This is a genomic window from Mesorhizobium prunaredense (genome assembly GCF_900156895.1).
Lineage (GTDB): Bacteria > Pseudomonadota > Alphaproteobacteria > Rhizobiales > Rhizobiaceae > Mesorhizobium > Mesorhizobium prunaredense.
This window is the reverse complement of record NZ_FTPD01000005.1, coordinates 79,648-135,864: the sequence shown is the minus strand read 5'-3', so window position 1 is coordinate 135,864 and position 56,217 is coordinate 79,648. Positions and strand designations below refer to the sequence as shown.

Here is a 56,217-nt window from a genome sequence, read left to right as displayed (position 1 = left end):
CGGCCGGCGCGTTCGTCGCGTCAAAGCGCGTTGATCTTGTCGACCATCCCGGCAGGCCATTCCTTGGCCAGGTCGGAGGCAAGATATTGCTCCTGCACATGCTTGCGGAATGCTGCGACATCGGGCTCGTAGATCTTCAGCCCCTTGCCCTTGAACGTTTCAACGAGTTCCTTCTCGCGCGTCAGGTGTTTCTCTGTCGAGAAGTCGATCGCCTTGTCCGCCGCGGCCTGGACCTTTGCCTGCTTCTCGGCCCCCATCTCGTCCCACACCTTTTTCGAGATGCTGAGAAGGTCGAAACCGACGAGGTGCGAGGTAAGTACGATCTGCGACATGACCTCGTAGAACTTCATGTTCTCGACGTTGGGCAACGGGTTGTCCTGCCCGTCGATTGCGCCTGTCTGCAGGCCGGTATAGACCTCGGCGTAGGCCATCGGCGTAGGGTTCGCACCGAGCGCCTGGCCGAGGAATTGCCAGGCGTCGCCACCCGGCATACGCAGCTTGATGCCGGCCATGTCGGCGGGAGTCTTGATTTCCTTGTCCGGCTTCAGACCGACCTGGCGCAGCCCGAAATAGGTAGGGCCAAGCACTCTCACGCCGAGCTGGTCCTCGGTCATCCTCTTCAGCTCCGCACCGGCATCGCTGGCAAAGAACGCCTTCACGTGCGCGGCGTCACGGAACAGGTAGCCGGCGGTGACGATAGACCACGCCGGAATCTGCTTGGAGATGTCCTGCGGGGCCACATTGCCCATCTCGAGGTTGCCGCGCTGGATGGCGACAAGTTCGGTGCCCTGCTTGAACAGGTTGCCGCCATAATAACCCTCGAAGGCAAAGTCGTCCTTGATGGCTTCGGCGAACATCTTCATCATCTCGGCCCGGATGTCCTGTTCCGAGAACACGGCCGAGAAACGCAGCTTCGGCTTGTCCTGCGCGAAGGCGGGAACGGCGGCCCCGGCGGCGAGTGCGCCGGCGGCGACCATAAACAGGCGTCGGTTCATTTCAGCTTTCATGTCGATTTCCTCCCTATGGTCTTCATATGGTTATAGGCGTCATTGCCTTCATGCGGCGGCCGCGAAATGATCTGCCATGGCGCGGCGGTCGGCCTTGCGCCCGGTGAAGAGTTCGAACGCGCGGACGGCCTGATAGATCGCCATGCCGATGCCCGGCAGCGTTCTGCAGCCGATCGTTCGGGCTGCGACCAGCAACTCTGTTTCGGTCGGAAAGTAGATTATGTCGGCGACCCATTTTTCGGCTGTCAGAAGAGCCGTGTCGAACGGTGTTCCGGGGTATTTCGCCATGCCCACCGGCGTCGTGTTGACGATGCCGTTTGCCATGAACACGGCTGCGGCCGGGTCCGGCCACGTCTCGACGCGACCGCCGAACAAGGCGCCCATGCGCGAGGCAAGTTCCGAGGCGCGACCGGGTTGGCTGTCGAGGACGAACAGCCGGCCAACGCCCATTTCCATCAGCGCGTTTGCGACTGCGGCGCCCGCTCCGCCGGCGCCGAACATCGCGACACAACCCATCGATGCGCCTGTCATCGCTTCGCGAAAACTCTCCGCGAAACCCCAGCTGTCGGTGTTGTGGCCTTCCTTGCGTCCGCCAGCAAAGACGACCGTATTCACCGCGCCTATCGCGCGCGCTTCCGTCGACAGCGCATCCAGGACGGGAATGACAGCCTGTTTAAACGGATGAGTGACGTTGAGGCCGTGAAAGCCGGCAATTTCCGCCGCCGCAATCACGTCGCCGATCGCCGCGTCCGGAAATCCGAGCCGGTCGAAATCGAGCAAAAGGTACGAATAGCCGATGCCGAGGCGTCGGGCTTCACGCTCGTGCATGCCGGGAGTGCGCGAGGACTGAATACCGCGTCCGACAAGGCCAATCACGACCTTTTCGCTGTCGCCGCTGGCGGCGCCCTTATGCTCGTCCGCAAGACGGCAAAGGAGGTCGACAAGGCTGTCGCCCATCTCCCGAAATTCCTCCCTGTACGGGCCGCCTCCCAGCCCAAATGCGGCAACTTCTGGATCGCCCTTGTGTTCACGCCAAACGCGCCGGTAAATGAGTCCGTCGTGATTTGCGAATGATGTACTAACTGGTTAGTTTAGTCAAATGCCGGCTGCGCCGGGGCGGGAACTCAAACTGCATGGCCGTTATCAAGAAGGAACGAAAGCCGAAGCCGGACGCGAGCGCGACGCGTATCCAGGACCCTGAGGGCACGCGCCGCAACATCCTGGAGATCGCCTCCAAGGAGTTTGCCCTGAACGGTTTGTCGGGCGCGCGCATAGACGAGATTGCGGCGCGCACACGCTTCAGCAAGCGCATGATCTACTACTACTTCGGCGACAAGGAAGGCCTTTACCTGCGCGCGCTCGAGAACGCGTATCGCCAGGTGCGCGAGGGCGAGGCTCAACTTGATATCGAAGGTCTGCCCCCCGTGGCGGCACTGACACGCCTGGTGGAGTTTACGTTCGACCACCATCACCGACACGAGGAATTCATCCGCATGGTGATGATCGAGAACATCCATCACGGCCAATACCTCGAACAATCGGATGCGATCCGCGAACTGAACGTGACTGCGATCGACCATATCTCTCGCATTTATTCACGCGGTGTCGAAGAGGGGGTCTTCCGGCCGGGACTCGACGCGGTCGAGCTCCATTGGCAAATAAGCGCGCTGTGCTTCTTCAACGTTTCCAATCGCACCACCTTTTCGATGATCTTCGGACGCGACTTCGGCGCGCCGGCACAACTCGAGCGGCTCAAACGCAACAGCGTGGAGATGCTGTTGCGTTTTGTCGCCAAGGACGAAGCTCCCGCAGAACGCTGAGCGCGCCGAAACTTGCGGTGCTGGCAGCGTTGCCTTAGTTATGTACGAACTGGTTCGTTCACTACAAATCAGGGAGGAGGCGCGTTTGAAGACGTCGATCGCGACGGTGTCGATCGCCGGTGACCTGGCGGAGAAATTCGCGGCAATTTCCGCCGCGGGCTTCGACGGTGTTGAAATCTTCGAGAACGATTTCCTCGCCTTTGACGGCTCACCGCGCGACGTCGGCCGAATGGCTGGTGACACAGGTCTGACCATAACGCTCTTCCAGCCGTTCAGGGATTTTGAGGGGTTGCCGGAGCCGCAGCGCAACCGCGCCTTTGATCGTGCCGAGCGCAAGTTCGACGTCATGCAGGAACTCGGCACCGACCTGATGCTGGTATGCTCGTCGGTGTCGCCCGTCTCACTTGGCGGGATCGACCGGGCGGCCATGGACTTTCACAAGCTTGGCGAGCGCGCCGCCAAGCGCGGTCTGCGCGTCGGCTACGAGGCATTGGCCTGGGGGCGTCACGTCAACGATCATCGCGATGCGTGGGAAATCGTGCGCAGGACTGACCATCCGAACGTCGGGCTGGTTCTCGATTCCTTCCACACGCTGGCCCGCAGGATTGAGCTCGGCTCCATCCGTTCGATACCCGCGGACAAGATCTTCATTGTACAGCTCGCCGACGCGCCGCTGATCGAAATGGACTTGCTCTATTGGAGCCGGCACTTCCGCAACATGCCAGGCGAAGGTGATCTGCCGGTGCGACAGTTCATGCAGGCGGTCGCGGCAACCGGTTATGACGGTTATCTGTCGCTCGAGATTTTCAACGACCAGTTCCGTGGCGGGTCGGCAAAGGCGATCTCCGTCGACGGACGGCGTTCGCTCGTGTGGTTGATGGATCAGGTGCGGCGTGAAGAACCGGCACTTGACATGGCCGTCCCGCCAATGCCCGACCGCATCGGGGTTGCGGGGGTCGAATTCATCGAGTTCGCGGCCGATCGCCAGGACGCCGGACAGCTTGGATCACTGTTGCGCATGCTCGGCTTTGTCGAGGCCGGTCGGCACGTCTCTAAGGAAGTCACGCTCTACCGCCAGGGCGAGATCAATATTGTCATCAATACCGAGCGGCAGGGCTTTGCCCATTCTTCCTTTGTTGTCCATGGCACGTCGGCATACGCGATGGGCTTGAAGGTCGAGGACGCCGCCGCCACGGTGGCGCGCGCCGAGGCGCTGGGCGCGGAGATCTTTCACCAGCGGGTCGGGCCCGGCGAGTTGTCGATCCCGGCGATCCGCGGCGTCGGCGGCGGACTGATCTACTTCCTCGATGCCAAGACCGACCTGGCGAAGGTCTGGGACATAGAGTTCACGCCGGTCACGTCGGCAAGTTCCGGCAATGGCGTCGGCCTCACCCGTATCGACCATGTCGGGCAGACCATGGCACAGGAGGAGATGCCGAGTTGGCTGCTGTTCTATGTCTCGATCTTCAGGACGACCAAGACCCCCATGGTCGACATCGTCGATCCGGCCGGCCTCGTGCGCAGCCAGGTCATCGAAGGTCTGGACAAGCGCTTCCGCCTCACGCTGAACGGCGCCGAGAGTCACCGCACCCTGGCTGGCCATTTCATTGCCGAAACCTTTGGTTCCGGCGTCCAGCATCTGGCACTTGCAACGGATGACATCTTTGCGACGGCGGCGAAGCTGCAGGCCAACGGCTTCGAACCGCTTCAGATATCGATGAACTACTACGACGACGTAGAAGCGCGCTTCGGTCTGGATCCGGAGGTCGCCGATCGGTTACGCTCAGCCAACATCCTTTATGACCGCGACGACAACGGCGAATTCTTCCAGCTCTATGCGCCGACATTCGGAGAGGGGTTCATCATCGAGTTCGTCGAACGGCGCGGCGCGTATGCAGGATATGGTGCGCCGAACGCACCATTCCGCATCGCCGCGCAAAAACGGCTGATGCGGCCCAAAGGAATGCCAAAGCTATGACGGATATGAACTTTGCTCGCATTAATGGCGCGACGATCCACTATCGGCATCGTCCCAAAACTGGCAGGCCGACGGTCGTCTTCTCGAACTCGCTCGGCACGGATATGCGCATCTGGAACGAGGTCGAGCGAAGGCTGGCCGACGACTGTACATCAGTTGCGTTCGACAAGCGCGGACACGGCCTGAGCGAACTGGGCGGTGCGCCGCAAACAATCGAGACCCATGCGACGGACCTTGCAGGGCTGCTCGACCATCTTGGCGTAAAGCGCGCGGTGATCTGCGGGCTTTCGATCGGCGGCGTCATTGCGCAATGCCTCTACAAGACGCGGCCGGATTTGATCGAGGGGTTGATCCTTTGCGATACGGCAGCGAAGATCGGTACGGCCGAGATGTGGAACGGGCGCATCAACGCGGCCCTGTCGGAGGGCATCGCGAGCTTTGCCGACGACGTGATGCGAAAATGGTTCACGCCGGATTTCCATAAGAATCGCGGCGAGGAACTGGCAGGTTATAAAACGATGCTGACGCGCCAGGATCCGGCCGGCTACGCCGCTGCCTGCGCTTCTATCCGCGACGCCGATTTCACCGCGACGACCGCCGCGATCAAAGTGCCGACACTCTGCATTGTCGGCGATCAGGACGGATCGACGCCGCCTGAACTGGTGGAATCGCTGGCCCGCTCAATCCCCGCCGCACGGTTCGAGGTCATTGCCGGTGCGGGCCACATCCCCTGCGTCGAGCAGCCGGAAAGGCTGGCCGGGCTGATCCGTGGCTTCCTGAACGACATGCGAAGGGAGCGCAAATGAGCAAGCCACAACACGGCGACCGATACGTCGAAGGAATGGCGACGCGCCGTTCGGTGCTGGGTGACGCCCATGTCGACCGCGCAGAGGCGGCCAAGACCGAATTCGACATTCCTTTCCAGGAACTGATCACCGAGGCTGCATGGAGCCACGTCTGGTCGCGGCCTCACATCACCAGGCGCGAGCGTTCCATGATCACCATCGCGCTGCTCGCCGCGCTGAAGCAGGACGAAGAGGTTGCGATGCATATCCGCGCCAGCGTCAATACCGGGGCGACGCGCGACGACATACGCGAGGCGCTGCTGCATGTGGCAATCTATGCCGGGGTACCGGCGGCAAATCATGCGATGAAGATCGCCAGGAAGACGTTCGACGAAATCGACGCTCAAGCCGGCTAATCATGACCAAGTCGCGCCTTCCCGCCAACCGCACGCCGGAAATCGGCGCCTTCTTTCCGCGCGACCGCAACTGGCATCCGCCGGCCTTGACGCCAGCCTATAAGACTTCCGTGCTGCGCTCACCGCAACGGCCGCTTCTTTCCCTCGACAACACGCTGTCGGAGCTTACGGGGCCGGTCTTCGGCCACAATATTCTCGGTGAACTGGACAATGACCTCATACACAATTTTGCCGGGCCGGGCAAAAGCGCGATCGGGCCGCGCATCCTCGTCTATGGCTGCCTGCTCGACGAGCGCGGCATCGGCGTCGCCGGTGCGTTGCTGGAGGTATGGCAGGCCAACGCCGGCGGACGCTATCGGCACAAGAAGGAGACTTATCTCGCGCCACTCGATCCGAACTTCGGCGGCTGCGGCCGCACCATCACCGGCGAGGATGGCTCCTATTGTTTCCGCACGATCCAGCCGGGGCCATATCCCTGGCCCAACGGACCCAACGACTGGCGTCCAGCTCACATCCATTTCTCGATCTTCGGGCACGGATTCGCGCAGCGCTTGATCACCCAGATGTATTTCGAAGGCGACCCGATGATCTGGAGGTGCCCGATCGTGCGGACCATCAACGACCGCCGCGCTATTGAAGGCCTCATCGCCGCGCTCGACATGGAGGCAACGATACCGATGGATGCGCGGGCATACAAATTCGACATTGTACTGCGCGGCCGCCGCTCGACGCTGTTCGAAAACCGCATCGAGGGCAACTGATGGTCCAGGCTCTCGGCCGGCTGAAGGAAAGCGCCTCGCAGACCGCGGGACCCTACGTCCATATCGGGCTGACGCCCAACTTTGCCGGTATCTCGGGCGTCTATAAACGCGACCTTGGCACCGCGATGGTCAACGACAAGACCAGGGGCGAACGCATCAGGGTCAACATCCGGGTGATCGACGGCGCCGGCTCGCCGCTGAACGATGCGCTTGTCGAGATCTGGCAGGCGGACGCCGCCGGCATCTACAATTCGCCCTCGGATCTGCGCGGCTCCGCCGACCCGAATTTTACCGGCTGGGGCCGGCTGCCCACCGACATGACGACGGGCGAATGCCTGTTCGAAACCATCAAACCCGGTCGCGTGCCCTTTTTTGACGGCCGCAAGATGGCGCCGCATTTGACGGTCTGGATCGTCGCGCGTGGAATCAACATTGGCCTTCACACCCGCATGTATTTCGGCGACGAGGAAACGGCCAACGCCGAGGATCCCGTCCTGATGCGCATTGAGCAAAGAGAGCGCGTGTCAACGCTGGTCGCGCCGCGCGATGGCGACGTCTATAAGTTCGACATTCATCTCCAGGGCATCAACGAGACGGTCTTCTTCGACATATGATCGCAGCATTCGACAATCCCCTCCTGTCCGGGCTTCTCGGCGATGAGAAGATGGCGACGCTGCTCGGCGTCGAGGCCGAACTTGCGACGATGCTGCAATTCGAGAAAGCGCTCGCCGACGCAGAAGGTGCACTCGGCATCGTCCCGGCGGCTGCAGCAAGCGCAATCGGACGCGTCCTCGACAATTTCAGGCCGGAAATCCAGGCCCTGAGGGACGCAACGGAGCGCGACGGCGTCATGGTGCCGGAGCTCGTGCGGCAGATCAGGCATGCTGTGGGAGAGCCGCATTCGGAGCATGTGCATTTCGGTGCGACTAGCCAGGACGTGATCGACACGGCCATGATCCTGAGAATTCGCACCTGTATCGACCTATTGGAAGAACGGCTTTCGGCTCTGGTGGTCGCCTTCGCCGATCTCGGCCATCGGTTTGGCGATCGCCCGCTTATGGCCCGAACCCGAATGCAGGCAGCGATTCCGATTTCCGTAGCCGACCGCGTCACCAGCTGGCGCGAACCGCTCGCGCGCCACCACGAGCGGCTTCAATCGATGCGAGGATCGGTTCTCGTCGTCCAGTTCGGCGGCGCCGTCGGGACACTCGAGAAGTTCGCAAACAAGGGCGCCGCCATCCGTGCCGCGCTGGCCCGGCGGCTAAGCCTCGGCGACGCGCCGCAATGGCACAGCCAGCGCGACCGCATCGCTGAGCTGGCCAACTGGCTGTCGCTTGTGACGGGCGGCCTCGGCAAGTTCGGGCAGGACATTGCACTGATGGCGCAGGCAGGCGACGAGCTGCAACGGGCGGGCGGCGGTTCATCGTCCGCCATGGCGCACAAGCGCAATCCCATCGACGCCGAGATGCTGGTGACGCTTGCCCGCTACAACGCAGTCCAATTGTCGGGAATGCACCATGCGCTGATCCATGAGCAAGAGCGCTCCGGAGCAGCGTGGACACTGGAATGGTTGATCCTGCCGCAGATGCTCATGGCGGCTGGAGCATCGACCTGTGTCGCGGACAGGCTGGTCCGAACCATAGCGGCAATCGGAGGCAAGGTTGACTGATCCCACTAGAGCGGGATGCGTTCAAATTGAACTAGCCATGGGGCTAGGCACCCTGCTCTACTATTTGTTTTTGCCGCATTTCCGCGACGCCAAAGTGTAGTTATTGAATTGATATTGAAAGTTTTTGGCAGACCCGGAGGACGTGTTCAAATTATTGATTTCATTGTCCTTTCGTTGGCACATATCTAGGAACCTTCCCGTATCATTCCGTATGTTCCGCAGCAGGCAAGCGCCACATGTTGCCCGTGTTATGCTGCTTCTCAGCAGTTCGCCTTCACGTGTTCTTCCTGAAGTTTGAATCGATGCAGTATATGATTTCGGAAGCAGCTCTGCATTTCCTCAAACGACCCAAACCCGAGACGCGATGCAAGTCGGGACACGGTCGCGGGTGATACATGGCATCGGCGCGCGATTGCGGCGGCATTTTCGAAAGCCACGTAATCCGGCTCCGCAAATATCACCCGGGCGACAGCCTCCGACTTCGCCGGAAGTGTCAGTTCCCTTTTGGCAATCAGCGCTTTGAGCTCGTCAAGCGATGGCGCTCGTCGGTTGTCAACTGATACGCGCTGTCGACCGCATGTCCGTGAGGGATAAGATGAACCCACAGACATAGTTCTCAACCTTTAACTATCTTCATGAAGATATCGAACTCGGCATCCACAATCGGAACCGTGTGCTCGTAACCGGGATATCTGCCTGAATCGACGTCTGCCTTGTAATCCTTAAAGGCAGCGACGCGCTCGTCCTGAATCTTCTCCAGCTCAGGGCCAAGGTTTCGATAAACTTTTCCGTGTCGCGGCTTGTGGTTCTTGCCGTAACCGCAAACATCTTCTGTGAAGAGGTACTGCGCATCGGCATATTTGCCAGCGCCCATGCCCAGCATGACAAGCGAGGAGTTTTCGGTGAGGAATTTCGCGACGCGATCTGGGACGACTTCCAGCTCCGCGCCGAAGACTCCAATTTGCTCCAGCTTTTGGGTGTGTCGCCAAATGCGCACTGCTTCGTCGGCGGTCTTGCCGACTGCGCGCCAACCCGTCCAGGTGATATAAGACGGCACCAGGCCGATATGGCCAACGACAGGAATGTAGTTGTCGCACAACGTCTTCTGGATGTCGTATGACGCCGCACAATAAAGGGCGTCGCCGCCTATGCCGGCAAAGTGGAACGCTGCACGCAGATAGTCCTCCGCTGTTGCGAGCGGGCGGCCCGCGAAACTCCCATAGCTGCCATATGGCAAACCGACTTGTACGAAACAATCGCCGGCTGCCTGGCGCATTTCCGGATCGAAATATCGACCTTCGATGGAGAGCATATGGATGCCGGCGGCGGCTGCGGCAGCCGCCTCATCCGGGGTGCTGACGAAGAGCATGGAGATTTTCCGCCCGCTCTTCTTCATCTTGCGGATGTCCTCGACATGAGGACGGTTGTGATACATGCCCATAATCAGCCTCCGCAGGGGATCAGGCAGCCTTGTATGTCAAACAGCGCTTTGGCGATGAATGGCCAATTCATTTCGGCGCGCCAGGTAATCGGGCGGTCGCGCCAGAGCATCTCGGCGCAGGCTGCAAGCTGGAACGGCTGGTCCATATGGCTCAGATCTCGATCATGATGCGGCTATTTTCGACCCTCGTCTTGTACGTCTTGAGATTCTCGCAAGCGGGCGGAGTCTCTACGTCCCCAGTCGTGAAGTCGAAGACGGATGCGTGTTTAGGACACTCCACTGTATTCCCCATTACCAGACCGTCAGCGAGGTGAATACTCTCGTGCGTGCAAAGCCCGTCGGTGCAGAAATATTCGTCTGCATCATTTCGAAAGATCGCAAAGGTGCGACCGCCATGATCGAAGCGCTTGGCTTCCTCGGCTTCGATGTCGTCGGCGGCACAGGCGTCGATCCAAGGCATGGAACCTTCCTTCAGATGGCTTGCGGTTTGTAGTCGGCTGGGGCGGACGGCATGACCCCCTGCAGTAGCGCCACGGACTTTTCGAGTCCCTCCAGGGAGTTCAGGAGCACGTCCTCATGCTCGATGGAAAGCCAGCCGTCATAGCCGGCCATCTTGAGGCGATAGCAGAATTGCCGCCACCACTCCTCGCCATGGCCGAAGCCAAGCGTGATGTAGCTCCATGACCGGGCCGGAAGATCCATCAGGCTGCCATTCTCGAGCAGAGATGTCGTCGCCTGCACTGGCGCGTTGAGCATCGTGTCCTTGGCATGAACGTGATAAACCGCCTCGCCCAACGATTGGGCCGCCGCCAGCGGGTCGGCACCCATCCAGAACAGATGCGAAGGGTCCAGATTCGCCCCCACGACCGGTCCGACCGCCTGTCGCAACTTCAGAAGCGAGGGCACGTTGAAGACACACTGGTTGCCGTGGAGCTCCAGCGCGATGCGCTCGACGCCGTTCTCTTCAGCCAACGCCACGATCTCGGTCCAGAAGGGAATCAGCTTCTCTTCCCACTGGTATTTCAAAATGGCCTGTGTTTCCGGAGGCCACGACGAGACGACCCAGTTGGGCATGGTATCTGCCGCGTTGCCGGCCGGGAGGCCGCTCATGGTGCAGACCGTCCGGATGCCCATTTCGCCCGCGACGCGAATAGTGGTTTTCAGCCCTTCGCCCTGGGCCGGGTCGGTCGGGTGTAGCGGATTGCCGTTTGCGTTGAGGCTGATGATTTCTAGCCCGCGCTCCTCGAACGCGCCAACGAAGCGCTTCTGGCCTTCCCTGTCGCCCAGCATGGACGAAAGCCGAAAATGCGGCGCGGTGGACCAGCCACAGGTGTTTACCTCGACGCCGGAGACACCCATGCGCTTCGCATGATCCAGCATCGTTTCGAAGGGCAGGTTGCCGAGGCTGTCTGAAACGAAACCCAGCTTCACGTATAAAACTCCGGCTTTGCGATCATTTCTACGGGTACGCGGCGGCCCTCGTGCAACGCCTTCACGCCCGCCTCGGCAACGACGGCGGCGCAATAACCGTCCCAGCAATTCGCAGCGGTTGCCGGGAACTCACCAGTCATGGCGAAGCGTAGGAAGTCGCGGTTCTGCCGACGGTAGGCATCGGCATAGCGGGTCCGCCAGTCGGCGTCGTAGCTCGTGCTCTGTGCAAGCGCAGAATCGATGCGAGTGTAGGCGACGTTGTTCATCGCAACGGTGCCCCGCTCGCCGATCAGCTCGGCACGGACATCGTAACCATAGGCGGCATTGTTGTTGATCTCGATGTTGACGAGTTGGCCATCGACCGTCTCCAGCACCATGAAGACAGGCGCGACTCGGGCATCTGAGCGCTTCGGCTGGAAGGCCGAGATCGACGCATATTCCGTCGAGAGCACATAGCGCACGACATCGAACTCGTGTGGAGCCGAATTGGTGATAGCCATAGCGCCGGTGAAATCTGCCGCCGGCGTTTCGACATTGCGGTGAAAATTGTGCATCATCAGGGGCCGGCCAAGGCGGCCGTCTGCAAGGGCCCGCTTCATCTCTTCGTAGGAGCGATCGTAGCGCCGCATGAAACCAAGCTGGACGAACTTCGCGCCCGACTTCTGTTCGGCCTCCATCACCGCGATACAGTCAGCGGACGCTTGAGAGAGGGGCTTTTCGCACAACACACGCTTGCCGGCGGCAATACAAGCCTTCGACAGCGGCGCATGCGTGGCATCGGGACTCGCCACAATGATTGCGTCCACGTCCTTCCGCGCGGCAACGCCTTCTGGATCGGTGGAGATGTCGGGCGCACCAAAGGTGTCGGCGACAGTGCGGGCACGCGCCTCATCCATGTCGCACACCAGCTGAAGGCTTGCTCCGGGAAGGTCTTCCGCCACTATCCTGGCGTGGTCGGCGCCCATCACACCGGCACCGATCACCGCAATGCGTATTGTCATATTTCTTCTGCTTTGTTCGACGTGAAGTGGCTGGTGGCGCAAGGGGTCATCAGGGCCGGTCGAAGTCGGACGTTTCCCGAGGAAAACGATCGAGCCGCCCGCCCATCAAGCTCGAGAGGCGGCGCATTGTCATTGTGATCATGCATGCAATTCATGCTCGATTTCCGCCTCGAGGTCAGCCATGGTTTCACCCCCGGCCATCAGGTCGGTGATCTCCTCGCGGGTTTTCTCGCGCTTCCGGAAATCGGCGGCGATCGCACCGCGAATGAGGACGGCGAAATGGTCTCCCACCGCCATCGCGTGCATCACCTGGTGGGTGATGAAGACGACCGCGAGACCGCGCCGTTTGGCTTCATTGACGATGCGCAGCACGTGAGCTGCCTGCTTGACGCCGAGCGCTGCCGTCGGCTCATCGAGGATCAGAACGCGAGCGCCGAAATGCACGGCGCGGGCAATGGCCAAGGATTGGCGTTCCCCACCTGACAGGCCACCAACAAGCCGGTCACCGTCGTCGATACGCGTGATGCCGAAATCCCGCACCGCTTTCACCGCGATCTCGTTGGCGCGCTTGCGGTCGTAGATCTTGAACGGACCCCAACCCTTTGTCGGCTCCAACCCAACGAAGAAGGAGCGGCCGATGCTCATTAAGGGGAACGTTCCGCCGAACTGGTGCACGGTGGCAATGCCCCGCTCCTGCGCAGCGCCTGGCCGGCCGAAGCTGACCGCCTTTCCGTCCATCAGGATCTCGCCGCTGGTCGGCTTGTGGACGCCTGACAATACCTTGATGAGAGTGGACTTCCCGGCGCCGTTGTCGCCGAGGAGACACAAGACCTCACCCTGGCGAATTTGCAGCGAGATGTTATGCAACACGTCGATCGGGCCGAAAGACTTGTTGACATTTTTCAGTTCGAGAATGGCAGGTTTTTCGCTCATAATTGTCGCACCTTTCGTTCTTCCAAGCCGTCGCTGACCGCAACTGCAGGCGCATTGCTCAAGGCTGTATGGGCGCCCTCGGCACGCTTTGTTTTGAACCTCGCCAGTAAGACAGAGCCAGCTCCCGGAATGACTGATTCATCAGCACCGCCGCCAAAAGCATCACGCCGATGATCAGGTTCGACCAGTTCCGGTCGATCTGGGTGAAGTAGATGCCCTGGCTGACAATGGCGAACGTGATGGTACCGACGAAGATGCCGATGACCGAGCCGAACCCTCCCGTGAGCAGCACGCCGCCGACCACCACGGACACGATCGCGTTGAAGATGAAGTTCATTCCGCCGGAAACCTGGGCCGAGTTGAACAGGATCGCCTGGCACATGCCAACGAATGTGGCGCTGACGGCGGACAGCACGAACAGTGCGATGGTCATGCGGTTTGTCGGAATGCCTGCATTGCGGGCGCTGACGCGATCGCCGCCCATTGCAAACAGCCAGTTGCCATAGCGGGTCTTGTGCAGCACGAAGCCAATGAGGACAGCGAACACTACCCACCAGACGATGATGACCTGATGGCTTCCGCCGATAAGCTGTCCGAACAGGAATTTGGCCCATTCGGGAGCGGTGACGGCAACGCTAGCGTTGCCAGTCAACAACACGGACCCACTGAGTACCAAGCCCTGCATCGCTACCAGGGTGGCGAGCGTAATGATCAACGAAGGCACCGAGGTGCGGATCGTCAGCAAACCATTGACAAGGCCGACCGCCACACCGACCGCCAGGGCGCCGGCCATGCCCACCGCGATGGGCAGGTCATAGTAGCCGCTAAGGATGGCGGTGGTCATGGAGCCCGCGGGGATCAATGCGCCGATGGAGATGTCGAGTTCACCCGAGATCATCAGCAGACCGACCGGAATGGCGACAATGCCGAGATTGGCGGCAAAATTCACCCAGCTCGCCGCGCCAAGGAGTGTGCCCAAGTCCACGCCACCGAAAAATACGAAGAACAGCACCACCCCGATCAGGCTGAGGATCGAGCCGGCCTCCGGGCGGCGCAACAAGGATTTGATTGTCTCTATCATGGCGGTCCCTCAAGCCTTCTTCGATGAGTAGCTGAGCGCCAGCTGCCGAAAGGTGTCGTTGGTGAGCACGGCGATCAGGAGAAGCGCGCCGATGATGACGCTTCCCATGTTGGGATCGATACTCGTGAAGTAGATGCCCTGGTTTACGATGGAGAAGGTGATCGTGCCGAACACGATACCTACGACCGAGCCAAATCCGCCGGTAAGCAGAACGCCCCCGATGACCACGCACATGATCGAATTGAAGATGAAGGACTGCCCAGCCAGAACTTGAGCGCTCTGGTAGACCATCACCTGGCTGACTCCGACGAACGCGGCGGAAAACCCCGAAAGCATGAATAGACCGATGGTAAGCCGCTTGGTGGGGATGCCCGCGTTGCGCGCGCTCTCCTTGTCGCCCCCGAGTGCATAGATCCAGTTGCCCACGGGCGAGATGTGGAGGAGCCAGAGAAGGGCGGCGATGTAGACGAGCCACCAGAGAATCGTCACTTGGAACATGCCCCCGAGATATTGGCCGAGAAGCGTCTTCGTGAGTTCGTCGGGTACCAGCGAGACACCGGTGCTGCCGGCGATCATCACCGTAAGGCCCAGCGTCAGGCCCATTGTGCCGAACATCGTTCCTATTGTGATTATCAGGGACGGGATCGTGGTTCGCGTGACGAACACGCCGTTGATCAAACCGATGGCGAGACCGAGCCCAAGCGCGGCCGTGATGCCGAGCCAATCAGGCAGGCCATAGTAGCCGGATACGATCGCGGCCGTTAGAGAGGCCGCGGGAATCACGGCGCCGACCGAGATGTCCAGCTCACCAGCGATCATCAGCAGCCCTATCGGCAGAGCGATGATGCCGATCTCGGAGGCGATGCTCAGCCAACTGGCCGTACCGGCTGCTGACAAAAAGCCACTGCCTCCGAATATGGCGAAGAACAGAAAGACTGCGACCATGCCCAGGAACGAGCCCGTCTCGGGCCGCCGCGCCAGACGACCTAGGGCCAGTCCAGAACGGCCGCGGTTTGCCATCGGCGTTGGGGTTGATGTCACGGGATGTGCCGTCATGGGTAATCCGCGAGTTATCGAGCGCCAAGATGGCGGTCGCAATGGAAGTAGAATGAACCGGCCGCCCGCCTCACAAGGCTGGCGGCCGTAAGGACACCTAGCGCGCGCCGGCCTTCACGCCGGCAATGGTCAGCTCGACAGTGTTCTTGTCGATGATACCAGGACCGGTGAGGATCTCGCGCGTCGGCACGGTCAACCCGTAGTTTACCTTGCCATTCAAGATCGAGACGGCGAGGTAGCCTTGCCAGTAGCCCTGCTGGTCGATCGCGCAGGCCTGTTTTCCATCTCTGATGTTGTTCAGGATGGTCTCGTCAAAGTTGATGCCGCACAGCTGAACCTGCCCGGCCTTGCCGGCCTGGGTGAGGCCGTTCATGGCCGAATTGGCGTCGACATTGCCGATGGTGAACACAGCGGTTACGTCTTGATGCTGCAGCAGATAGGCCTTCACCGCCTGCGCTACTGCTGTTGCCGAGCCGAAAGAGGTGGCTGGCAACGGCAACACATCGGCCTCGCCGCCGCCATTCTTCATCCCTTCCTTGAAGCCACCACAGTAGGCCTCGATATTGGCCGCACCCGGCAGTGTGTTGATGCAGACGCCTTTCTTGTTGCCGGCCTTGGCGAGATACTCGCCGCCGGCGACGCCGCCCTTGTAGTCGTCCGAGCCGACATAGTTCATGGCGCCGAGTCGATCTGCCGCCTGCAAACCGCCGGCATTGTAGATGACAAGCGGGATGCCAGCGTCCACAACCGCCTTGAACGCCGGATCCATGGCTTCCGGCACCCAGTCAGGACCGACAATGGCGTCGGCCTTCTGGTCGATGGCTTGGCGGATCAGTTCGGCCGCGTCCACACCCAGATTGTCGTAGTTCTGCGGCCCGAGCCAGGTGACTTTGCCACCTTGAGCTTCAACGACCTTCCCGGCGTCTTCGGCACCGCGCTTGACGATCGACCAGAATGGATCGTCAGGCTTACCGCCGATTACGAAGATGTCGGCAGCAAGCGTCACGCCGGTGCTGAATGCGGTAAGCACCGTTGCCGACACCAGCGTCTTGAAGAGTTTCATGGTCTTCCTCCCAGGTTGACCCGCCCCGCGGGTTTGAAAAAACATGGCTGATCCGCTCCCCTCCTCCGGGTACACAAGCGAAACAGCGGCTGTTGATTACTCTGCCGGCATGTCAGAGGCCCTGCCGTCGGGGGCATCCTGCTTGGCGCGGAGCTTTTCTTTCTTTTTGCGAAAGCGCGCCTTCATAGCCTCGTCGGCCTCCTTGCTTCCGTCGTGCCAAGTGCCGAAAAGCTTATCGAGAGGGACCAGACCGTCACCGCCGTAGTTCACCTCGAAATACTTGTGGTGCAGGTAGTGGACGTAGGAATGGCTATCGAGCTTGACCTTGTCGGTGAGTTCGAAGGTCTCAAACCCAAGATGGCCATTCACCGCTCCGAAGCCGGCCCCATGCAGAGTGAAGTACGCGCAGACCGGGTTGGATGGGATCAGCAGGTGCAGCCAGGCTTCGGCATGGTAGAGGAACCCTTCCACCGGATGCATGGACAGCGACGACCACGGGCTGGGGTTGATCGAATTGTGGTGAACCGAGTGCACCCATTTGTAGAGCGGCGGCCAATGGATGGCGCGGTGCAGGAAGAAGAAATAGATCTCATGCACGGCCGGTGCGATGATGACGAGGAACGATAGGTAAAGCCAATTCGTCGTCCAGGGCAGCCAGACCGCCCAGCTGTTGGCGTAGGCCCACAGCATCACGATTTCGACCAGGGTCCACAGCGGTATGGTGATGAAAAACGAGCGGGTGAAATTGTCGATGTTCTGGCTCTGAAACCAGAAGGCGTCGGATGGCGCGTCGGACGGAAATTTTGGATTATACTTGAAGCGGTTCTCTTGCTTGCGCTGGAAATAATAGCGCAGCTCAAAGAACCCGTAGAAGAGAAAAATGCCCCCTGCGTTCAGGCCGTAAAGCCAAAGGTAGTTGAGCAGCGAAAAGGTTGCCAGGCTGTCCCAGCTCGGAATGAGCAAGTTGACCCAGATGATTGCCGTGGCCATGTGGAACGCATTCCAAGGCCAAAGAAACTCGGGAATCCAGGCCAGTACCTTCCTGGCGTTGAACGGGCGATGCCAGATCGGCACCGGCTCGGCGCGGCGGTGCGGGACCCAGTTTCCGCGTTTGTCGCGCGTTCCATACTGAAGGTCATCCATCTGAACAGCGCCTCCTGGCCGACCAATTCCGGTCTGCCTTCACCGGATTGGCCTCAACGGAGGCGATTCATATCGGAGGCTTGATATCGTCGGAACACAAAAATAGTATTGAGATTGCATTTGTATCATAATATCTCACTCATGATGATACAGGAGAGGGACGGTTCTATGAGGCGACCGACGATTCGCGACCTCGCTCAAGCCGCTGGCGTATCAGTGGCCACCGTGAACAGAATCCTCAGCGGCACTGTCTCCGTTCGCCCAAAAACCGTGCAACGAGTGCAAAGCGCAGCCGAAGAAATCGGGTTCTATGGGATCGGGGCGATCGACGACCGGGCCAGGAAACTGTCGCCCCATCACCGATTTGGTTTCCTGCTGCAGCAATCGACCCGTGAACTCTACAAACTGTTCGGGAAGAAAATCATCGCAGCTTGTCGCGATCGTCGCGACGAGATTGTTGAGGCGATCGTCGAGTTCGTGGACCTACTGACGCCGGAGACTATCTCTAGCCGCCTCATCGCGCTCGGCGACACCTGCGACGCAGTCGCGGTGATCGCGCCAGATCACCCTATTATAGGACAGGCTATCCGTTCACTGAAGGAAATGGGGAAGCCCGTTGTTGCTTACATTACGGACCAATCCGCGCCGGAACGAGCGGCCTATGTGGGAACGGACAACTGGAAGCTGGGGCGTACGGCGGCATTCTTGATTGCGCAAACCACCCAAGGTCCAGGGCGCATTGCGGTTTTCATAGGCAATCACCGGTATCAATGCCAAGACGTTTCAGACGCCAGCTTCCGTTCGTATTTGCGCGAACACGCTCCGCGGCTCGCAGTGGAAGAAAGTCGCCCTACTCGTGAGGAATCGAGCGAGGCTTACCGTATGGTGGCCGAGCTCCTGAAGACGACTGATGACCTTGTGGGAATTCTGATCGTCGGTGGTGGAATAACCGGGGTGCTCCGTGCGCTGCGAGAGGTCCCTGCCGAAAGGCGAGCGGGAATCAAGCTGGTTTGCCGTGACATTGGCCCCGAGACGCGAAAAGGCTTGTCCGAGGGATTAATCACAGCAGCGCTTTGTCATCCACTCGAGGCGACCTCGGCCCTCCTTGTGCAGACGATGATTGACGTGGTTGGACCGCAAGCACCGGTCGCGACCCTTCAGCGGTCTATACCTTTTGAAATAGTGACGCCGGAAAACATCTGACGCCGGCAGCATAGGCAGCCGTGTCGGAACACCCGCGCGCCGATGTCATAGGCCATCGCCAGCGCGGCTTGCGACCTGATGTCGTCGACCTCGCCATAGATGGTCGCGGTGTCACGCCAGCGCGCGGCGCCACCCGCCGCCCAGGTGCCGATCCCGATGCGCGGTACCGAGCGGCCATCCCAAAGCTCCATCATCTGCATTGCCGCCTCCATTATCTCAACGACGCAGGCTGGCGTGGCGGGCATGCTCGCGGATCTCTTCGCGAGAAATGCCAGCATCCGCCAGCGTGCTGTCTGGGGCCTGCCTCAAGCTCGCAAGCGTCTGGCGATAGGCAAGCCAGCGGGCGAAACGGTGTCGAAGTTTATGAAACATGATGGTCTCCTTTGGCGCTCAGAATGCCCGCGCGCTTGGGTTGGTCGAAAGCGCAAAGCATCTGCGCGTAGCGCATGCGCGATCGCAAGGATTGCGCTGGCTTCTTGGCCAGCCGACGCGCTTGTCACTGTCCCGCCAAGCAGGATTGTCCAACGCCTCCAATGCCTCGATACTTGCGCGTGATGCCCGCTTCGCGCTACAGCCACGGTCGCAAGGAGTTTTTCATTTCTGCAAAATGGATATCGACTGGGACGATCTGAGGTTGTTTCTCGACGTTGCGCGGCTGGGTGGCTTGAGCGCAGCGACGGGAACGACGCGCCTCAGCGCAGCCACCCTTGGACGACGCATCACCGCACTCGAAAAGCAGATCGGCGAACCGCTGTTCGTGCGTCAGCAGACAGGCTACCAGCTGACCCCGGTCGGTGAAGAACTGCTGCGGCGCGCCGAAGACGTCGAGGCAGCAATGCAGTCGCTGACCCGCTGGCGCGAGGGGAACCTGCCCGACCGCATTGTCCGCGTCTCGGCCGGGCCATGGACCTCAGCCTTCGTTTCCGCCCATATCGGCGAGATCTGGACGGTCGATGACGGCATAAGGGTGGAGCTCGTCACCACCACCGACCGCGTCGACATCGGCCGCCGTGCCGCCGACATCGGCATCCGCAGCGAGCGCCCGACCGAGCAGTGGCTGGCCGGCCGTCAGAGCGGCAAGGTCGCCTACGCCATTTATTCCGGACGCCGCCTGATCAACGGCATCGCCGCCGGGTTGTTCGTCGGCGTCACCGGCGAAGCGGCAAACATTGCCTCGGCCCGCTGGCTGCAAGCCCATCACGGCGACCGCATCGCCGTGCGCGGCAACAACACCCATTCGGTGCGCGAACTGGTGGCCGCCGGCGCCGGCCTTTCGATCTTTCCGTGCTTCGTCGGTGACAGCGATCCGCGGCTGGTTCGCGTCGCTCAGCCTATCCCCGAGCTGGAAACCGACCAATGGATCGTCACCCATCACGAGGAACGTCACGCGCCGCCGGTCCGAAAAGTCGCCGACCGGATTGCCGCCTTGATGCGGGCGCACCAGCCGCTGTTTCGCGGCGAGACTCCGATCCGGTAAGCCTCAGGCGTCGATCGGCCGCCAGCTGAACGGCATGCTGGCACTCATGCCGGACTCCTGCGCCATCAGGCCTAGGCCGTAATACTTCAACAGAGACTCGAACTCGCCATGCCGCTGCGTCCAGCCGCTATTCGCGGCACCGACCATCGAGCCCAGCGGACGCTTTGTTCCATGGCTGACCACCGTCAAAAAGAGCGCTGTTAACCAAATTTTCTAACCCGCCAATGCTTATTCGCGCGACTGAAGGGGTGAGGTGATCTATGTGCGATTCAAACATAAGCGCATTTCCGCTGCATCGGCGGCGGAAATTGGTCGAAGGGATCGCCCTGGTCCTGGAGTCCAAGAACGGGGAGGACGCGAACGCCTTCTGGCGCAACACCGCCAAGGCAATTCTCGTTCAATTATCCGAATCAGGAATTGCACCCGGGCTGGCCGAACAGGAAGTCGGAACGCTTCTTCATGCTGTCTTGGATGATATAGCCACCCGCAGTGCGGCGAAACTAGCACAATAGCATCGGCTGGCTCACGACGATGGATTGCCGCGTGGCACCACTGCATCCGTCAAATGCAAGGTTTTTCAATACGCATGGGCGCGATCACGCCCGGTCTATGTAGCTGCGCCCCACCATGCGCGCCTATAACACGAAGAAGTCGTTCACTGTGACGAATGTGCTCGGGTCCAGGGCGGCAAACTTGACAGTCGCCGCTGCTCCTGCCCCGTCCACATCGAACAGCAGATCGCCGGTCTCCCTGTCGTAAATGATGTGGTCGTTGTCATCGATGGCGTGCTTGCCGACGACGAAAACCGCAGCGGAAAGCGAGCCGGCCGACAGCCCGACGAATGCGGAGCTGTCCAGCCAGAACACATCGTCGAGCGCATTGAAGTCTTCTATCCTGTCGTAGTTCGCCGGCCCAAGTGCGTCGAACACGAAGACATCCCTGCCCCCCTCGCCGGCCAGCCGGTCGCGGCCGGCGCCGCCATTGAGGATGTCGTCGCCAGCACCACCTCGCATGTCGTCGGAGCCGGCGCCGCCGTCGAGGACGTCGTCGCCAGTGTCACCGCGGACACCGTCTGCGCCCTCACCACCGCTGATCTCGTCATCGCCAGCGCCGCCCTTCAGCCAATCGGTGCCCGCGCCTCCAATGATGTCGTCCGCGCCCGCGCCGCCGAACAGCTGGTCGTGGCCGGCACCGCCGTCGAGCGTATCGTTGAACGGGGTGCCGCTGATGCGGTCGCCCCCGCCCAGCGCGGCGACGAGCACGGGATGATCATGGCTTGCGTAGCTCGCGATGTTTTTGGCGTCGGTCAGGGTAATGGATTCGGCCGGCGGAGTGACTGTGATCGTAATCGTCGCCACATTGCTGTTGCCCTGGCCGTCCGTAGCGTAAACCGTAAAGCTGTCGGTGCCGATGAACCCTGCCTCCGGTGTGTAGTCGAACAGGTTTCCGCTCAGAAAATCCGCATGATAGTGCAGGGTAGTGCCATAATGACCCTGGTGAAACGGGTAGTAGTTACCGTCGAAACTCGTCTCCTGCTCCAGGGTGCCGCTGTCCGGCCCGTCCAAGACGATAAAGTTCAAGAGATCGTAGTCGGCATCTGTCGCGCTGAACTTGACGTCGTCGAGAGATTGCGCCTGCGAAATCGACAAGTCCAGGTCGGCAACGTTGGGCGCGTGATTAACGAAGGTGTCGGACTGAAGCACGCGCCCTTTCAAGATGATCTGATGCTGACCGTATTGGGTGTTTTCGCCGCCGAAATATTCGTTCGCCCCGATCCATGTCACCGTGAGGTCGTCGGGGCTGTCGGCGCTGATCGAGACGATCCGGACCGACTGGAAGGCCGCCTGGTCGGACACGGTGCGGAGAAAATTGCCTTCGTTGTCGAAGACCTGCGTTTCCACTGTCGTCCAGGTTTCGGTCCTGCCCTCGTGGGTGAAGCTGGTGATGGTGAAGAAGCCATCGAAGACATCGACCGAAGCTAGTTCGATCCCACCGAAAGGGAAATCCGGCTTTGCGCCTATCGGTCCGATTACGTCGCCGTCTGTTTCCGTAATGCTGAAAAGGACCGAGTCAGGGGTCGGATTGGGATTCTCGGGTTCGTTCCATACGATGAGTTCACTGCCATTGCTTAAGGTCGGCATCCTGTCTCTTCCTTGCCTTTGCGCCTGGACGTGATGCGGATGCCCCAATTCCAACAGTAACATGTTACTCGAGACGGATCGGTGACAAACCCAACCGCCTTTCGCCTTCTTCGAATGTGGTTAATTCGGTGATCATGCCGAACTTTCTGATTGGATTCGGCAATGGGCCGACGCTGGTGAAATCCAGTCGGCGATGCGGCGAGCCGACGAGGTGCGGTCGTGCTGGGCATCAGGCACTGCGGACCCGAAGCGATCTCTGCTCCAAAGGATCATTCGCAGGATCACCCTCAAGCTGGGGTCATTGACCATCGAACTGGATCGCCGCTCGTTATCGGAACTGCTGCTCGAACGGATTCTACCACCTGGCGATGGAGCTGAAGTGACTTCCATCGAATGTCCAATCGGTATGATGCGGCGCGGGATCGAACACGCATCGTACTTACAGACGGCCCCAACATCAGCCGAGAACCCGATGGCGCTTTGATCGACCTTTTGCGTCGAGCCCATTTGTACCTAGGCCAACATACGGATGGAGCCAACCGTGGCCTCACCGATGTCGCCATGCTCAACGGCACCAATACATCTGAAGTAAGCCGCCTCCTGCTCTTCGCTTTCCTTGCCCCGAAAGTTGCGGTCAGCATCGTCGCAGCATGCTGGCACTCGTGCCCCGGCCGGGCTCCAGCGCCACTCCAGCGCCGACGGCGATTGCCATGACGCCTCGCGTGCAATAGGCCTTTGCCGGAAAAGCCTAGGGAGGATTGCCGTGAGAGAAACAGCCGGGACATGGCGCGTCGGCATCCTTTTTTCGCGCAGCGGCATCACCTCGGTCACCGAAAGCGAGCATTTCTATGGAACCGCGCTCGCCATCGAGGAGATCAATGCCGGCGGCGGCGTGCTGGGGCGGCAGATCGAGCCGATCGCCTACGATCCTGGCAGCGACCCCGAGGCGTTCCGCTCGCTGGCCCGCAAGCTTCTGACCGAGGACGATGTCAACGTCATCTTCGGCTGCTCGATGTCGGGCAGCCGCAAGGCGGTGCTGCCGATCGTCGAGCGCCACAACGGCCTGCTCTGGTACCCGTCGATCTACGAAGGCTTCGAATATTCGGAAAACGTCCTCTACACCGGCGCCACGCTCAACCAGAACACCTTCGCACTGGCCGACTTCATCCTGCAGCGCTACGGACCGCGCGTCTTCATGGCCGGGTCCGACTACATCTATCCGCATGAATCCAACCGGGTGATGCGCGACCTCCTGGAATGCAAGGGCGGCACCATCGTCGAGGAACAGTATGTGCCGCTCGACGCCGATGAACGCCGCATGCGCCGGCTGATGGCCGACATCGAGAAGGCCGCGCCGAACGCCGTCTTCTCGACCGTCATCGGGCGCAGCGCACAGATCCTCTACAGGCTCTATGCCGAAGCCGGCATCGACCGGACACGGCGGCCGATCGCCAGCCTGACTCTCGCCGAAGGCGAGATTCGCGTGATCGGCGCCGAGCACTGCACCGGACATGTTCTGGCCGCCCCCTATCTGGCGAGCGTCGACAGCGGCGAGAACCAGCGCTTCGTCGGTGAGCTCGCCCGCCGCTTCGGCGACCGCACGACGGCGACCATGTGGTCGCAGACGGCGTATACGCAGGTTCACCTGTTCGCCCGCGCGCTGGAAAAGGCCGGAACCCTCGACACCTTCCGCCTCGGCCAGGCGGCGCTTGAGGTTGACTATGCGTCGCCGGAGGGCAGGATGATGTTCGACCAGGAAAACCGCCACGTCTGGTCGACGCCACGCATCGGCATCGCCAACGCCACCGGGCAGTTCGACATCGCCTGGCAGTCGCAGGTCGCGATCCGGCCAGACCCCTATCTTGCTGCGACCCATTTCGAAGAGCCGTGGCTTTAGATGACGGCGACGCTCAAACGAATCCTTAGCGATCTCCGGCAGGCGAAGATCCTCGTCGTGCACCCGAAGGACGAGGATGGCGCCGCCCTCGTCGACCACCTCAGGCGCCTTGGCTGTGAAGTCAGGGCGGCGTGGCCGCCGCCGGCCTCGATCCCGGCCGACATCGACACGGTGTTCGTGCAGGTCGGCGAGGCGCCGACAGACGCGATGGTGTCGCTCATCGAGGGCGCCAACGCCGCCGTGGTCGCCATCGTCACCTATGAAAGCCCGACCTCGATCAAGGCGATCATCGACCTCAACGCCCATGGCGTCATCACCAAGCCGCTCAGGCAGTTGGGCGTGCTGACGCAGTTTGCACTGGCCCGCTACCGCTACGGCTACGAAGGGCGGCTGGCCAATAAGGTGCGCAAGCTGGAGGATACGCTGAAGGGACGCCGGACGATCGAGAAGGCGGTCAAGGTGCTGGTCGAGATGAACGGCGTTGACGAGGAAACCGCCTACAAGCTGATCCGCGACCAGGCGACATCGAAGCGGGTCGCCCTGGTTTCGGTGGCCGAAGGCATCCTGGCCGCGCAGGAGGCGATGCGGACTTTCGGCTTCGGGATTTCCGCTAAAGGCAATCAGAAATAGCCGGACAGCCGACAGCCCGGCAAGATTTGCCGCATCAGAAAATTCTTACAACACGTTGATTTCATTATTCTAAACAGCCACTCATGGTGCGGCGAACTGCCGGACTCTTTTGCCCTTGACGCCGCCTCCCGGCTGTGCAACTTCTTAAAGCACGAGCAGGTTTGCTCATCGGCAGGAGTGCCGTTTCACATTGATGGCTATGTAGCCCTTGGCTCGCGGATGATGTCCGCGCCAGGGGTTTTTTGCGTTTGGAGACTGGTCTTGGCAATATCTGAGCAAGCATCCGCGGACCTCCGTCTGGCCTGCATCCAGTTCCAGCCGGCCATCGGCCGGTTGGACGACAATCTCAAATCGATGGAGCGGCTGATCCGCCAGGCCGCCGGGCTCGGTGCAACGGTGGTGGTGCTGCCGGAACTCGCCGACAGCGGCTATGTCTTCGACAGCCAGGAAGAGTTGGCCGCAATCGCCGCCCCCATTCCTGCCGGACGCAGTGCCATGCTGCTGTGCTCGCTGGCCTATGAACTCGGCATGCACATCGTCAGCGGCCTTGCCGAGCGCGATGGCGACCGGTTCTTCAACGCAGCCATGCTGTGCGGGCCGTCCGGCCCTATCGGCACCTACCGCAAGCTGCATCTGTGGAACCGGGAGAAGCTCTATTTCCAGCCGGGCAATCTTGGCCTGCCGGTGTTCGATACGGCGATCGGCAGGATCGGCGTGGCGATCTGCTACGATGGCTGGTTCCCCGAGACCTACCGGCAGCTGGCGCTGCAGGGTGCCGAGCTGGTCTGCGTTCCCACCAACTGGGTGCCGATGCCCGGCCAGGGCCATCACCTCGAGCCGATGGCCAACATCCTGCACAAGGCGGCCGCCCACAGCAACGGCATCTACATCGCCTGCGCCGACCGCGTCGGCACCGAGCGCGGCCAGCCTTTTGTCGGCCGAAGCCTGATCGTCGGGCCGACCGGCTGGCCGATCGCCGGCCCGGCCAGCGAGCAAGACGAGGAAATTCTCATCGCCACGATCAGGCTCGGCGACGTCGCCAGGAGCCGTGCGCTGAGCGAGCGCAACGACGCTATCGGCGACCGCCGCACCGACGTCTACGGATAACCAAGAAGAAGCCGGCACGACCCGGTACGATCAACACTGAGAAAGGGGAATACCATGAGAAACAGAACAGTGATCCTTGCAATCGCCAGCGCCGCCTTGGCCGGCGTCGCCGCGGCGACCACCGCCTTCGCCGAGGACGGGCCAATCAAGATCGGCATCCCGGTGGGACTGTCGGGCGCCAACAGCGTCGTCGCGCCCTCGGTCGTCCAGTCGGCCGAATTGGCGGTCGCCGAGATCAACGCCGCAGGCGGTGTGCTGGGGCGGCAGCTTGCCCTGGAGATCGCCGACGACGCCTCCGGTGCGGCCGGCGCGCAGAAGGCCTTCGATGCGCTGGTCTTCCAGAAGGAGGTCAACGCCGTCATCACAATGGAAACCAGCGCGGCGCGCAATGCCGGCCTGCCGATCATCTCGAAGGGCGACATCCCCTACATCTACACCTCGTTCTACGAGGGCAAATCCTGCAACGCCAATTTGTTCGTCAACGCCTGGGTGCCCGAGCAGCAGGTCCCGCCGATCGTCGACAATTTCATCAAGTCGCAAGGCGCCAAGAAATTCTTCCTGATCGGCTCGGACTATGCTTTCGGCCGCGGCATGCTGGAGTTCGCCAAGGCTTACATCGAGAAGTCGGGCGCCAGCATCGTCGGCGAGGAATACCTGCCGATGGAAGGCAGCGACTGGACGGCGATCATCTCCAATCTGAAGAGTTCTGGCGCCGATGCCGTGATCACCTCGACGGCGGGCGGCGCGCCCAATGTCACCTTGACCAAGCAGCTGCGCGGCGCCGGTGTCATCATCCCCTACGGCAACCTGGCCGTCGATGAAGGAACCGCCAAGAGCATGGGCGCAGACGCGGCCGGAATCTTCATTTCCGCTTCCTATGTCACCAGCATCGACAGCGCCGCCAACAAGAGCTTCCTTGCCGCCATGCAGAAGAAGTTCGGCGCAGAACTTCGCACGCCGAACGACCTTTCGGTGCCGGAATATGAAGGCATCTATCTCTACAAGGCCGCAGTCGAGAAAGCCGGGTCGACCGACACCGCTGCTGTGCTCGCAGCCCTCGCCGAGGTATCCTTTGTCGGCCCGCGCGGCACGGTCTCGATGAGCAAGCAGCACCATGCTCCGCTGACCATGTATCTCGGCCAGGTAAAGCCGGATGGCTCGGTCACGGTGGTCGACACTTTCGAGGGCGTCGACCCCGGCGAACAGTGCCCGAACCTGTAGTCGCGCCTGCAATCGCAAAAGCGCGTCGCGTTTGGCCGTCCTCATGCGACGCGCTTTAGTTGTTGTTTTTATGCATGTCGTTATCGCAAAACCGCTGCGCACTTTTGCGCGACGTGCATTAGGGGTCGCGAATGTCCGCCACCCCTTCCAGATGATCGGGGACTTGCCATGATGCTTCTCCTGGACATGGTGACGACGGCGGCGATCCTGTTCATCGTCGCCGCCGGCCTGCTGGCGATTTTCGGGGTGCTGAAGATCATCAATTTCGCGCACGGCGCCTGGCTGACGATCGGCGCCTATTGCGCGGTGGCAACAGCCGGGCTTGGGCTCAACCCCTGGCTGGCGCTGCCGATCGCCTTTGCCGTCGGCGCAGTCCTTGGCGGCATCACCGAATTGGTCATCGTGCGACCGCTCTATCGCCGCCCGCTCGACGCGATCCTGGCGACCTGGGGTCTAGGCATCGTCATCGGTCAGTTGATCACGCTGTGGTTCGGGCGCGACGTGCAATTCACCCCCAATCTCCTGTCGGGCACCGTCGATGTGTTTGGCGTCGGCTATTCGCTCTATCGGCTGTTTGCGGTCGCCGCCGCGCTGGTGATCGGGCTCGCCTTCACCTTCCTTCTCGAAGGCACGCGGCTCGGCCTGTCGGCGCAGGCGGTGATCATGAACGAGATGCTGGCGCGCGCGCTCGGCATCGACACCGCGCGCGTGCGCCTCGCCACCTTCATGATCGGCACCGGGCTCGCCGCGCTGGCCGGCGTGCTGTTGACGCCGTTGACCAGCATCGACCCGAACATGGGTGTCGCCTGGCTGATCGGCTCGTTCATGCTGGTCATGGTCGCCGGCTCGTCCTTCTCGACGCTGGCCATCGCCTGCCTCGTCTTCGGTGGCGCCCAGGTTCTGGTCAGCACTTTCGTCAGCCCCATTTTCGGCGGCATCACGGTGGCGGTCCTGTGCGCCCTGGTGCTGCGCATCAGCCCGAAGGGATTTGCCCGTGCTTGAGAGCCGTTCCACCCCGCCAAGGGTCTGGCTGTTTGCCGCATTGGCGCTTGCAACGGCGGTCGTCGTCATCATCGGCCCGACGCTGTTCGACCGCTTTACGCTCAACGTGCTGACGCGCTCAATGATCTACGCCATGTTGGCGGTGACCGTCGACATCCTGTGGGGCTACACTGGCATCCTGACCTTCGGCCAGGCTGCGTTCTTCGGCACCGGCGCCTATGCCAGCGCCATGGTGCTCAGCCATCTCGGCGCCTCCCCGGCGCTGATGGTCCTGGCGCTTGCATTGGCGATCATCGTGCCGGTGCTGCTCGGTGCCTTCGTTGGCTGGCTGTCATTCGGCCACGGCTCGACGCCGCTCTATGCGACGGTGATTTCACTGGTCGTGCCGATCGTGGTCACGCAGCTGGTGTTTTCGGGTGGCGTGTGGACCGGATCGAGCAGCGGGCTGGTCGGCTATTCCGGCCTGCCGCTCGGGCTGCCGGGCTATTTCCGGCTGACCGGCATCTGCCTCATCGTGACCACGCTCGTCGCCCTAGTCTTCACCCGCTCGGACGCCGGCAAGCTGCTCGTCGCCATTCGCGACAATGAAGCGCGCTGCGCCTATCTCGGTCTCGATCCGCAGCGGCTGAAGATCGTGCTGACAACGATCCTTGCCGGCGTCGCCGGCGTTGCCGGCTTCCTCTATGCCAACGCCTCGGGCGTGGTGGCGCCGGAAAATACCGGCTTCGTCTTCGGCACCGAGATCGTCATCTGGACGGCGCTGGGCGGCCGCGGCACGATCATCGGGCCGGTGATGGGCGCGATCGGCATCGATTACCTCAGCGCCCAGCTCTCCGGCGACCTGCCCTTCCTGTGGAACCTGGTGGTCGGCTCGCTGTTCGTCGTGATGATCATCCTTCTGCCGAACGGGCTGGCGCAACTGGCCAGAATGGTCCTGCCGCGCCGCAATGGAGAGCAGGCCAGCCAACCGGGGTGCCCTACCCTCACCGCCGAGCCGGCCGGCAACGGGTCGCAGCCCGGCAACCGCGTGCTCGCCGTCAGCGGCCTCGGCAAATCCTTCGGCAGCCTGCAGGTGCTGCAAGGGATCGACCTCGACGTTCACCCCGGCGAGCTGGTCAGCCTCGTCGGTCCGAATGGCGCAGGCAAGACGACGCTGTTGCGCTGCCTGAGCGACGGAACCGAAGCAACCACAGGAACCGTCACCATCGCCGGCCAGGACATCAGCGGCATGACGCCGGATGAAATCGTCGCACTCGGGGTCGGACGCAAATTCCAGGTGGCGAGCGTCTTCGACAGCCTGACCGTCGCCGACTGCCTGCGCATGGCACGCGCCTCGCGCAAGGCGCCGAGCCTGCTGCGCCGCTCCGCCATGCTTGGATTGCCGGCGGCCGCCGCCGACATTCTGCGCTCGACCGGGCTCGACCGCATGCTCGGCCGGCCGGTGTCGCTGCTGTCGCATGGCCAGAAGCAGAGTCTCGAGCTCGCCATGGTCGTTGCGCTCGAGCCAAAACTCATCCTGCTCGACGAGCCGACGGCCGGGCTGACCAAGGTCGAACGCACCACCATCGGCGCGACGCTGCAGAAGCTGACTGGCGAGCTCGGCTTCGCCGCCATCCTGGTCGAGCACGATCTCGATTTCGTCCGCAACATCTCGACCAGGATCGTCGTTCTCCACCAGGGCAAGCTGGTGCTCGACGGCAGCGTCGATCAGGTCGTCAATTCCGAAGTGGTGAGGACGATCTATTCGGGAGGCGCCCATGCTTGAGACAAGGCAGGCAGAGGCCAAAACCTCCGCGCCGAAACTGTCGCTGTCGAATGTGTCGAGTGGCTACGGGCCGGTTGCCGTCATCGAGGCGCTGTCGCTGGCCATTTCGCCCGGTCAGATCTTCGCGCTGATGGGCAAGAACGGCATGGGCAAGACCACCGTGCTGAAAACCATCCTCGGCTTCGTGGCGCTGCGTTCGGGCGACATCCGCCTCGATGGCGCGTCCATTTCAGGTGTCTCGCAGGCTTCGCTGATCGCGTCCGGCGTCGGCTACGCTCCGCAGGAGCAGGCGCTGTTCCAGGATCTCAGCGTGCGCGACAATCTGCGCCTCGCCTTGCGCTCGGATCGCGATTTTGCGCAAGCCGTGGAACGGGTTTTTGGGCATTTTCCGTTCCTCAGGGAGCGCCTGTCGCAACGGGCCGGAACGCTGTCCGGCGGCGAGCAGAAGATGCTCATCCTCGGCCGCGCGCTGATGCTGCAGCCGAAGCTGTTGCTGATCGACGAGATTTCCGAGGGCCTGCAGCCCTCAGTCGTCGAACGCATCGCCGCGGCACTCAGGCAGGAGCGCAGGACGAACGGCACGACGATCCTGATCGTCGAGCAGAACTTGCCTTTCGCCCTCGGCATCGCGGACAGCTGGGCTGTGCTGAAGCTCGGCCGGATCGACGATGCCGGAGATGTGACGGCGGGCACAGCGGCCCGAGTTCTTCAGCATCTGAAGATCTAAGACATGCATCCGGAACGGACGCGGCGACAGGAATGTCCGGACCGGCAACCAGGACATAGTCCGGTTCGGGGCGCGTTCCGGCCGAGGACGCAAGAAGATGGTCAGTCGAAGAAGCCCGCATCCTCTTCCCTGAGATACTTTCGGGCTGCTTCGGCGTCGATATCGAGGCCCAGCCCCGGCGCTTCCAGCAGGTCCACCATGCTGTCCGTCACGATCTGCGACGGCAGGCCGATTACGAGGTCCTCCCACCAGGGGTCGGAGGCGCTCGGATATTCGAAGGCGATGTAGTTGGCGGGCAAGGTGGCGCAGACATTGATCAACGCGCCGAGGCCAAGCAGGCCGTTCGCCGTGCCGTGCGGCGCCATCAGGATCGAGTGCATATGGGCGTGCTCGGCGACCCATTTGAGTTCGGCAATGCCGCCAATATCGGCTGGATCGGGGCCGATGACGCGCACCGCCTGCGTCTCGATCAGCTCCTTGAAATTGTGCCTGAGGTAGATCTGCTCGCCGGTATGGATTGGCGTCGAGGTGGAGGTGGTCAGCTCCCGATAGGCCTGCGGATTGACCCACGGCACATAGTCGCCAGTCAGCATGTCCTCGAGCCACATCAAATTGTACTTCTCGACCGCGCGAGCGAACTTGATCGCATCGGGCAGCATCCAGCCCGGGCCGCAGTCGAGCGCCAGGCTGACCTTGTCGCCCAGCACTTCCTTCATCGCGATCACGCAGTCGAGCATGTGATTGAAACCGCGCTCGCTGATCACACCCTGATCCATGGCACCGTGATAGCCGGCCTTCTTCTGCGTCACGCCGTAATGGAAGCCGTCGATGGTGTCCTTCATGTTGGAGTGGAACGAGATTCCTTGCTTGATCATGAAGAAGTTCTGCGGCTGCTCCATCATCCATTTGACGTCAGCGGCGTAATCCTCCGGTCGGTCGCCCGTGCGTTTCCTGCGGATCGAGCCGTTGTAGACGCGCACCTTGTCGCGTACCTTGCCGCCGAGCAGTTTGTAGGCCGGCACGCCTGCGGCCTTGCCGGCAATGTCCCACAGCGCATGCTCGATAGCGCTTACCGCTGCGCCATAGGGCTTGAAAGAGCCGCGTTGGCGGATCTTCAGCATCACCCTTTCGACGTCGGTCGGGTCCTCGCCGATCAGCGCCTCGCGAAAATGCAGGACCCAGGGCTTGAGATAGGGCTTGGTGTACTCGACCTCGCCCAGGCCATGGAGGCCCTCGTCGGTGACGATGCGAACGATGGGGTGCTTGCCGATGACGGCACAGCGGAGGTCGGTGATCTTCATCTTCGGTTCTTTCCGCCTCAGCTCCAGGTGCGATCCCAGGAATATTCGTTGTCCCAGTGATCCGTGGGCTGCCAGATGCCGGTGACACCCGGCTGCAGATGCTGCGAGATCACCTCGTCGACGACGTCGTCAATCCCCAGGCCCGGCTTGTCGGGAACAGTGATAAAGCCGTCCTTCACGAGCGGCTTGGCAACGCCGGTGACGATATCGTCCCACCAGTCGACATCGGCAGAGTGGTATTCGAGCGCCATGAAGTTTTCGGTCGCGGTCGCGACATGTGCCGCGGCCATTGCCGCGATTGGACTTTCCGCCATATGGATGGCCATTGCGACGCCTTGGTCCTGCGCCATGTCGCCGATCTTCTTGGTCTCGAGGATGCCCCCGCTGGTGAGCAGGTCCGGGTGGATAATGGAGAGGCCGCCGCTCTTGAGCAGAGGCTCGAAGCCCTCCTTGAGGTAAATGTCCTCGCCGGTGCAGATCGGCACCGTGGTGGCGTCCTGCAGTTGTCGGTAGTGCTCGGTGTATTGCCATGGGATCACATCCTCGAGCCAGGCCGGCACATATTTTTCAATCCGCCTGGCGAGGCGAATACCGTTCTGCAGTGAGATGTGGCCGACGTGGTCGATGGCGAGCGGAATATCCATGCCGATAACCTCGCGAACCTCGGCAATGTACTGCTCAAGCAAGTCGAGGCCCTTGTCGGAAAAGTGGAGGCCGGTAAACGGGTGGGGGACGTTGTGCAAATCGTAGGCGGCGTTGCGGGCGCGCCGCACTTCAAGGGAATTGACCTGGCCGCGGCCGGGCTGGACGCGGTACCCGTCAAGTGAGCCGGCAGGAGACACGACCGTACCGGGGACATCGGCGATTTGCATCAATCCCAGATCCATCTTGAGGAAGGTGAAGCCGAGCGCCATGCGCTGCTTGAGGCGCTTGCCGGTTTCGGTGCCGCTCGGCACGGTGGCGTCGGTATCGCAATAGAGGCGCACCTTCTCGCGAAACCGGCCGCCGAGCATCTGGTAGATGGGCACGCCATAGGCCTTGCCGGCGAGATCCCACAACGCGATTTCGACCGCCGAGACGCCGCCGCCTTGCCGGCCGTGCCCGCCGAACTGCTTGATCCGGCGAAACAGGCGATCGATGTTGCAAGGGTTCTCGCCAAGCAGCCGGCTCTTCAGCATCAGCGCGTAGGTGGCGCTGGCGCCGTCGCGCACCTCGCCAAGCCCGACGATGCCCTGGTTGGTGTAAATCTTGAGCAGGGTCGAGGTGAACGGCGCGCCGACGATTTCGGCTACCCGCATGTCGGTGATGCGAAGCTGGGACGGCTTGGAGTTCGCGTTCACCCGATTGAGCGCCTCGTCGGCGCCACCCGTCTTTGCCATGACTTATCCTCGTTCTGGTGGATGGGGCACCCGCACGCCGGGCCGGTATGGAGCGTTGCTAGCCCAGCTCAATCTCGTGGGCCTGCAGGTAGTCACGGTCCATCTCGATACCGAGACCAGGCCTCTGCGTCAGCTTGAGGCTGCCGTTCGAGACGTCGAGCGGTCTGTCGATGAGGTGATCGTATTTGCCCAGGTTCCACTCCGACGTTTCGAGCCTGTAGAAGTTAGGAACGGTCATCATCACCTGCGCTCCCGCAACCACGTTGATCGGTCCCGCGGCGTCATGTGGCGAGACCGGGATGTAGTAGGCTTCGCATAGGGCAGAAATCTTCTTGAGTTCGGTAATGCCGCCGGTCCAGGTGATATCAGGCATGATGTAGTCAGCGAGCCTATTCTCGAGTACCGGCACGAAATCCCACTTCGTGTGGCCGCGCTCGCCCCACGAGATGGCGGCACTGACCTTCTCACGCACCTGCTTGAGGGCGTTAAGGCTTTCGGGCGGGCAAGGCTCCTCGAACCAGTCGATCTGGCCGGCTTCCTCGAGGCTCCGACAGAGGCGAATGGCGGTGGGAACGTCGAAGCGGCCATGCGCATCGATGAGAATGTCGACGTCAGGCCCCGCCGTTTCGCGGATCAGCGCCGTGAGTTCGGCGGCCTCGCGCTCGTCCTTGCGGGTCATACTGCCATCGAGGTAGCCGTCCCGCTGTTCGCGGGACAGGCCATCGGCGCTGCGGCCCTGGTGGGGGTACGGATCGAACTTGAGCGCAGTGTGTCCGGACTCGACGATGTCCAGAATTTCGCGGACCACAGCCTCCTTGCTGGTGAATTTGGCCTGATTGGGATGGGTGTAGAGCGCGATTTCGTCGCGTACCGGTCCGCCCAGCAGCTCGTAAATCGGCTTACCGAGGACTTTGCCGCGGATGTCCCAGAGGGCAATATCGATGGCGCTCACGCATTCGACGGCTGCGCCGCGGCTGCCCATATAGGTGAAGCTGCGAAAGATCTTGTGCCAGAGATGCTCGATACGCGCCGGATCCTCGCCTGTCACGGCGACGCCGATCTGCCGCAGGATCGTGCAGAGAGCGCGGTTGGCGAGCCTTGTCGTGGTGGTGATCTCTCCCCAGCCACTCACCCCCTCGTTGGTCGTCACTTCGACGAGCAGGAACTCTCCCCAATAAGAAGCATCGGACTTGATCAGCCACGGCCGAATGCTCGTGATTTTCATCTCAATTCCCTTATCTGAAATGGTCACGGCTAACGATGTTCGAGACTGGACCTTCGTTCCTATCCGGCCCGAGCCGCGTTGCGCGCGCGCATCTGTTCGAGAATATGCCGGCCGGAACCCTCGACATGGCGGGAAACCAGTTCGGCCGCCTTGTTAGCTTCTCCCGCTTTCACGTGCGCGATGAGTTCGCGGTGCTCGCGAATAATCGCGGCACGCCGCGCGAGCGTGAAATTGAAACGCCGGCTCACGGCTCGTAGCACTTCGCGATGCTTCCACCAAAGTTCAGCGGCATGCCGGTTATAGTGCCGCTGATACATCACGGTGTGGAAAGCGGTATCAAGCTCACTGTGCCTGAATGTGTCGGCAAAGTTGTTCTCTTCAATCAGGCCTTCGAGACGTTCGAGTTCGGCGATGTCCTCGCCAGTCGCCATGTTCACAAACCATCGCGTCAGGGCCGGCTCGATCAGAACACCTATTTCATAGATATCCCGGACAAAATCCTGATCTATGGGTCGGACACGCGCCCCGCGGTTGGGGAGAAAGGTGACAAAACCCTCCCCGCGCAAGAGCTGCAGGGCCTCGCGCACGGGGTTGGTCGAGGTGCCGTGACGCCGGGCGAGATCGGTGACCACTAGCCGTTCGTTGGCGACGAGTCGTCCCTCAATGATGTCTTCCCTGATCAGTTCATAAAGCGAGGCGCCCTCGCTGGAGGCCCCCATGGGGTCAGTCTCCACCGGTGGCATGGCTTTAAAATCATCTATTTCGGCCAAGGCCGGCTCCCCTGATCAATACATACCCTGCCCGATATCACACACGGTTTTCACAAACAATGTACGATCCAGCGCGTTGACAGGCAATCCATGATCTGAAAACGTACAAAATGATCGAAGGGATACATAGAACAGAAGGCGTCCCGCGGTCGAACGAGCTAGACCGCTTTGCCTCGGCGCAGGGCGGCATGGAGAACCAGGGAGGATACCTATGACGAGGATTACGCTCGGCAGTGCGGTCCTGCGCGGCACTGTCGCCACTGCTTTGATGGCATCGCTGATGTCCACATCGGCGCTCGGAGCGCCCGTCGACCTCAGCAAGTGGTCGCCGGAATATGTGCGCTCCATTGCGGGCACACAGGATTTTGACACCGCGGCCGATTGCGCCAAGGTCACCCCGCTCGACTACAAGGGGCGACTGACTTTCTGGTATCAGGGCGTGTTCGAGGGCGACCCTGACCTTTTGCGCCAGTACTACAAGGATTTCTTCGAGACCTTCCGCAAGACCTATCCGAACATCCAGCTCGAGGAACAAGCCCTCACCTATAACGACCTTCTTGACAAGTTCCGCACGGCGCTCCTGGGCAATGCCGCGCCGATGGCGGTCCGCCTGCAAATCCTGGGTGGTACCGAGTTCGCCTCAAAAGGCTACCTGGAGCCGCTCAAACCCGAGGATGTCGGGTATTCCACCGAGGACTTCTGGCCCGGCGCCATGAAGGCCGTGACCTGGGAGGGAGTGACCTACGGCATTCCAACCAACAACGAGACGATGGCGTTCATCTGGAACGCCGACATCTTCAAGCGTGCGGGCCTCGATCCGGACAAGGCTCCGGCAACCTGGGACGACGTCGTCAAGTATTCCAAGCAGATCCACGACAAGCTCGGCATTGCCGGCTACGGCCTCGTGGCTCGCAAGAATGCCGGCAATACGCCGTACCGCTTCATGCCGCAGCTGTGGGCCTATGGCGGCGGCGTCTTCGACGAAGCCACCGCGAACCCGACCTATGAGGAGGTCAAGCTCGATAGCCCGCAGAGCAAGGCCGCCCTGCAAGCCTCGTACGACATGTATGTTCGCGACAAGTCGGTTCCGGTTTCGGCGCTCACCAACCAGCAGGCCGATAACCAGCCCCTGTTCCTTGCCGGCCAGCTTGGCATGATGATCTCGCACCCGTCCGACTACGACGTCATGCTCGACCTGCAGAAGAAAGCGACGGGCGCCGACAAGGATAAGGCGCAGACCGTCATCGACAACATGCGCTACGGCCTGATTCCGACTGGCCCCGACGGCAAGCGCGCAGTCGTGTTCGGCGGCTCGAACATTCACATCCTGAAGCCCGAATATGTCGAGGGCGGCAAGGTCGACGAGCCGGCCGCAAAGGCTATCATCTGCATGTGGACGAGCCCTGAATGGTCGCTGAAGATGGCCTATGCCGGCTCGAACCCGGGCAACCTTAACGGCTTCAAGACCAAATGGATGAAGGAACGTCTGGACAACATCAAGTTCCTCGATGTGACGACCTCGATGCTGCCATATGGCATCCCGTTCCCAGCGCTGCCGCAGGCTCCGGAGATCATGAACATCATCGTCCCGGACATGCTGCAGAATGCCCTGACCGGAGCGATGCCTGTCGACGAGGCAGCGGACGACGCGGCCAAGAGGGTAAGAGACCTGATGGGCGGACTCTAGTCCAAGCCTGACCGGCTGCACTGACAGTGCAGCCGGTTGGTCGGAAACCCGGTTCGTTCAGAAGAAATGGGGCGCGCCACAGTGACGATCGTGACCGGCAAGGCCGAGGCTCGCCAAAGAGTGCAATCCGGCAGGTCCGGCGTGCTACGCGAGATATGGGAGCATCGCGCTGACTACGCGTACGTGCTCCCTGCGATCGCCGTGATGCTCGTCGTCATCGCCTACCCGATCTACTACACGATCGAGCTGTCGTTCTTCAAGACGCCGCCTGGCCTGCAACTTCGCGACAAGACCTTCATCGGCTTCGACAACTACACGACCATCCTCACCAGCGAGGTGTTCTGGAGAGTCACCTGGAACACTCTGATCTGGACGCTGGGCTCCACGTTGATTGCCTTTGTGCTGGGGTTTGCCACCGCGCTGGCGCTCCACCGCGAGTTTGTCGGCCGCGGTGTGCTGCGCGCAATCCTGATCATTCCCTGGGTCATCAGCGCGGTCGCCGCCTCCTATATCTGGAAGTGGATCTATCATTCGGACTTCGGGATCATCGGTGCGGTGCTGGTCGGCCTCGGATTGGCCGACCGACCGCCGAATTTCATCGACAGCGTCAACACGGTTCTGCCTTCCCTGATCGTCGTCAATATCTGGCGCGAGTTTCCGTTTGCCATGATCATGATGATGGCCGGCCTGCAGACCGTGCCTGAGCAGTTGCTGCGCGCCGCGCAGGTCGACGGCGCCAGCGCCTGGCAGCGCTTCTGGCACGTCACCTTCCCGCACTTGCGCAACGTCTCGACGGTGACGATCCTGCTGCTCGCGGTGGCCAACTTCAATTCCTTCATCATCCCCTGGATCATGACCGGCGGCGGGCCCTCCAACGCATCGCATATCTGGATCACCCACATTTATGAGCTCGCCTTCGGCCGGCAGCGCTGGGGCGTGGCATCTGCCTATTCGGTGCTCCTGTTCCTCACCCTGATGACGCTCGGCTACTTCTACGTCCGTGCGCTAAGCGGCAACGAGCGGCAAGAGGGGAGCGCATGAGCACGACTGCCGAGACAGCTCCGCGAAGCCTGAGCCGTCGCCGGATGCGCGTCGACGGATGGCGGTGGACCGGGCGCATCTTCCTCGCGTTCATGCTGCTTTACACCGCGGTGCCGATGATCTGGATGCTGATCACCTCGATCAAGTCCGGGTTCGCGGCGTTGCAATTCCCGCCGCAATGGTGGCCGGACGAACCTACCCTCGCCAGCTACGAGAAGCTTCTCGATCCCCAGAACAGCGTCGGCCAGGACTTCCTCCGCTTCTTCTGGAACAGCCTTTTTGTGTCGACCGTCACGACAATCCTCTCGGTGATCGTCGCCGTCCCTGCCGCCTACGCGTTTTCGCGCTTCAGCTTCCCCGGCCGGAACTTCCTGTTCTTTGCCGTGCTGCTGCGCAACATGTTCCCGGCGGTGATCTTTCTCGTGCCGCTGTTCATCCTGATGCGCCTGCTCGGGTTGATGAACACGCATGGCTCGCTGATTCTCACCTATCTCACCTTCGGCCTGCCGCTGGCGATCTGGTTGCTCAAGGGCTTTTACGACAACATTCCGGTGCAGCTCGAGCAGGCGGCGCGCATCGATGGGGCAACGCGGTTCCAGGCCTTCATCTTGATTGTGATGCCGCTCTCGACGCCGGGGATCATCGCCACCGCGATCTATTCGTTCATCGGCGCGTGGAACGAGTACATCTACGCCTACACCTTCCTCACCAAGAACGACCAGTTGACACTGCCGGTCGGCATCCAGCGCTTCTTCTCGGAAAATACGACGGACTTTCCGGGCCTGATGGCGGCCAGCTTCATGATGAGCGTGCCCGTCGTGGTGCTGTTCCTCGTCCTGCAACGATACTTCGTACGCGCCCTTACAGAAGGCGCGGTCAAGCACTAGGGAGTTGCCGATGGCCCACGTGGTCCTCAAAGATCTCGTCAAGTCCTATGGCAGCTTCAAAGCTGTCAACGACGTGTCGCTGACGGTCAATGACGGCGAGTTCGTTGCGCTCGTCGGCCCTTCAGGCTGCGGCAAGACAACCACGCTCAATCTCGTCGCGGGGCTGGTCCCGATCACATCGGGCGACATCGTCATCGGCGACCGGGTGGTCAACGACCTCGACCCCAAGGACCGGGACATCGCCATGGTGTTCCAGAACTACGCGCTCTATCCGCAGAAATCGGTTTACAAGAACCTGGCGTTCCCGCTGCAGATGCGCAAACTGCCCAGGGACGAGATCGACAAGAAGGTCAAGGAAGCGGCGCGAGTGCTCGACATGACGCACCTGCTCGAGCGCAAGCCGCGCGAACTTTCGGGCGGGCAGCAGCAGCGGGTGGCCCTCGGCCGTGCGCTTGTCCGCGACCCCGCCGTGTTCCTGATGGACGAGCCGCTCTCTAACCTCGACGCCAAACTGCGCGTGCAGATGCGGTCTGAGATCAAGCGCTTCCACCAGGACCTCAAGGCGACGATCATCTATGTGACGCACGACCAGCTCGAAGCCGTGACCATGGCCGACAAGATGGCGGTGATGAACGGCGGCTACCTGCAGCAATACGATTCACCGGCGCAGGTCTTTGCCCATCCCGTCAACATGTTCGTAGCCAGCTTCATCGGCAGCCCGGCGATGAGCCTTATTCCGCTGCAGGCATCGACGGCAAACGGCAACGCTGTGTTGAGCAGCGCGGAGGGCTGGAGCTTTGAGCTCTCGCCGCGCAACGCCCGGAAGGTCGCAAGGGCAACGACCAGGAAAGTCGTGCTTGGCGCACGTCACTCGACGATCAAGCTGCGCAACAGCGCGGTCCCCGGTGCCATTCCGGCCAAGGCCTACACGGTGGAGCCGACCGGAGACGTCACCTTCGTGCAGGCGTTCCTGTCCGGCGCCATCGTCAACATCAGCGTGCCGCCGAACATTGCCGTCGCGCCCGATGAACAGATCTGGCTCGAGTTCGACCAGGAGCGGATGCATCTGTTCGACGGCGAAACCGAAATGGCCCTCACGGCCAACTGAGACAGGGCGCCAACTGAGACAGGGCGGATGCGTTTGGAACCTGGCGTGGATGACTACGAAGCTTAAGATCACCGCGATCAAGCCCTATCCGGTGTGGGTAGGAACGCGCAACCAGATGCTCGTCAAGGTCGAGACCGACCAGGGCATCTTCGGCTGGGGCGAGAGCGGCTTGAGCGGTCGCGAGAAAGCGGTGGCCGGCGCGGTCGAGCACTATCGCGAGTTTCTCGTCGGCCGCGACCCGATGCAGATCGGCCGGATCTGGCAGGAAGTTTATCGCAGCCAGTACTTCGAAGGCGGACGTGTTCTGCAGGCGGCGATTTCCGCCATCGACATCGCCCTTCACGACATCAAGGGCAAGGCGCTGGGAGTGCCGGTCTACGAGCTGCTAGGCGGCAAGCAGCGCTGCCGCATCCCCACCTTCGCCTCGACCGGAGACGAGGCCGAAGGTGACGCTGCCATCGAACGAGCCCGCGAGCTACGCGCACAGGGGTGGCAGGCGATCCGCTTCTTCCCCGCCGGGCAAAACAGCAGCGACATCTTCGAGCCGCGCGAGTCGATCGGCGCTACCGCCAGTATCCTTAACCGGGCGCGCGAGGCGCTGGGCGACGACGTCGTCCTCGGCATCGACTATCATCATCGGCTGTCGGTGGCCGAGGCGGCGAGCTTCTGCAACAAGCTCGGCCGCGGCGTGCTTGATTTCCTCGAGGAGCCGATACGGGACGAGACACCGGAGGCCTACGAATCGCTGCGTACGATGACCGACATCCCCTTTGCCATCGGCGAGGAATTTTCCAGCAAGTGGCAGTTCCTGCCCTACATCGAGCGTGGCATTCATCAGTTCAACCGGCTCGATGTTTGCAATGTCGGCGGGCTTACCGAGGCGATGAAAGTCGCTGGCTGGAGCGAGGCTCACTATGTGGACCTGATGCCGCACAATCCCCTTGGTCCGGTGTGCACGGCCGCGACCGTGCATCTCGCCGCCGCGGTACCCAACTTCGCCTGGCTCGAAACCAGGGAACCCGAAACAAAGCTGGGCTTCGACAATTCCGACTTTTTTCCCGTGCAACCACGGCTCGACGGGACCGACTATCCGGTCGGCGATCTGCCGGGGCTCGGCGTCGAGGTCAACGAGGAGGCGATCCAGGCGGCGACCTTTCGTTTTTGGGAAGCGCCTCACCTTAAGCGCCGCGACGGTTCTGTTACGAACTGGTAATTGCCTTTCAACCGGAGTCCACCATGACACATGCTCCCGACATCACGCGGCCGCCAAAGGACCTGATCGACACGCTGAGGGAGATCGGCGCCGCGACGGTCGCCGGCACGCTTGGCCACATGGGTTTTCGCAATCCGCACATGGTGGGACCGGTGGCGCAGAACCACGGCAAGTCGATCGTCGGGCCGGCGCTGACGCTGCAGTTCATGCCACAGCGGCCGGACCTCTTCACCGAGGGAGAATATGCCGATCCAGAGACGCAGCTGCATCGGCACGTGCTTTATCACGCACAGGAGGGCGATGTGGTCGTGGTCGACGCGCGCGGCGACATGAGCTCGGGCGTCTTCGGCGATATGATGTCGACGTATTTCAAAGGCAGGGGCGGCGCCGGCATCGTCATCGATGGATGCATGCGCGACCGGCCCAATGTTGAAAAGCTCGATCTGCCTCTATGGCTGCGCGGCTGGACGCCGAATTATCATGTGCAGACCAGCATCTATCCCAATGCCGTCAACGTTCCGATTGCCTGCGGCGGTGTCACGGTGATCCCCGGCGACATCATCGTCGCCGACGACGACGGGGTGGTGGTGCTTCCCGTCGCAATGGCCGCAAAGGTGATCGAAGAATCGCAGAAGCATCACGATTGGGAGGAGTTCTCGCGAGTGAAGCTAATGGAGGGCGGGCCGCTGCAACGCTACTATCCGCTGCATGACGATGCCCGCGGTGAGTACGAGGAGTGGCGCAAAACAAACCGCTTGGAGGACCCCAGTTAGCGCATGGATTACCTGTGGCGGGCGGCAGCAGGCAACCGTTCGCAGATTGCGCCGTACTGGTTTATTCGGCAGCTTCGGCCTTCGCCGCCGGCGCAATTCGCGCGGCGCAGTATTTGAACTCCGGGATCTTGCCGTAGGGGTCCAGCATCGGATTGGTGAGCATGTTGGCCGGACTTTCGTTGAAGCAGAACGGCATGAACACCGTGCCGTCGGCGACCTCCCGGTCGGCGCGGAGGATGGCGTCTACCGTCCCGCGCCGCGTCTCGACCGCAATCATATCCCCTTGGCGTAGGCCGTGCCGCTTGATCTCATAAGGGTTCATCGCAGCAATGCCTTGTGGCTCGATCGCGTCCAGCACGCCCGCCCGGCGGGTCATGGAGCCGGTGTGCCAATGCTCAAGCAGACGGCCGGTGGTGAGCACCAGTGGAAACTCTTCATCGGGCACTTCGTCAGGCGGTAGCAAATCGGCCGGCACGATGCGGCCGCGTCCGTCCGCGGTCGGGAATCCGGACGAGAAGATGATCTCGTTGCCGGGCTTGTCCGGACCGTCGGCCGGATAGATCACCGAACCTTCGCGCTCGATGCGGTCCCAGGAGATATGCTTCAAGGACGGCATCACGGCCGCCATTTCCGCATAGACCTCGGAGACATGGTTATAGTTCCAGTCGAGGCCGATGCGACGAGCGAGATCGACAATCAGTTCCCAATCCTGGCGGGCTTCGCCCGGCATGTCGAGCGCCGGCCGGCCGATCTGCACTTGCCGGTTGGTGTTGGTATAGGTGCCGAGCTTTTCAGCGTGGGCGGAGGCCGGCAGCACGACATCGGCGTGCCAGGCGGTCTCGGTCAGGAAAATGTCCTGCACCACGAGATGGTCGAGCATGGCCAGTGCTTGCCGGGCATGGGTTTGGTCCGGATCTGACATGGCCGGGTTCTCGCCCATTATGTACATGCCCATGATTTCGCCTTCATGGATGGCGTCGATGATTTCGACGACCGTCAGGCCCCGTTTCGGGTCCAGCGTCTGGCCCCAGAAGTTCTCGTATGCGCCGCGGATGTCGATGTTCTCGACCGATTTATAGTCGGGGAAATACATCGGGATGAGCCCGGCATCGGATGCGCCCTGCACGTTGTTCTGGCCGCGCAATGGGTGCAGGCCTGTTCCCGGCCGGCCGACATGTCCGGTGATCAGCGCCAGAGCGATAAGGCAGCGCGCATTATCGGTTCCGTGTGTGTGCTGGGAAATGCCCATGCCCCAAAAGATGATCGACCGCTCGGCGGTCGCGTAGGTGCGGGCGACGTCGCGCAGCACGCTCGCCTCGACGCCGCAGACCTCGGCCATCGCCTCGGGTGAAAAATCCTTTACCTTGGCCTTCAGGGCCTCGAATCCGGAAGCGTTGGCCTGGATATACTGCTCGTCGTAGAGCTTTTCCTCGACGATGACGTGGATCAGCGCGTTCAGCATGGCCACGTCGCTGCCAGCCTTGAATCGCAGCGAATGCGACGCATGGCGCATCAGGTCCTGGCCGCGCGGGTCCATGACGATCAGCTTGGCGCCGCGCTTGGCCGCCTGCTTGAAATAGGTCGCGGCGACCGGATGGTTGGTGGTCGGCCGTGCGCCGATGACGATGATGCATTCGGCCTTCAGCGCGTCGTTGAAGGGCGCCGAAACCGCACCCGAACCGACGCCTTCCATCAGCGCCGCCACCGAAGATGCGTGGCAAAGCCGGGTGCAATGGTCGACATTGTTGGTGCCAAAACCCTGGCGCACCAGCTTCTGGAACAGATAGGCCTCTTCGTTGGAGCCTTTTGCCGAACCGAAACCGGCCAGCGCCTGCCCGCCATGATCCCTAAGGATTGTCTTCAGCCCGCCGGCGGCGCGCGCAAGCGCTTCTTCCCAGCTAGCCTCGCGAAACACGGTCAGCGGATCGACGCCGCGCATATCGGCATCGCCCGACTTCGGCGCATCGTCGCGGCGGATCAGTGGCTTGGTCAGGCGTTCGGGCGACATCGCGTAATCGAAGCCGAAGCGGCCCTTGACGCAGAGCCGGTTCTCGTTGGCATAGCCATTGCGGCCATCGACCTGAACTATTCTGTTGTCCTTGACCGCAACGCTGGTCTGGCAACCGACGCCACAGAACGGGCACAGCGTGTCGACGACCTTGTCGAATTCCTGGATGACCCGGGTCTTGCCTGCGTCGTCCATCAGCGACTTTTCGTAGAGCGCGCCGGTCGGGCAGGCCTGCACGCATTCACCGCAGGTGACACAGGTCGACAGGCCCATCGGATCGTGCATGTCGAAGACGGGAAGCGAGTGATTGCCGCGCTCGGCCATGCCAAGCACATCGTTGACCTGGACTTCGCGGCAGGCCCGGACACAGGCGCCGCAAGTGATGCAGGAATCTAGATTGACGGCAATGGCGGGATTCGTGATGTCGAATTCTGGCCGAACATCATCCGTGGCGAATTTTGAGCTGTAGCGACCGCCGGAAATGCCCATCGAACCAGCCCACTGCCAGAACATCGACTGCTGATCCGGACCGTCGGCCGCCGGCCGCATGTTGCTGGCGAGAAGCTCGAACACCATCTGGCGCGATTTCGTAGCCCGTTCGGTATTCGTCTTCACCACCATTCCGGCGGTAGGCTTGCGGATGCAGGAGGCGGCAAGCACCCGTTCGCCCTCGACATCGACCATGCAGGCGCGGCAATTGCCGTCTGGCCGATAGCCGGGCATGTCGACATGGCACAGATGCGGGATCCTGGTGCCTTCGCGCTTTGCAACGTCCCAGATCGTCTCGTCGTCAGCGGCTGTGACCGTTTTTCCGTCGAGGGTGAATATGACGCCATCTGCCATTTCAAAGATCATCCCTAAAATGCGTCAAAAGGTGATTGACTGGATTGGGCGCCGCCTGGCCGAGACCGCAGATGGAGGAATCGCGCATCACTGTTTCAAGGTCGCGCATCGCCGTCTCATCCGGCACGCCCTTCTCTTTCAAGAGCGTTACCAGCTTTTCGGTTCCCTCCCGGCACGGCGTGCATTTCCCGCAACTCTCATGTTTGAAGAAATTCATGAGATTGAGGGTCACATCCCTGATGTTGTCGGCTTGCGAAAGCACGACCACCGCATGTGAGCCGACAAAGGCGCCCTGTTTGGCGAGTTCGCCGCCGAAATCGAGTTCAATGTCGCCCATCGACGCCGGAAGGATGCCGCCCGAGGCTCCACCTGGCAGATAGGCCTTGAATTCATGCCCGTCTGCCATGCCGCCGCAATAATCCTCGATCAATTCGCGCACGGTGACGCCGGCCGGGGCCAGCTTGACGCCGGGCTCCTTCACATGTCCGGAAACCGACCAGGAGCGAATTCCCTGATGGCCGGGCTTGCCCTGCGCGGCGAACCATTCGGGGCCCTTCTCGACGATGTCGCGAATCCACCACAGCGTCTCGACATTGTGATTGAGCGTCGGGCGTCCGAAAAGGCCGACTTCGGCAATATAGGGAGGCCGGTGGCGGGGCATGCCGCGCTTGCCCTCGATGCTTTCCAGCATCGCGCTTTCCTCGCCGCAAATATAGGCGCCGGCGCCGCGCCGAAGATCGATGAAACCGGGCTTGACGATGCCGGCTGCCTCGAGCGCCGCGATCTCGGCGCGCAAGATGGCGAGCACGGCCGGGTATTCGTCGCGCATGTAGAAATAGATGCGCTCGGCCTCCACCGCATGGGCGGCGATCAGCGCCCCTTCCAAGGTACGATGCGGATCGCCTTCAAGATAGATGCGGTCCTTGAAAGTGCCAGGCTCGCCTTCGTCGCCATTGATCGACATCAGCCGCGGCCCTGGATAGCCGCGCACGAAGCTCCATTTCTTGCCGGCCGGAAAGCCGGCGCCGCCGAGACCGCGCAGACCGGCGTGCTCCATGGTGTCGATGATAGCGTCAATGCCGGTCTCGCCCGCCTTCACCTTCCGGAAAAGCTGATAGCCGCCAGCGGCCCGATAGGCATCGAGGCCAACATAATCGGGCACGACAACTTTCGTATCGCCCAAGCGAGCCAGATCGATGAGGATATGGCTGCTGGCTTGGTCGACCTCACGGTCGCCAATGCGCGCCGCGGGTGCTGTGGCGCAGCGGCCCATGCAGGGCGCACGCATGACGCGGACCGTCTTCGGGTCGGCCTTGGCGGCCAGTTCGCCAATCAGGTGTTCGGCGCCCGCCAGCATGCAGCTTATCGATTCGCACACCCGGATTGTCAGCGGCGCGGGTCTCGCCTCGCCTTCCCTGACGATATCGAAATGGTCGTAGAAGGTCGCGACCTCGTAAACTTCCACCTGGGACAGGCGCATGTCTTCGGCAAGCGCGCGCAGATGCGCGGCCGACAGACAACCGTAGCGGTCCTGGATCAGATGCAGGAATTCGATCAAGAGATCCCGGCGCCGTTCGCGATGGCCAAGAAGTTGCCGGACCTCGGCCAGGGCAACATCATCCAGCGCCCGCCCTTTGGGTCCGCGATCGGGAGATCGCCGTTGCTGCATTGTCATGCTCTCTCCTCCCGGACCCTTCGCCTGAGGAAGGCGGCTCTCGCCACCAATGTGGTTGTGACCTCCCTCAGCCCGGCGCACCTTGGATCAAGGACTTGGCACACAAATCGACTTGGCAGACAAGTTGAACCAAATGCCGGTTTGACAATTTTAGCATGACCGGGGCGCCGCGACAGAACTGATCTGCGCCCTGATTTGTCGCACGGCCTATACCGGGGCAGCTTGCGCCTTCTCGATCAAGAAAATGATGTGGTCTCCCTGCCGTTGCATCGCCTCCAGGCGGTCGCCCATTTCGTTGATCAGATTGGGAATGTCTATGGCTGCCAGCGGATCGGTGCAACGGACCTCAAGGCGCTCGCCTGGGCTTATGCCGCTGAGCGCCTTGCGGGTTTTCAGCGCCGGCAAGGGACATTTCAATCCCGTCAGATCGAGCTGTCTCGTCGTCATGGTGGCGCACCATGGCGGACCGCTCACCGGTCGTCAACGATCCCCGACTCAGAGGTGACTCAGGGGTACTGCAAGTGAGAGCGGCCAGGCGTCGCACCGCATTTTGGCAGACTGCGTGCCGCCGGCTCGACGGCGTTCGTCAATTCAGGTCCGAATAGGCAAGGAACTGAACGGTCTGGCCCGGCTCGACCTCGGCTATCTCCTCGCCGAGTTCGACAAGGCCGTCCGTTTGAACCAAAGAAGACAGCATGCCAGCGCCCTCGCGCGGGAATTTGACGGCTTCATATGTGCCGTCCTGCGTCCCACGCAGGCTTACCCGCACATATTCGCGTCGCCCCGGCTTTTTGCGGTAGGAAAAGGCGGCCCGCACCAGCCGCGAAATTGGTGGCTGCTGCCGTGCGCCGGCCAGTGCAAGGATCGCGGCGCGCGCAATATGGGCGAATGTGACGAAGCTCGCCACCGGATTGCCGGGCAGCCCAATGAAGGCTGTTCCCCTGATCACCCCCATGGCGACCGGGCGGCCGGGCTTTATGGCCACCCGCCAGAAGACCAGGGTGCCCACACTCTCGACGGCGGCTTTGACGCAGTCGGCCTCCCCGGTCGAGACCCCGCCTGACGCCAGGATCAGGTCCTGTCCTGGCGCAGCCTCACTCAGCACATCCGCGATCAGGCTGCTGTCGTCGATCAGAATGCCCAAATCGGTGGTCTCGCAGCCCAATCTTGCGAGCATGGCCATCAGCATGAAGCGGTTCGAATCGAAAAGCTGGGCCGGTCCCCGGTCCTTTCCCGGCGCGACGATCTCGTTGCCGGTCGAGAAGATCGCGACGCGAATTTTGCGCCGCACATCGACCTGCGTCATGCCGAGCGCCGCGGCGAGCGCAACATCCTGCGGGCGCATGCGCTGGCCGGCCTGCAGGGCCACCTTGCCTGCTGCGACGTCCTCGCCCGCCGGCCGCACGTTGGCTCCTCTTTTCAGGCCGGGCGGAAGAATGACCCTGCCGCTATCGTCGACACGGACATCTTCCTGCATGTAAACCGTGTCTGCCCCCTCCGGCAGCGGAGCGCCGGTGAAGATGCGTATGGCTTGTCCGGGCGCGGCAGGCCGATCCGGCGCCACCCCAGCCTGGATCCTGCCGCTCACGGGCAAGGCTTTTTCAACGGTTTCCGGCAGGTCGTCGCCGCGCAGTGCATAGCCGTCGACGGCTGAGTTGGTGAAAGGCGGCAGGGGCAGCGGCGCCACTAAATCTCTCGCCAGGACGCGCCCATCGGCAATCGCCAGCTGGACGGTTTCGGTCTCGTCGACGACGGTCAGCCGTGAAGCAATCAGTGCGGCAGTATCATCGAGCGATCGCATCGGGCCGCCGAAAGCGAAGCAGTCATCTGAAAGTTGCGCCATCGAGCCTTCAGCCTCATGGATCTGGCCGAACCGGCAGCTCGGCGCCATCCGGCAAGCCCAGTCTGCGCTTGCAGGCGCTTTGTCGACCTGCCTTCGTTTGAACAGGCTATATAGTGGACGTCAAGCCGAAGGGAACGCATCCACTCTGGCGAGCGGGATTGCAATTTCAAGAGAGTGCCATGCAACAGATGAAAACCCGACCAGACCCCGACATCATCATGCCGAGCCCGGATGACATCCGATTGACCGAACAGGTCAGCGGCATCGATCATACGGGCGCCGCTATTCAAATCCGCGTCCCCGTTGAACGCCCGCTGACGCTCTATCTGAATGCCCAGGAGATCGTCACGATGATGACGATCGGCGACTACCCCGAATATCTGGCGCTGGGCTACCTGCTCAATCAGAACATGCTCAAATCCGACGACGTCGTAACCGAAGTCGAATATGACGACGACGTGCAGGTCGTGGTCGTTCGTACCGAGCGCAACACCAATTACGAGCAGAAGCTTAGGAAACGGACGCAAACCTCAGGCTGCGCGCAGGGGACGGCTTTCGGCGATCTTCTCGAGGCGCTCGATATCACTCTGCCGCCAGCCGCACTGCACACCTCCTGGCTTTACCAAATGACCCGCACGATCAACACGACGCCGTCGCTCTATCTTGAAGCGGGCGCGATTCATGGCTGCGTGCTTTGCAAGGAAGGCACGCCGATCTGCTACATGGAGGACGTCGGGCGCCACAATGCCGTCGACAAGATCGCCGGCTGGATGTATCGCCAGGGCATCGATCCGGCCGACAAGATCCTTTACACGACGGGCAGGCTGACGTCTGAAATGACGATCAAGACGGTTCGAATGGGCATTCCGATCCTCGTCTCGCGCTCGGGTTTCACCGCCTGGGGCGTGGATTTGGCGCGTCAGGCCGGCCTGACGCTCGTCGGTCGGGCGCGCGGCAAGCGGTTCGCCGTGCTGTCGGGCGAGGATCGCATCGTCTTCGACCAGGACCTCGCTTCCGTCGACGAGGAAGCACCGCGTCACAGACGCAAGGGAGCTGCCGATGGCGAATGAGAAGGTGCCGACCCTGGGCGTCGTTCTCGCCGGGGGGCTCGCCCGGCGCATGGGCGGTGGCGACAAATCCATGCGTCGGATCGACGGAACCACGATCCTCGATCGTGTCCTCGAGCGCCTCGGCCCGCAATGCGACGGTCTCTTGCTGAACGCCAATGGCGACCCTGCCCGCTTCGACCGCTTTCGCCTTCCAGTCGTCGCCGACCCGGTCGAAAACTATCCGGGGCCGCTTGCCGGCGTGCTTGCGGGCCTCGACTGGACAGCGGCGAACAGGCCCGATGTCGAATGGATCGTCAGCGTCGCAGCCGACTGTCCTTTCATGCCGCGCGACCTCGTCGAACGGCTGCATCGGGCGCGCATGGAGAAAGCTGCGGATTTGGCGGTGGCGATGTCAGCGGGTCGGACGCATCCTGTCATCGGACTCTGGCAAGTGGCGATGCGCGATGCGTTACGCCACGCACTCGTCGACGAGGGCGTTCGCAAGATCGACCTGTGGACGGCTCGCTACCAGGTTGCCACCGCGTCCTGGCCGGACAAGCCGGTAGACCCCTTCTTCAATGTCAACACGGTCACAGATTTTGCCGAGGCCGAACGGCTCGTTTGGCAGCTTACCGACCCTTAGCCCCGGATATCTCACACTTGGCCGGGTCGGGTAAAACCCATGCGCTCGACCCCCTCGTTGAATTCAGGCGAAGCGAGCGCGGCAAGGAAGGCCTGCACCGCGGGTCGCTCCTTGCGGGCAGAGACCAGCGCGAAATCATAATGCTCTTCCTTCAGCGCAATGAAACCGAGCCCGGCTGAGCGCGCCACCGGCGCAATGGTGACGCCCCAGTCCGCTCGGTTCTGTGCGACGGCCGCCGCGACGGCATTGTGCGAGCGGGGCTGGTTCCAATATCCGTCGGGACGCGCCGCACCAAGCAGTTGGTCGATCAGGATGCGCGTACCCGAGCCCTGGTTGCGGTTGACCATCATGCAATTGGGATCGGCGAGTGCGGCTCGCACCGCCTCCTCCGGGTCGGTCCCCTGGAAGCGAACGTCGCCCGGGCGGTAGACGATGCCCTGCATGCGTCGCCACCCCTGCACGAGTTCGAGGCCGTCGCTCAGGAACGGCGCATTGTAGCTTTGCGTCCTGGTGTCGAAGAGGTGAATGGGCGCGATATCGCACTCGCCCCGCTTGGCCGCGGCCAGGCCGCCCAGGCTGCCGACCGCGATAGACCGCACGGTCAGGCCGGCGCGAAACAGAATACCCACGACAAGATCCAGGCCGGTGCAGTTGCTGCCGATCACCACGAGATCGGGAACACGCACGTGCGGTGTGAACAGCGTCACCGACGCCTCGCTTCCGGCAGGCATATTGTCGGCTAAAGCTTCGATGCTGATGAAGCCGTCCGCCTGGGCAAAGGACGTTATCGCCCCCGAGCCCTTGCCGGTGGGATAGGCGACCAGCCCCTGCTCACCCTCGACCAGCGATACCATCACGAACTCCGTGCGGCCGAGTTCGGACTGAATGCGCAACGGAACCTTTGCCGCGAGCTTCGCTTCGGTCCGAGGCGGCAGGCCCGCCATGCGGCGCAGCACAGGTACGATCATGTCGTGGAAAGTGAACATGGCCGAAGTCGGGAATCCCGGCAGCACGACGACCGGCTTGCCGTCGCAAACAGCGAGACAAAGCGGCTTTCCCGGCTTCAGCGCCACGCCATGGGCAACGATGCCGGGCGCGCCGAGACGGTTCACGATGCGGTGGCTGACATCACCCGCGCCCTTGGACGTCCCACCCGACAGTATCAGCACGTCATGCGCCGCTAGCGCCTCGCGCATGGCGGCTTCCAGCGTGGCTTCGTCATCCGGATAGGCGCCGAGAAAGCTCGCCTGGCCGCCATTTTCAGCTATCGCGGCGCTGACGATTGCGCCATTGGCGTCGTAAATGCCGGCGGGTCGCAGGGTGTCGCCCGGTTGGACAAGTTCGTCGCCGGTCGACAAAACCGCCACCCGCAGCTTGCGCGCCACCGTCACCAGCGCAACTCCGCAGGCGGCAAGCATGCCGATTTCACGCGAGCCGATCACCGTTCCGGCGCGCAGCAGAACCTCACCGCGGGCAATATCGGATCCGGCATGCGAGATGAACTGGCCGGGCGAGACTCCGCGCCTGACCTCGATGGCTTCGCCTTCGGCCGGTTGTGTGTGCTCCACCATGACGATGGCATCGGCGCCGCGCGGCACGGGCCCGCCCGTCGAGATCGAGGTGGCGGTGCCTGCGAGCACAGGGATTTGCGGGGCGACGCCGCAGGCGATCGTTTCGCGGTTGAGCAGGAGCCTGGCAGGAAGCGCCTCCGACGCGGTGGCGATGTCGGCGGCGCGCACGGCAAAACCATCGACGTTCGAACGGTCGAAGGGCGGCACGTCGATCGGAGCCGTGACATCACTGGCAAGCGCCAGCCCAAGCGCATCCGCCAGCATCAGTTCTTCGGTCGGGATCGTCCTGGGAAATAGCGCGGCCTCGAAACGGGCGAGCGCCTCGTCGCGCGACAGGACCGTCAGGAACTGCTCCTGGCCGGTATCTTGGCGGGTGGATCTGGTCATCACCGACTCATCTGGGAACGTCGAACACAAAGGCGCCGACAGCTGTTCCCGCGGCACAGCCCTCACTGCCGCCTGGAATGGCAAGCCATGCATCCGCCAGGCGGATCGCCTCCAGCGAAAAATCGCCGATCGCAAGCGGCCGCCATCTGTCTTGTTCCTGCTTCAGGAGGACGATCTCGGCCAGTCCGACCGTGGAGGAGATTTTTCGCTCCAGCGCCAGGACCATCTGTCGCCGGGCGCTCCTGCCCGACAGGCGATCGATAGCCGGCTGAACAAGCGCCAGAAAGGCTCCAAAGGCCTGATCGGGCGCGGCGGGCAGAGCAATGATCGGGACCGCGTCGAGCCGGCCGATCGCCGCGGTTCGGCCGGGCTGTAGCGCTATGTTGTGGGCAATAAGCGCCCCACGCGCAGCAAGCGCGTCGGCTGTAGCGTCGGCGCGCCCCGCACCAGTGCCTCCAATCAGGATGATCAAATCGCCGGCTGCCTTGCCAAGTGCCTGGGCGACGGATCTGGCGTCGCGCGTAACCGTTTCGATATCGAACACCGTCGCGCCAGAGGCTCTTGCGAGGTCGGCGATAAGATGGCCCGTGGAAGTATCGCTCGCCGGGGCGGCGACATCGATCAGGCGCACCTGCGGCGCCCGCACCGCAATTTCACCAATCCCGACACTCCGCACGGTCAGGAGGTCCGCGGCTGACAGCCTGTGCCCTGCAAGAATGAGCGGTCGGCCCGCCTCCATGTCCTCGCCAGCGCGTCGCACGCCCTGGCCCGGTGCTGCTTCCTCGAGTGCTTGGGGCATCGGGCCGCTGCAATCGATGAGATCGGCGTCGAGAACGCAATCGCATCCCGCCGGCATGGCGCCGCCTGCCTCTACCCAGACCGGAATTGCCATTAGCGGCAGCGGCGAATAGGCGGACGCACCGGCAAGATCGAGCGCGCGGCACGCCCAGCCGTCTGTCTTTGCCGTGTCGCGGATGGGCTGCGCGTGTGCCAGGGGCGGCATGGCGGCGCCGATCTTCCCAAGCGTCTGGTCAAGCGGCAAAAGAGTGGGCGCGACCGGCTCCACTCCGTCGAGGAGTGCGGCGAGAGCCGCTTCGAGACCGGTCAGCGCGCCGACGGAAGGCTGCATTCTCATCATGTCCGATGATGTGGCAGATGCAACCCGCTTTGCAACCGACTTCAGGAGCGCTTCTGCTCAGCGTTCGGGAAGAAGAGTTGCTGGCCGTCAATTTTGTACTCGCCGATCGCCTGCTGTCCTTCAGGCGAGATCAGCCAATCGACGAAACGTTGGCCGGGTTCGGCCTTGACGCTCGGATGCCTCGCGGGATTCACCAGCATGACGCCGTACTGGTTGAACAGCCTTTTGTCGCCTTCGACCGCGATCTCCAGTTCGCCGCGGTTCTTGAACGCCAGCCATGTGGCGCGATCGGAAAGCACATAGGCATCCATGGCGCTGGCTGTGTTGAGCGCAGCGCCCATGCCCTGACCTATCTCCTTGTACCAGGGCCCCCTCACCGCCGCGATGTCGACACCTGCCGCCTTCCAGAGTCCGAGTTCTGCAAAGTGGGTTCCGGATTTGTCGCCGCGGGAAACAAAAGCAGCTTTATTGCGCTGGATCGATGTAAAGGCGACTGCGATATCCGGCGAGCCCTTGATGCCGGCCGGATCGCTTCTGGGTCCGATCAGGACGAAATCATTGTACATCACATCGAAGCGTCTCACGCCAAAACCTTGCTCGACGAATTTCTCCTCCTGCGCCCTGGCATGGACGAAGACCACGTCCGCGTCTCCCCGGCGGCCGGCGTCGAGGGCCTGGCCGGTTCCCTGCGCGACCACCCTCACCTCGATACCGGACTTTGCGGTGAACAAAGGCAGTATGTGGTCGAAAAGGCCGGAATCCCGTGTCGATGTCGTCGAGGCCACGACGATCGACTGTTCCTGTGCGTTGGCCGATGCGCCGCTGGAGGCGAGGAAAGTCAAAATGACCGCAATTGCGGTAAACAGCCGACGGTTCAGCACTGGACGCTCCGTTTCCGCGATCAAAGAACAAGCTCCCCATGGATAAAGGCGGCAGCTTCTGCGGATGAGGGGCGATCGAAAAAATCACCGACGCTGGCGTGCTCGCACAGTCGGCCGCGAACGAGGAAGACGACATCTCCCGCAAGCCGGCGCACCTGGCCGAGATCGTGCGAAGCCATGACGATCTTGGTGCCCGATTGGGAGGCCATCAGAATGATCTCCTCGACATGGCGGGTTGCAGCGGGATCAAGGCTGGCGGTGGGCTCATCGAGCAGCAGGATCTCGGGTTCGCGCGCCAGTGCCCGGGCAAGCGCCACGCGCTGTTGCTCGCCGCCGGACAAGCGCCGCGCAGGTCGCGCCGCCAGGCCCAGAAGGCCCACACGATCGAGAAGCTCCTCGGTGCGTGCGGCGCGACGATGGCGCGGACAGCCAGCTTGCGCCAGTCCGTAGGCCACATTGGCGGCGACGGAGCGGCGCAGCATCACCGGTTTCTGGAGCAGCATTGCCCGGCGCCCGAGCCCGCGATCGGTGCGCCCACCCCAGCTCACAGTTCCTGCGGAAGGCGCAGCAAGTCCCATGCAAACCCGAAGCAGTGACGTCTTGCCCGCGCCATTGGGACCGAGCACGAGTGTCGGCGCACCGGGCGTAATCGCAAGGTCCAGGCGGTCCAGCATAGTCGTGGCGCCGGCGCTGAGCGAGACCCGGTCCAGAATGAGAGGAAGGTCGGTCAGCGCGGCCCGCATCATCAAGCCACCCGTTGCTCCGACCACAATCGAAGGCCCCAGGCAGCGGCATTGATGGCAAGAATGAGGCCGATCAGGATGGCGCCGAGACCCATCGCGAGCGGCAGGTCTCCCTTTGAGGTTTCGAGCGCGATCGTGGTGGTCATGGTTCGGGTAAAGCCCTCTATATTGCCGCCGACGATCATGACTGCGCCGACTTCGCCCGCCGCCCGCCCGAAGCCGGCGAGCAGTGCGGTGATCAGGCTGAAGCGGCTGTCCCACAAGAGCGTCGCCACCCTGCCTGTCGGGCCGACGCCCATCGCTGTCAGTTCGTCGCGATATTCGCGCCACAAATCCTCGATGGTCTGGCGCGTCAGAGCCGCGATGATCGGCACGACGAGAAGCGCCTGCGCGATGACCATGGCGGCCGGTGTGAACAGCAGGCCGAACTCGCCGAGCGGCCCTGATCGCGATAACAGCAGGTAAACGGTCAGGCCGACGACAACGGGCGGCAGGCCCATGAAGCCGTTAACGAGCACGACGAGCGTGGAACGTCCCGGAAAACGCGTCAGTGCCAGCAACGCCCCGAGCGGCAGTCCCACGACGGCCGCAACTGCGACGGCGGCCAGGGTGACGGTCAGCGAAAGACGCACTATCGAGATCAGCGTCGCGTCGCCGCTCGCGATAAGCTGCCATGCATCTAGGCCTTCTGACATTCCCTGCGCTGCGTCCTTTCCCTGCTATTTCTGCTGCATTTGCTCCGCATTCGTCAAACAATTGAACTTGCGCAGGAATATGCATAACATTGCAGGATGGACTTGCTGACGACTGTGGAAGCCGCAGACTATTTGCGCCTTGGCGAACGCAAGCTTTACGAATTGGTCGCCAAAAACCGCATCCCGTGCAGCAAAGTGACGGGCAAGTGGCTGTTTCCGCGCAACGAACTCGACCGGTGGGTTCTTTCGGGATTGGCGCATCCCGACGGAATGATTCCGCCCGAGCCGCCGCCCATAGTTGGCGGCAGCCAGGACGACCTGCTTGAATGGAGCCTTCGTCAGGCGGGCTCCGGCCTCGCCTCGCTGACCGAGGGGACGGCAGGCGGCGTTGCGCGTCTTTTGCGTGGCGAGGTTGCCGCCGCGGCGATCCATTTCCACAATGATGCAGCCGACCCCAATGTGGAGGCCGCGCGCGCCATGCCGCGGCTGCACGATGCGGTGCTGATCGGTTTCACGCGGCGCGAACAAGGGCTGCTGCTGCCGCCGGGCAACCCCCGATCACTCAACAGCCTAGCCGATGTCCTTGAAAGCGGCGCCAAAAT

55 protein-coding genes and 1 pseudogene (1 of these 56 only partly in view) are annotated in these 56,217 nt (G+C 62.0%); 26 read left to right on the top strand and 30 right to left on the bottom strand.

Annotated elements, in window-relative coordinates:
- Positions 1 to 20: 20 nt before the first annotated feature.
- Together dctP and BQ8794_RS04720 are read right to left on the bottom strand one after the other, a co-directional pair.
- Complete coding sequence (gene dctP / locus BQ8794_RS04725; RefSeq protein ID WP_077373786.1) at positions 21 to 1,007, bottom strand: TRAP transporter substrate-binding protein DctP; 987 nt, start codon at positions 1,005 to 1,007, stop codon at positions 21 to 23.
- 48 nt (positions 1,008 to 1,055) lie between these two features.
- Entirely contained in the window at positions 1,056 to 1,964 is a 909-nt protein-coding gene (locus BQ8794_RS04720; RefSeq protein WP_077373785.1) for a shikimate dehydrogenase, read from the bottom strand.
- A gap of 176 nt (positions 1,965 to 2,140) precedes the next feature.
- Between BQ8794_RS04720 and BQ8794_RS04715 the strand changes: the two genes are divergently transcribed.
- From BQ8794_RS04715 to BQ8794_RS04685, 7 genes are all read left to right on the top strand, one after another.
- Positions 2,141 to 2,827 (top strand): TetR/AcrR family transcriptional regulator, encoded by a 687-nt coding sequence (locus BQ8794_RS04715; protein WP_077373783.1) that lies wholly within the window; start codon positions 2,141 to 2,143, stop codon positions 2,825 to 2,827.
- Between the two features lie 85 nt (positions 2,828 to 2,912).
- Entirely contained in the window at positions 2,913 to 4,805 is a 1,893-nt protein-coding gene (locus tag BQ8794_RS04710) for a bifunctional sugar phosphate isomerase/epimerase/4-hydroxyphenylpyruvate dioxygenase family protein (protein ID WP_077374277.1), read from the top strand.
- Positions 4,806 to 4,810: 5 nt separating this feature from the next.
- Positions 4,811 to 5,611 carry a 3-oxoadipate enol-lactonase gene (gene pcaD, locus BQ8794_RS04705; protein ID WP_077374274.1) on the top strand — a complete coding sequence of 267 codons (801 nt, stop codon included), beginning with the start codon at positions 4,811 to 4,813 and terminating at the stop codon, positions 5,609 to 5,611.
- Complete coding sequence (pcaC, locus tag BQ8794_RS04700) at positions 5,608 to 6,006, top strand: 4-carboxymuconolactone decarboxylase (RefSeq protein ID WP_077373782.1); 399 nt, start codon at positions 5,608 to 5,610, stop codon at positions 6,004 to 6,006. Before pcaD ends, pcaC begins: the two co-directional genes overlap by 4 nt.
- Before the next feature lie 2 nt (positions 6,007 to 6,008).
- Entirely contained in the window at positions 6,009 to 6,767 is a 759-nt protein-coding gene (gene pcaH / locus BQ8794_RS04695) for a protocatechuate 3,4-dioxygenase subunit beta (RefSeq protein WP_077373780.1), read from the top strand.
- A complete protein-coding gene (pcaG, locus tag BQ8794_RS04690) occupies positions 6,767 to 7,381 on the top strand; it encodes a protocatechuate 3,4-dioxygenase subunit alpha (RefSeq protein WP_077373779.1) in 615 nt (204 codons plus the stop codon). The genes pcaH and pcaG overlap by 1 nt, the downstream gene beginning before the upstream one ends.
- Positions 7,378 to 8,436 carry a 3-carboxy-cis,cis-muconate cycloisomerase gene (locus tag BQ8794_RS04685; RefSeq protein ID WP_077373777.1) on the top strand — a complete coding sequence of 353 codons (1,059 nt, stop codon included), beginning with the start codon at positions 7,378 to 7,380 and terminating at the stop codon, positions 8,434 to 8,436. The genes pcaG and BQ8794_RS04685 overlap by 4 nt, the downstream gene beginning before the upstream one ends.
- A 260-nt stretch (positions 8,437 to 8,696) precedes the next feature.
- On the opposite strand, the gene BQ8794_RS04680 is transcribed toward BQ8794_RS04685, so the two are convergent.
- From BQ8794_RS04680 to BQ8794_RS04635, 11 genes and pseudogenes are all read right to left on the bottom strand, one after another.
- Positions 8,697 to 9,047, bottom strand: coding sequence for a MurR/RpiR family transcriptional regulator (locus tag BQ8794_RS04680; protein ID WP_077373775.1), 351 nt, complete (start codon positions 9,045 to 9,047; stop codon positions 8,697 to 8,699).
- 5 nt (positions 9,048 to 9,052) lie between these two features.
- Entirely contained in the window at positions 9,053 to 9,877 is an 825-nt protein-coding gene (locus BQ8794_RS04675) for a 3-methyl-2-oxobutanoate hydroxymethyltransferase (protein WP_077373773.1), read from the bottom strand.
- Positions 9,878 to 9,936: 59 nt separating this feature from the next.
- Positions 9,937 to 10,023: pseudogene (locus BQ8794_RS37270) on the bottom strand (hydroxypyruvate isomerase); the annotation flags it as partial.
- Between the two features lie 5 nt (positions 10,024 to 10,028).
- Complete coding sequence (locus tag BQ8794_RS04670) at positions 10,029 to 10,337, bottom strand: MocE family 2Fe-2S type ferredoxin (RefSeq protein ID WP_077373771.1); 309 nt, start codon at positions 10,335 to 10,337, stop codon at positions 10,029 to 10,031.
- An 11-nt stretch (positions 10,338 to 10,348) separates the two neighbouring features.
- Positions 10,349 to 11,308, bottom strand: coding sequence for a sugar phosphate isomerase/epimerase family protein (locus BQ8794_RS04665; RefSeq protein WP_077373768.1), 960 nt, complete (start codon positions 11,306 to 11,308; stop codon positions 10,349 to 10,351).
- A complete protein-coding gene (locus tag BQ8794_RS04660; RefSeq protein WP_077373766.1) occupies positions 11,305 to 12,309 on the bottom strand; it encodes a Gfo/Idh/MocA family oxidoreductase in 1,005 nt (334 codons plus the stop codon). Before BQ8794_RS04660 ends, BQ8794_RS04665 begins: the two co-directional genes overlap by 4 nt.
- Before the next feature lie 138 nt (positions 12,310 to 12,447).
- On the bottom strand, positions 12,448 to 13,242 hold the full coding sequence (locus BQ8794_RS04655; protein WP_077373764.1) for an ATP-binding cassette domain-containing protein: 795 nt from the start codon (positions 13,240 to 13,242) through the stop codon (positions 12,448 to 12,450).
- Positions 13,243 to 13,300: 58 nt separating this feature from the next.
- Positions 13,301 to 14,323 (bottom strand): ABC transporter permease, encoded by a 1,023-nt coding sequence (locus tag BQ8794_RS04650; RefSeq protein ID WP_077373761.1) that lies wholly within the window; start codon positions 14,321 to 14,323, stop codon positions 13,301 to 13,303.
- A gap of 9 nt (positions 14,324 to 14,332) precedes the next feature.
- Positions 14,333 to 15,343, bottom strand: a complete 1,011-nt coding sequence (locus BQ8794_RS04645; protein ID WP_167378642.1) for an ABC transporter permease — start codon at positions 15,341 to 15,343, stop codon at positions 14,333 to 14,335.
- A 133-nt stretch (positions 15,344 to 15,476) separates the two neighbouring features.
- Positions 15,477 to 16,442, bottom strand: coding sequence for a sugar ABC transporter substrate-binding protein (locus tag BQ8794_RS04640; protein WP_077373755.1), 966 nt, complete (start codon positions 16,440 to 16,442; stop codon positions 15,477 to 15,479).
- Positions 16,443 to 16,538: 96 nt separating this feature from the next.
- A complete protein-coding gene (locus BQ8794_RS04635) occupies positions 16,539 to 17,585 on the bottom strand; it encodes a sterol desaturase family protein (protein WP_077373752.1) in 1,047 nt (348 codons plus the stop codon).
- Between the two features lie 168 nt (positions 17,586 to 17,753).
- Between BQ8794_RS04635 and BQ8794_RS04630 the strand changes: the two genes are divergently transcribed.
- Positions 17,754 to 18,788 (top strand): LacI family DNA-binding transcriptional regulator, encoded by a 1,035-nt coding sequence (locus BQ8794_RS04630; protein WP_077374271.1) that lies wholly within the window; start codon positions 17,754 to 17,756, stop codon positions 18,786 to 18,788.
- Here BQ8794_RS04630 and BQ8794_RS04625 read toward each other — a convergent pair.
- Positions 18,743 to 18,988 (bottom strand): hypothetical protein, encoded by a 246-nt coding sequence (locus BQ8794_RS04625; protein WP_210189813.1) that lies wholly within the window; start codon positions 18,986 to 18,988, stop codon positions 18,743 to 18,745. The genes BQ8794_RS04630 and BQ8794_RS04625 overlap by 46 nt on opposite strands.
- Before the next feature lie 16 nt (positions 18,989 to 19,004).
- Complete coding sequence (locus BQ8794_RS04620) at positions 19,005 to 19,160, bottom strand: YjiS-like domain-containing protein (RefSeq protein WP_077373744.1); 156 nt, start codon at positions 19,158 to 19,160, stop codon at positions 19,005 to 19,007.
- A gap of 235 nt (positions 19,161 to 19,395) precedes the next feature.
- On the opposite strand from BQ8794_RS04620, the gene BQ8794_RS04615 reads away from it, so the two are divergent.
- A complete protein-coding gene (locus BQ8794_RS04615) occupies positions 19,396 to 20,265 on the top strand; it encodes a LysR family transcriptional regulator (protein ID WP_167378630.1) in 870 nt (289 codons plus the stop codon).
- A 3-nt stretch (positions 20,266 to 20,268) separates the two neighbouring features.
- On the opposite strand, the gene BQ8794_RS04610 is transcribed toward BQ8794_RS04615, so the two are convergent.
- Positions 20,269 to 20,454 (bottom strand): hypothetical protein, encoded by a 186-nt coding sequence (locus BQ8794_RS04610; protein WP_077373737.1) that lies wholly within the window; start codon positions 20,452 to 20,454, stop codon positions 20,269 to 20,271.
- 71 nt (positions 20,455 to 20,525) lie between these two features.
- On the opposite strand from BQ8794_RS04610, the gene BQ8794_RS04605 reads away from it, so the two are divergent.
- Positions 20,526 to 20,777, top strand: coding sequence for a DUF6074 family protein (locus tag BQ8794_RS04605; protein ID WP_023797634.1), 252 nt, complete (start codon positions 20,526 to 20,528; stop codon positions 20,775 to 20,777).
- 123 nt (positions 20,778 to 20,900) lie between these two features.
- Here the strand turns inward: BQ8794_RS04605 and BQ8794_RS04600 are convergent, their stop codons facing one another.
- Entirely contained in the window at positions 20,901 to 22,406 is a 1,506-nt protein-coding gene (locus BQ8794_RS04600; RefSeq protein WP_077374269.1) for a calcium-binding protein, read from the bottom strand.
- Between the two features lie 757 nt (positions 22,407 to 23,163).
- On the opposite strand from BQ8794_RS04600, the gene BQ8794_RS04590 reads away from it, so the two are divergent.
- The 7 genes from BQ8794_RS04590 to BQ8794_RS04560 all read left to right on the top strand — a co-directional run bounded on the left by BQ8794_RS04590 (position 23,164) and on the right by BQ8794_RS04560 (position 30,755).
- A complete protein-coding gene (locus tag BQ8794_RS04590; protein ID WP_077374266.1) occupies positions 23,164 to 24,303 on the top strand; it encodes a transporter substrate-binding domain-containing protein in 1,140 nt (379 codons plus the stop codon).
- On the top strand, positions 24,304 to 24,933 hold the full coding sequence (locus BQ8794_RS04585) for an ANTAR domain-containing response regulator (RefSeq protein ID WP_077373732.1): 630 nt from the start codon (positions 24,304 to 24,306) through the stop codon (positions 24,931 to 24,933).
- Positions 24,934 to 25,194: 261 nt separating this feature from the next.
- Entirely contained in the window at positions 25,195 to 26,040 is an 846-nt protein-coding gene (locus BQ8794_RS04580) for a nitrilase family protein (RefSeq protein WP_077373729.1), read from the top strand.
- Positions 26,041 to 26,094: 54 nt separating this feature from the next.
- Entirely contained in the window at positions 26,095 to 27,261 is a 1,167-nt protein-coding gene (locus BQ8794_RS04575) for a substrate-binding protein (protein ID WP_077373726.1), read from the top strand.
- Positions 27,262 to 27,429: 168 nt separating this feature from the next.
- Positions 27,430 to 28,263, top strand: a complete 834-nt coding sequence (locus BQ8794_RS04570; protein ID WP_077373723.1) for a branched-chain amino acid ABC transporter permease — start codon at positions 27,430 to 27,432, stop codon at positions 28,261 to 28,263.
- On the top strand, positions 28,256 to 30,028 hold the full coding sequence (locus BQ8794_RS04565) for a branched-chain amino acid ABC transporter ATP-binding protein/permease (RefSeq protein ID WP_143744464.1): 1,773 nt from the start codon (positions 28,256 to 28,258) through the stop codon (positions 30,026 to 30,028). Before BQ8794_RS04570 ends, BQ8794_RS04565 begins: the two co-directional genes overlap by 8 nt.
- Positions 30,021 to 30,755, top strand: coding sequence for an ABC transporter ATP-binding protein (locus BQ8794_RS04560; RefSeq protein ID WP_077373717.1), 735 nt, complete (start codon positions 30,021 to 30,023; stop codon positions 30,753 to 30,755). Before BQ8794_RS04565 ends, BQ8794_RS04560 begins: the two co-directional genes overlap by 8 nt.
- Before the next feature lie 101 nt (positions 30,756 to 30,856).
- Here the strand turns inward: BQ8794_RS04560 and BQ8794_RS04555 are convergent, their stop codons facing one another.
- Genes BQ8794_RS04555 through BQ8794_RS04540 form a run of 4 tightly spaced genes read right to left on the bottom strand, consistent with a single transcriptional unit; the run spans position 30,857 to position 35,430 of the window.
- Positions 30,857 to 32,056 carry a mandelate racemase/muconate lactonizing enzyme family protein gene (locus BQ8794_RS04555; RefSeq protein ID WP_077373714.1) on the bottom strand — a complete coding sequence of 400 codons (1,200 nt, stop codon included), beginning with the start codon at positions 32,054 to 32,056 and terminating at the stop codon, positions 30,857 to 30,859.
- 17 nt (positions 32,057 to 32,073) lie between these two features.
- Entirely contained in the window at positions 32,074 to 33,435 is a 1,362-nt protein-coding gene (locus BQ8794_RS04550; RefSeq protein ID WP_077373711.1) for a mandelate racemase/muconate lactonizing enzyme family protein, read from the bottom strand.
- A gap of 58 nt (positions 33,436 to 33,493) precedes the next feature.
- Positions 33,494 to 34,660, bottom strand: a complete 1,167-nt coding sequence (locus tag BQ8794_RS04545) for a mandelate racemase/muconate lactonizing enzyme family protein (protein ID WP_077373708.1) — start codon at positions 34,658 to 34,660, stop codon at positions 33,494 to 33,496.
- A 59-nt stretch (positions 34,661 to 34,719) separates the two neighbouring features.
- A complete protein-coding gene (locus tag BQ8794_RS04540) occupies positions 34,720 to 35,430 on the bottom strand; it encodes a GntR family transcriptional regulator (RefSeq protein ID WP_077373705.1) in 711 nt (236 codons plus the stop codon).
- Between the two features lie 211 nt (positions 35,431 to 35,641).
- Between BQ8794_RS04540 and BQ8794_RS04535 the strand changes: the two genes are divergently transcribed.
- The 6 genes from BQ8794_RS04535 (at position 35,642) to BQ8794_RS04510 (ending at position 42,139) form a co-directional block, all read left to right on the top strand.
- The gene (locus BQ8794_RS04535; RefSeq protein WP_077373702.1) at positions 35,642 to 37,117 is read left to right on the top strand and encodes an ABC transporter substrate-binding protein; all 1,476 of its coding nucleotides are present in this window, start codon (positions 35,642 to 35,644) and stop codon (positions 37,115 to 37,117) included.
- A gap of 81 nt (positions 37,118 to 37,198) precedes the next feature.
- Complete coding sequence (locus BQ8794_RS04530; protein WP_077374263.1) at positions 37,199 to 38,158, top strand: carbohydrate ABC transporter permease; 960 nt, start codon at positions 37,199 to 37,201, stop codon at positions 38,156 to 38,158.
- A complete protein-coding gene (locus tag BQ8794_RS04525; RefSeq protein WP_077373699.1) occupies positions 38,155 to 39,045 on the top strand; it encodes a carbohydrate ABC transporter permease in 891 nt (296 codons plus the stop codon). The genes BQ8794_RS04530 and BQ8794_RS04525 overlap by 4 nt, the downstream gene beginning before the upstream one ends.
- 10 nt (positions 39,046 to 39,055) lie before the next feature.
- The gene (locus BQ8794_RS04520; RefSeq protein WP_077373696.1) at positions 39,056 to 40,153 is read left to right on the top strand and encodes an ABC transporter ATP-binding protein; all 1,098 of its coding nucleotides are present in this window, start codon (positions 39,056 to 39,058) and stop codon (positions 40,151 to 40,153) included.
- Between the two features lie 49 nt (positions 40,154 to 40,202).
- Complete coding sequence (locus BQ8794_RS04515; RefSeq protein ID WP_077373693.1) at positions 40,203 to 41,366, top strand: mandelate racemase/muconate lactonizing enzyme family protein; 1,164 nt, start codon at positions 40,203 to 40,205, stop codon at positions 41,364 to 41,366.
- A gap of 23 nt (positions 41,367 to 41,389) precedes the next feature.
- Positions 41,390 to 42,139, top strand: a complete 750-nt coding sequence (locus BQ8794_RS04510) for a ribonuclease activity regulator RraA (RefSeq protein WP_077373690.1) — start codon at positions 41,390 to 41,392, stop codon at positions 42,137 to 42,139.
- A gap of 61 nt (positions 42,140 to 42,200) precedes the next feature.
- Here BQ8794_RS04510 and fdhF read toward each other — a convergent pair whose 3' ends face one another.
- The 4 genes from fdhF to BQ8794_RS04490 all read right to left on the bottom strand — a co-directional run bounded on the left by fdhF (position 42,201) and on the right by BQ8794_RS04490 (position 48,508).
- Positions 42,201 to 44,990: a formate dehydrogenase subunit alpha gene (fdhF, locus tag BQ8794_RS04505; RefSeq protein ID WP_077373687.1), complete on the bottom strand. Its 2,790-nt coding sequence runs from the start codon at positions 44,988 to 44,990 to the stop codon at positions 42,201 to 42,203.
- Between the two features lies 1 nt (position 44,991).
- Positions 44,992 to 46,665, bottom strand: a complete 1,674-nt coding sequence (locus BQ8794_RS04500; protein WP_077373684.1) for an NADH-ubiquinone oxidoreductase-F iron-sulfur binding region domain-containing protein — start codon at positions 46,663 to 46,665, stop codon at positions 44,992 to 44,994.
- Positions 46,666 to 46,872: 207 nt separating this feature from the next.
- On the bottom strand, positions 46,873 to 47,112 hold the full coding sequence (locus tag BQ8794_RS04495) for a sulfurtransferase TusA family protein (RefSeq protein ID WP_077373682.1): 240 nt from the start codon (positions 47,110 to 47,112) through the stop codon (positions 46,873 to 46,875).
- Between the two features lie 139 nt (positions 47,113 to 47,251).
- Positions 47,252 to 48,508 (bottom strand): molybdopterin molybdotransferase MoeA, encoded by a 1,257-nt coding sequence (locus BQ8794_RS04490; RefSeq protein ID WP_077374261.1) that lies wholly within the window; start codon positions 48,506 to 48,508, stop codon positions 47,252 to 47,254.
- Positions 48,509 to 48,687: 179 nt separating this feature from the next.
- Here BQ8794_RS04490 and fdhD point away from each other — a divergent pair, with 179 nt between their 5' ends.
- Entirely contained in the window at positions 48,688 to 49,578 is an 891-nt protein-coding gene (gene fdhD, locus BQ8794_RS04485; RefSeq protein ID WP_077373679.1) for a formate dehydrogenase accessory sulfurtransferase FdhD, read from the top strand.
- On the top strand, positions 49,568 to 50,200 hold the full coding sequence (mobA, locus tag BQ8794_RS04480) for a molybdenum cofactor guanylyltransferase MobA (protein WP_077373676.1): 633 nt from the start codon (positions 49,568 to 49,570) through the stop codon (positions 50,198 to 50,200). Before fdhD ends, mobA begins: the two co-directional genes overlap by 11 nt.
- 11 nt (positions 50,201 to 50,211) lie before the next feature.
- On the opposite strand, the gene BQ8794_RS04475 is transcribed toward mobA, so the two are convergent.
- The 5 genes from BQ8794_RS04475 to BQ8794_RS04455 are packed head-to-tail and all read right to left on the bottom strand — an operon-like array spanning position 50,212 to position 55,615.
- A complete protein-coding gene (locus BQ8794_RS04475; RefSeq protein WP_077373673.1) occupies positions 50,212 to 52,158 on the bottom strand; it encodes a molybdopterin biosynthesis protein in 1,947 nt (648 codons plus the stop codon).
- A gap of 7 nt (positions 52,159 to 52,165) precedes the next feature.
- A complete protein-coding gene (locus tag BQ8794_RS04470) occupies positions 52,166 to 53,296 on the bottom strand; it encodes a molybdopterin-binding protein (protein WP_077373670.1) in 1,131 nt (376 codons plus the stop codon).
- 41 nt (positions 53,297 to 53,337) lie between these two features.
- A complete protein-coding gene (locus BQ8794_RS04465; protein ID WP_425293521.1) occupies positions 53,338 to 54,162 on the bottom strand; it encodes an ABC transporter substrate-binding protein in 825 nt (274 codons plus the stop codon).
- A 35-nt stretch (positions 54,163 to 54,197) separates the two neighbouring features.
- Positions 54,198 to 54,920, bottom strand: coding sequence for an ATP-binding cassette domain-containing protein (locus BQ8794_RS04460; RefSeq protein ID WP_077374256.1), 723 nt, complete (start codon positions 54,918 to 54,920; stop codon positions 54,198 to 54,200).
- Between the two features lie 2 nt (positions 54,921 to 54,922).
- Complete coding sequence (locus BQ8794_RS04455) at positions 54,923 to 55,615, bottom strand: ABC transporter permease (RefSeq protein ID WP_077373667.1); 693 nt, start codon at positions 55,613 to 55,615, stop codon at positions 54,923 to 54,925.
- A 96-nt stretch (positions 55,616 to 55,711) separates the two neighbouring features.
- Between BQ8794_RS04455 and BQ8794_RS04450 the strand changes: the two genes are divergently transcribed.
- On the top strand, positions 55,712 to 56,217 hold the 5' portion of the coding sequence (locus tag BQ8794_RS04450) for a helix-turn-helix transcriptional regulator (RefSeq protein WP_077373664.1). It continues 370 nt past the right edge of the window; only the first 506 of its 876 coding nucleotides appear in the window; the start codon lies at positions 55,712 to 55,714; its stop codon lies beyond the right edge, outside the window.

Excerpts from the sequence above, each read along its gene's own strand:
- dctP (WP_077373786.1), bottom strand. The coding sequence starts at position 1,007 with ATGAAAGCTGAAATGAACCGACGCCTGTTTATGGTCGCCGCCGGCGCA.
- BQ8794_RS04720 (WP_077373785.1), bottom strand. The coding sequence starts at position 1,964 with ATGGGCGACAGCCTTGTCGACCTCCTTTGCCGTCTTGCGGACGAGCAT.
- BQ8794_RS04715 (WP_077373783.1), top strand. The coding sequence starts at position 2,141 with ATGGCCGTTATCAAGAAGGAACGAAAGCCGAAGCCGGACGCGAGCGCG.
- pcaD (WP_077374274.1), top strand. The coding sequence starts at position 4,811 with ATGAACTTTGCTCGCATTAATGGCGCGACGATCCACTATCGGCATCGT.
- pcaC (WP_077373782.1), top strand. The coding sequence starts at position 5,608 with ATGAGCAAGCCACAACACGGCGACCGATACGTCGAAGGAATGGCGACG.
- pcaH (WP_077373780.1), top strand. The coding sequence starts at position 6,009 with ATGACCAAGTCGCGCCTTCCCGCCAACCGCACGCCGGAAATCGGCGCC.
- pcaG (WP_077373779.1), top strand. The coding sequence starts at position 6,767 with ATGGTCCAGGCTCTCGGCCGGCTGAAGGAAAGCGCCTCGCAGACCGCG.
- BQ8794_RS04685 (WP_077373777.1), top strand. The coding sequence starts at position 7,378 with ATGATCGCAGCATTCGACAATCCCCTCCTGTCCGGGCTTCTCGGCGAT.
- BQ8794_RS04680 (WP_077373775.1), bottom strand. The coding sequence starts at position 9,047 with ATGTCTGTGGGTTCATCTTATCCCTCACGGACATGCGGTCGACAGCGC.
- BQ8794_RS04675 (WP_077373773.1), bottom strand. The coding sequence starts at position 9,877 with ATGGGCATGTATCACAACCGTCCTCATGTCGAGGACATCCGCAAGATG.
- BQ8794_RS04670 (WP_077373771.1), bottom strand. The coding sequence starts at position 10,337 with ATGCCTTGGATCGACGCCTGTGCCGCCGACGACATCGAAGCCGAGGAA.
- BQ8794_RS04660 (WP_077373766.1), bottom strand. The coding sequence starts at position 12,309 with ATGACAATACGCATTGCGGTGATCGGTGCCGGTGTGATGGGCGCCGAC.
- BQ8794_RS04655 (WP_077373764.1), bottom strand. The coding sequence starts at position 13,242 with ATGAGCGAAAAACCTGCCATTCTCGAACTGAAAAATGTCAACAAGTCT.
- BQ8794_RS04650 (WP_077373761.1), bottom strand. The coding sequence starts at position 14,323 with ATGATAGAGACAATCAAATCCTTGTTGCGCCGCCCGGAGGCCGGCTCG.
- BQ8794_RS04645 (WP_167378642.1), bottom strand. The coding sequence starts at position 15,343 with ATGGCAAACCGCGGCCGTTCTGGACTGGCCCTAGGTCGTCTGGCGCGG.
- BQ8794_RS04640 (WP_077373755.1), bottom strand. The coding sequence starts at position 16,442 with ATGAAACTCTTCAAGACGCTGGTGTCGGCAACGGTGCTTACCGCATTC.
- BQ8794_RS04635 (WP_077373752.1), bottom strand. The coding sequence starts at position 17,585 with ATGGATGACCTTCAGTATGGAACGCGCGACAAACGCGGAAACTGGGTC.
- BQ8794_RS04630 (WP_077374271.1), top strand. The coding sequence starts at position 17,754 with ATGAGGCGACCGACGATTCGCGACCTCGCTCAAGCCGCTGGCGTATCA.
- BQ8794_RS04625 (WP_210189813.1), bottom strand. The coding sequence starts at position 18,988 with ATGCAGATGATGGAGCTTTGGGATGGCCGCTCGGTACCGCGCATCGGG.
- BQ8794_RS04620 (WP_077373744.1), bottom strand. The coding sequence starts at position 19,160 with ATGTTTCATAAACTTCGACACCGTTTCGCCCGCTGGCTTGCCTATCGC.
- BQ8794_RS04615 (WP_167378630.1), top strand. The coding sequence starts at position 19,396 with ATGGATATCGACTGGGACGATCTGAGGTTGTTTCTCGACGTTGCGCGG.
- BQ8794_RS04605 (WP_023797634.1), top strand. The coding sequence starts at position 20,526 with ATGTGCGATTCAAACATAAGCGCATTTCCGCTGCATCGGCGGCGGAAA.
- BQ8794_RS04600 (WP_077374269.1), bottom strand. The coding sequence starts at position 22,406 with ATGCCGACCTTAAGCAATGGCAGTGAACTCATCGTATGGAACGAACCC.
- BQ8794_RS04585 (WP_077373732.1), top strand. The coding sequence starts at position 24,304 with ATGACGGCGACGCTCAAACGAATCCTTAGCGATCTCCGGCAGGCGAAG.
- BQ8794_RS04575 (WP_077373726.1), top strand. The coding sequence starts at position 26,095 with ATGAGAAACAGAACAGTGATCCTTGCAATCGCCAGCGCCGCCTTGGCC.
- BQ8794_RS04570 (WP_077373723.1), top strand. The coding sequence starts at position 27,430 with ATGATGCTTCTCCTGGACATGGTGACGACGGCGGCGATCCTGTTCATC.
- BQ8794_RS04560 (WP_077373717.1), top strand. The coding sequence starts at position 30,021 with ATGCTTGAGACAAGGCAGGCAGAGGCCAAAACCTCCGCGCCGAAACTG.
- BQ8794_RS04555 (WP_077373714.1), bottom strand. The coding sequence starts at position 32,056 with ATGAAGATCACCGACCTCCGCTGTGCCGTCATCGGCAAGCACCCCATC.
- BQ8794_RS04550 (WP_077373711.1), bottom strand. The coding sequence starts at position 33,435 with ATGGCAAAGACGGGTGGCGCCGACGAGGCGCTCAATCGGGTGAACGCG.
- BQ8794_RS04545 (WP_077373708.1), bottom strand. The coding sequence starts at position 34,660 with ATGAAAATCACGAGCATTCGGCCGTGGCTGATCAAGTCCGATGCTTCT.
- BQ8794_RS04535 (WP_077373702.1), top strand. The coding sequence starts at position 35,642 with ATGACGAGGATTACGCTCGGCAGTGCGGTCCTGCGCGGCACTGTCGCC.
- BQ8794_RS04525 (WP_077373699.1), top strand. The coding sequence starts at position 38,155 with ATGAGCACGACTGCCGAGACAGCTCCGCGAAGCCTGAGCCGTCGCCGG.
- BQ8794_RS04520 (WP_077373696.1), top strand. The coding sequence starts at position 39,056 with ATGGCCCACGTGGTCCTCAAAGATCTCGTCAAGTCCTATGGCAGCTTC.
- BQ8794_RS04515 (WP_077373693.1), top strand. The coding sequence starts at position 40,203 with ATGACTACGAAGCTTAAGATCACCGCGATCAAGCCCTATCCGGTGTGG.
- BQ8794_RS04510 (WP_077373690.1), top strand. The coding sequence starts at position 41,390 with ATGACACATGCTCCCGACATCACGCGGCCGCCAAAGGACCTGATCGAC.
- fdhF (WP_077373687.1), bottom strand. The coding sequence starts at position 44,990 with ATGGCAGATGGCGTCATATTCACCCTCGACGGAAAAACGGTCACAGCC.
- BQ8794_RS04500 (WP_077373684.1), bottom strand. The coding sequence starts at position 46,665 with ATGACAATGCAGCAACGGCGATCTCCCGATCGCGGACCCAAAGGGCGG.
- BQ8794_RS04495 (WP_077373682.1), bottom strand. The coding sequence starts at position 47,112 with ATGACGACGAGACAGCTCGATCTGACGGGATTGAAATGTCCCTTGCCG.
- BQ8794_RS04490 (WP_077374261.1), bottom strand. The coding sequence starts at position 48,508 with ATGGCGCAACTTTCAGATGACTGCTTCGCTTTCGGCGGCCCGATGCGA.
- fdhD (WP_077373679.1), top strand. The coding sequence starts at position 48,688 with ATGCAACAGATGAAAACCCGACCAGACCCCGACATCATCATGCCGAGC.
- mobA (WP_077373676.1), top strand. The coding sequence starts at position 49,568 with ATGGCGAATGAGAAGGTGCCGACCCTGGGCGTCGTTCTCGCCGGGGGG.
- BQ8794_RS04475 (WP_077373673.1), bottom strand. The coding sequence starts at position 52,158 with ATGACCAGATCCACCCGCCAAGATACCGGCCAGGAGCAGTTCCTGACG.
- BQ8794_RS04470 (WP_077373670.1), bottom strand. The coding sequence starts at position 53,296 with ATGATGAGAATGCAGCCTTCCGTCGGCGCGCTGACCGGTCTCGAAGCG.
- BQ8794_RS04460 (WP_077374256.1), bottom strand. The coding sequence starts at position 54,920 with ATGCGGGCCGCGCTGACCGACCTTCCTCTCATTCTGGACCGGGTCTCG.
- BQ8794_RS04455 (WP_077373667.1), bottom strand. The coding sequence starts at position 55,615 with ATGTCAGAAGGCCTAGATGCATGGCAGCTTATCGCGAGCGGCGACGCG.